Genomic DNA, 57,507 nt, shown 5'->3' on the forward strand with positions numbered 1-57,507 from the left:
CACTGACTAGTTATACTGACTGGTGTTACTGACTGATTTTACTGTTCAGTACAACTGTTGAGTTACACTGAATGGATGGACTGCAACGTCTGACTGAGATTTATGTCGGGAGGGACCGACCGGCCAGTATGCTCACGTACACGGTCTACTCCGAGGCCGGCGGGGTCGGGAAGACGACCCTCGCTGCGAACCTCGCGGTCGCGCACGCGCGCACGAACCAGCGTGTGCTCGTCATCGACATGGATCCACAGGACGGGAGCCTGAGCTACCTACTCGACGTGGACACCGACCGCGCGGCGGGCGATGCCGACAACCTCGTTCGCCACCTCATCGGGCGACCGCAGGGCCCCTTCGAGGACCTGGTCCACGAGGCCGAACACGGCATCGACGTGGTGCCCTCGCACAACATGCTCGAACGGCTCACCGAACTCCTGATGAAGACCGCCGAACTGGAGGAGGACACCAGCCCCGACGCGGACTACGAGTTCCCCCAGCACGAACAGTTGTTCCGGGTGCTCCAGGAGGCCAGCGTGCCGAACGAGTACGACGTACTGGTCATCGACCCGCCCGCGACGGCGGGACCGCACCTCTACAATGCACTCTACGCCACGCGAAACCTCGTCATCCCCATCGAACTCTCCGGCAAGGGCGAACAGAGCGTCGAGGGCCTGCGCGACCTCGTCGCGGGGCTCGAGGGCGAACTCGGCATCAACATCGGCGTCCTCGCCGCCGTCCCGAACGAGGTGAAACACACGACCGACCAGCAGGCGTACCGCGAGCGACTGGAGGCGCTCGGCTTCGACGTGCCGGTCGTCATCGGCGACCGCACCTCGATGTTCGAGGGGTGCTGGCGGAAGCGCTGTTCCGCGTTCACCTTCGTCGAGGAACACCGCGACCGGCGACGCGACTACGAGGTCGAGACCCTCGACCAGTTCGACGACCTGGCCGCCCACCTTCACGCGCAGGTCGACATGGAGGTCCGCGCATGAAAAGCGGCGCGGGCGACGACCCCTTCGCCGAGGACGTCGACCGAGAGGAGACGGCGAGAGACGACAGCGAGGACGTCGACGAGAGCGCAGGGGCCGGCGACCACGCGGACGCCCACGGTGATGGAGCGGTCCGCGCGGACGCCAGCGAGAGTGGAGGGATCGACCACGGCGAGCGACCGTCCGACGGCGGCGGGACCGTGGACGCCGACGGTCCGGTGAGGACGAACACGGAGGACCCGGAAGACGCGGACGCGGCGGACCCGGAGAACACGGATGCGGTGGACTCGGAGGACGGGGACGGCCCGCGCGACGTCGACATCCCGTGGGTCCTCCGCCGCGGGTCGGTCAAGGACGACCGACCGAACGTGACGCAGTTCTTCCTGCGCGACGAGACCGACGCCGCGGAGCGTCGGTTCAAGAACGAAGTCGAGGACCTCCTCGACACCGACGTCTACACCCTCGACCTGCGGGAGGCCGCCTACCTCGTCGCGATGCGCCACTCTGACGAGGTCGCCCAACAACTCCGGTCGTGGGGCTACGACTACCTCGATTGACCCCGCGAGGGTCGTACGAGCGCGGGTGACGGACCACTCACCCGTCACGGTACAACGTCACGGTACAACGTCACGGCACCCCCCAGCGCACCCCTGACACACCCCGAGTGACTCCCGGCACACCGCGTTTCCGGTGAAACGGGCCGTTCGGAGAGTCTGTCACCCGAATCAGCCGCCGGACAGTGAGGACGGCGCGTCTCGCCTCCCGATCCGACGCGAGACACACCGTGTTTCCGGTGAAACACAGCGGTACGGTGTCGCGACGACCAGCCGGTGGCGCCCCGAAGCCGCGACGGGCGAGAACGACTGGACCGCGCGCTGGCGGCGGCGAGGGACGACACACCGCGTTTCCGGTGAAATCGAACGGCGAGTGACCGGATGACGAGTGACAGAAGAGCGACGGCCGGACACCACGTTTCCGGTGAACGGCGGACCCACGCCCGAGGAGGTATCGAATGGGATGGACCTGACCTTTAGACGTGGGACTGTAATGGCACACCACGTTTCCGGTGAAACCGGCGAGCGGCGTCCATCCTCGCCCGAAACGGGTCGTCCGGAAGTCATCGGTGTGTCCGTTCCGGATGCCGTTATCGCCGTTCCAGCTGAAACAGGGGTTGTCGAAAGGTGGGAGTGGCGAGACACACACACCACGTTTCCGGTGAAACGGGGTTCGGAGGGGTGGGGGGGGCCTGCGGGAACGAGGGCGGAGAGTCGTGACCACGAACCGGGAGTACAGGGTGCCACGGTGGCTCTCCCGAAGCCGAAACGGCCGAAAACGCGCATCTCGGGGCTGCTTCCCCTCGCCGACTCCCCTGACCACATCTATCGAGGGAGGAGAATCACAGCGAGAGAGATCAGTTGCCACATCGGCAACTAGTCGACTATCGGCTAGGTTGCAACTATTGCTGTCTGACGTATACTTATGTGCTACCGTATCCAAAAGTCCATTGAGACAATCGAAGATAGTACTAAAGAGCGATATCTATCGCTCTTGTCGCTGCCGTTCTCGACTCGAACCTCTCCTCGCGGATTCCGGATGTCGCCTCGTGCTCTCGTCCTCGGTGGTGGCTCAGCGTTCGTTCGACGTCCGTGGTCGTCCTGCTTTGCCTCAGTCGACAATCGCGGCCGATGGCCATCTCGACCCGTGTACGTGATGGTTTCGAGCACCGACGAATCGTGGGAGCTAGCGGTCCGGCGGCCCGCAGCCGACTTCGAGGTCGGGACACACCGCGTTTCCGGTGAAACCAGACCCCCGTTTCCTCACCCCCACCCCCCACCCTCACACCCCGTTTCACCGGAAACGTGGTGTGTGTGTGCGGTCTGTGGCTACCGGTGAAACAAAGTCCAAATATTCCTATTCGTCCGATATTCTATGCCAAATACCGCCGAGTAGCAAATTATCACTTCCACCAAGCTGTTCAGGGAAACAGTCAAGCCGTTTCACCGGAAACGTGGTGTCCAACTCCATGTCAGACGCCGACGACCTCTTCATCCGGGAGGACCCCATCTTCGTCAACAAGGAACTCCTCGAGATCAGTCACCTCCCCGAGGAGGGCCGCATCGTCGGCCGCGACGCGGAGATCGGACAGCTGGCCAACGCGGTCAACCCCGCCATCTTCGGCCAGAGTCCGAGCAACGTCCTCATCTACGGGAAGACGGGTACGGGGAAGTCGCTCTGTGCGAAGTACGTCTCCGGGCGGCTCATCAGCACCGCCGAGGAGGAGGGGGTGACCGCGGCGTTCGCCTACGTCGACTGCGCGCAGGACTCCACGGAGACGCAGGCGGTCCAGACCATCGCGAGCGCACTCAACGACCACGAAACGACGGGAATCAACGTTCCCGACAAGGGCATCTCGACGGCGACGTACTACAAGCGTCTCTGGACCATCCTCGACACCTGCTACGACGTCGTGCTGGTCATCCTCGACGAGATCGACAAACTCGACGGCGACGACATCCTCATGCAGCTCTCGCGGGCGGGGGAGGCGGGCAAACTCACCGACTGCAAGATCGGCGTCATCGGCATCAGCAACAAGATCAAGTACAAAGACCGGATGGACGAGCGCGTCAAGTCGAGTCTCTGCGAACGCGAGTTCGTCTTCCCGCCGTACGACGCCGAGCAACTGGGCGACATCATGGCCGCCCGGAGCGACGCGTTCCGCGAGGGCGTCCTCGACGACTCGGTCATCCCGCGGGCGGCAGCGCTCGCCGCGCGGGAACACGGTGACGCGCGGAAGGCCATCGACATCCTCCGGTACGCGGGCGAGATCGCCCAGTCGACGGGCGCGGACGTGGTCCGCGAGGAGTTCGTCGTCCAGGCGCGCGAACGGGCCGAGACCGACCGCTTCCGCGAACTCATCCGCGGGTCGACGCCCCACTCGCGGTACATCCTGCAGGCGCTCACGGTGCTCTCGCTCAACGAGGGCGACGACGAGGCGTTCCGCACCACGCGCATCTACGAACTGTACGAGCAGGTCTGCAGACAGGAGGGGTCGGAGTCCCTCTCGCTTCGTCGGGTCCGCGACCTGCTGAAGGAGCACGCCTTCCTCGACGTCATCGAACAGTCGCGGCACAGCGGAGGCAGCGCCGAGGGGAGCTACACGGAACACCGACTGCTCGAGGACCCCGTCGTCGTCCAGAGCGTCCTGCAGGACACGCTCGACTGACCGCCGGTCGCCGGCACGCGCCACGGACACACCTCGGTGGAGTCCCGACTCCGACGACCCGTCGACTGCCCTGACTGCCCCCGACGGGTGCCGACGAGTTCCGGCGGGCCGACGGGTCCAGATGGGTCCAGACGGATTCTGACGGGCCGGCGCAAGACGGGTCGTGGCGATTCCACCGGAAACGCGGTGTGTCGTAATATCGACGTAAGAATATATCCTAACTAGAACACATTATCGGGGGGATTCAAGTACCGGTGGTCAAACACCACGGGAAGACACCGAGCAGGGTGGCTGAGACGGCGGGCGTGGCCCGCGTGGGGGTGTCGTCCGCACCGAACGCTCTCTATCCGCACTCGCGAGAATCATCTGAAGACCAAACTGTTTGGGTTCCCTGTTGATTACCGATGCTAGTATCGGATAGAGTGAAGGTCATGGGGATTTGACTATGTGTGCAATGGCTGCTACGATGGACGCGGAACAGACCGAGGACGCCGAGGTCGATCCCGACGCACCCGACGCGGCGGCCGAGCCACGGACGCTCCCGAAAGACGAACTCTTCCACCTCCTCCAGAACGAGCGTCGTCGACGCGCGCTCCAGTTCCTGCGTGGACACGAGGACGGGGTCGTCGACATGCGCGACATGGCGGAGCACATCGCGGCCCTCGAGAACGACGTCGAGGTCGTCCAGTTGACCTCCGCCCAGCGCAAGCGGGTCTACGTCGGCCTCTACCAGTGCCACCTCCCGAAACTCGACGAGGCGGGCGTCGTCGACTACGACAAGAACCGGGGGACCGTCGCACAGACCCCGCTCTCGGCGCAGCTGACGCCGTACCTCGCCGTCGAGGCGGGCGACGTGCCCGAGACGGAGGAATCGGCAGACCGGACGGTCCGGGAACTCGTCGACGCCGCGGGACCCGCGGGCGCGGCGACGGTGATCGCCGCCGTGCTGACGGTCGGTGCGGCGACCAGCACGCTCCCGGCAGCCGGGCTGTGGCTACCCGTCGTCCTCACCACACTGTTCGCCGTCGTGACGCTCATCTCGGTGCTCCGATAACCGCCTTCTTCGCGGACTCGACGTCCGAGCGGTATCACATGACCGAGCGACAGCGCTCGCGCTCTCCTCCTGCGTCCACCACGACTCGACCCTCACTCCCCGCTTCGACCGGCAGCCGGCCCCGAGCGGCCGGTAGCTGTCGACTACTGGCTCGTTAGCGTGTCAGTAGCAAAGTCGGATTACGTGAATGTGTGAGCTGGTGCCGACACATGAACTTGGGCAACACAGCTCGGTCGTCTGACACGCATCGCCGCTGCCAGAACTGCGGCGATTTCGTCACCCAGCAGTTTAGCAGGGTGTTCGGGAACAACGCGGACGAGGTCTACGGCTGTCTCAGCTGCCGGACCGCCCGCGACCTGCGGGAGGGCCACCAGCTCCGCCCGTCGGAGTCGGCGCCGTAGCCGCACAGCAGAACGCACACGACACTGTACCTGTCATGCACCGTCCGGTGGTTGGCCGGACGGCTTTTCTTCGCCCCACGAGTGGTGAGGGACTGTCGCGAACCAGGGTCCGCACCACCGACGCCCCGCGTCGGACTGCCCCCCGGTCGAGGTGGGGCCATCGCCCCGTCCTCGCGTAGTTTTCCCTCGCCCGGACGCCGGTGCCGTCGCCCCGTCGACCGGTCGACCCGTCCCGGTAAACGGTTCAACGTCCGATTAGGCGTGGAAAAATCGCCAGACTGCGGCCGGGTGGGGGGCAACACCCCCATCCCCGCTTGAACCGTCCACGACCGGTGTTACTCTGCGTATAATAATGTGTCGTTCACGAGTACGTCGAGCCAAGAGGTCGAGTGGCCTGTGCGGCCACCGAGGGACGCCACGACGATGACCTCGTCACTAATCAACAATGTGTGGAATTATCGCGTGCATCGGATCGGACGACGCGGTCGGTGAGCTGCTGACGGGGCTCGAGAACCTCGAGTACCGAGGGTACGACTCGGCCGGCATCGCCGTCCAGAACGGCCACGGCATCGCCGTCAGGAAGAAAGCGGGTAAGATCAGCGAGCTCAAGGGGGCCATCGCCGCGGACGTCCCCGACGGCAGCGTCGGTATCGGCCACACCCGGTGGTCGACGCACGGTCCGCCGACCGACGAGAACGCCCACCCGCACACGAGCCAGAGCGAGGGGGTGGCCGTCGTCCACAACGGCATCATCGAGAACTACGAGGTCGTCCGCTCCCGGCTCATGGAGGAGGGGTACGTCTTCACGAGCGAGACGGACACCGAGGTAATCCCCCACCTCATCGACCACTACATGGACCAGGGCGACGACGTCGAGACGGCGTTCGAACGCGCCATCGACGACCTGGACGGGAGCTACGCGGTCGCGCTCATGGTCGACGGGACGGACACCGTCTACGCGGCCCGACAGGACTCCCCGCTCGTCGTCGGCGTCGACGACAGCGGCCCCGAGACGCGCTACTACCTCGCCAGCGACGTGCCCGCCTTCCTCGAGTTCACCGACCGGGTGATGTACCTCGAGGACGGCGACGTCGCCCGCGTCACGACCGACGGCATCGACGTCCACGACGCGGACGGCCCCGTCCAGCGACCGATCGAGACCGTCGAGTGGAACGCCGAGGAGACGGGCAAGGGCCAGTACGAGCACTACATGCTCAAGGAGATACACACCCAGCCCGAGGCCCTGCGCGGGACGCTCTCCGGCCGAATCGAGGACGGGGACGTCACGCTGGAGGAGTTCCCCGAGGGCACCTTCGAGGGCATCGAGCAGGTCCACCTCGTCGCCTGCGGGACCTCTTTCCACGCCGCGAAGTGCGGTGCCCGCCAACTGGTTCGGGCGGGCATCCCCGCGAGCACCTTCCGCGCGAGCGAGTACCACGACCTCCAGCCCGTCGACGAACGGACGCTGGTCGTCGCCGTCACCCAGAGCGGCGAGACCGCGGACACGCTGAGCGCGCTGCGTCGCGCCGAGGAGGCCGGCGCGTCGACGGTCGCGCTGACGAACGTCGTCGGGTCGACCGTCTCGCGGGAGGCCGACGACACGCTCTACATCCGCGCCGGTCCCGAAATCGGCGTCGCGGCCACCAAGACGTTCACCTCGCAGGTCGCCGCGCTCACGCTCCTGACCCACCGGCTCGCCGCGGACCTGGAGCGGGGGACCGTCCGCGAGGATGCCGCCGAGTTCCTGGCCGAACTCGAGGCGCTCCCCGACCGTATCGAGGACCTCCTCGGGCGCACGCGCGCGAGCGACGTGAGCGAGAGCAACATGGGGCGGGACGCGTACTTCTTCATCGGGCGGGACTTCGAGTACCCGGTCGCGCTGGAGGGGGCGCTGAAGTTCAAGGAGATCACGTACGAGCACGCCGAGGGGTTCGCCTCCGGCGAACTGAAACACGGTCCCCTCGCCCTCGTCACCCCCGACGCGACTATCTTCGCCCTGCTCACCGGGGACCGCGGCGAGGAGACGCGCAAGAACGCCGAGGAGGCCCGGACTCGGGGTGCGCGCGTCATCGCCGTCGCGCCCGAGGGGATGGACGTCGGCGAGATGGCCGACGACGTCCTCCGGGTACCCGACACCCACCCCGACCTCGCGGGCCTACTGGCGAACGTCCAGCTCCAGCTCGTCTCGTACCACACCGCCTACGGGCTGGGTCGCGAGATCGACAAGCCGCGCAACCTCGCGAAGAGCGTCACCGTCGAGTAGTCCGCTCGGTCCCGAGGACACCTGATTTCCGGTGAGTCCGGTGGTCGACCGTCGGCGGCACCGTCCGCCGTCGGTCCGAAACAGCAGTCGCCTCGTTGATGCTTCTCGGCGCGCTCGCGGCTCGGAGCGGCGGAATCTCGCCCGTCGCGCCGCACAAACTCCCCCATAACAAAGCCTCGAAGGGCCGGAGTCGGAGATATGGCCGACCAGCCGGACGTCCTGTTTCTCGTCCTGGATTCCATGCGGCGGGACCGGGTCTCGACGTACGGGCACCACCGCAAGACGACGCCGACGCTCGACGCACTGGCGAAGCGCGCCTCGGTCTTCGAGAACGCCTTCACGCCCGCGCCGTGGACACTCCCCTCGCACTGCTCGATGTTCACGGGACTGTTCCCCTCCGAGCACGGCGTCACCAACGGGTTCACCGACCGGGACCTGCGCCTCGCCGAGGAGTTCACGACCGTCACCGAACGGCTCGCAGAGCGGGGGTACCGCACCGCCGGGTTCTCGAACAACCCGTGGGTAGGGAAGCTCTCGGGGCTCGACCGCGGGTTCGACGAGTACGTCGAGTGGAACCTCGAAATCGGCGTCGAGGGGGACGCCGACCTCCACACGCGTCGCGAGCGGCTCTACTCGCGCGGGAACACGTGGCTCGGCCACGCCTCCCGCCAGCCCCTGTTCGCGCTCAAGCGGCCTTTCTTCACGTCCAGCCTGACCGACCGCGCGAAGCGCTGGTTCGACTACACGAGCGGGAGCGACGACCCGACGTTCACCTTCATGAACCTCATGGAGGCACACAGTCCGTACTTCCCGCCGAAGGACGCCTTCCGCAAACTCGGGCTGAAGGCACCGAACGAACTCGAACCGCGCCTGCTGAACACGAGGCTGCTCGCGTACGTGCTCGGCACGCGCGACCTCGGGGACGACGAACGCGAGCGCGTCCTGGAGTTCTACGACGCGGCGCTGCGCTATCAGGACGCGAAGGTCAACGGACTGCTCACGATGCTCGACGAGCAGGGCCGACTGGACGACACCCTCGTCGTCGTCTGTGCCGACCACGGCAAGACGCTCGGCGAGTACGACCGCGACGGGACCCCGCCCCACTACGTCCGCGACATCAACGTCAACGTCCCACTCCTCGTGAAGTGGCCCGGCCAGAACGAGGGCGAACGCGTCGAAGCGCCCGTCGACCTCACCGACCTCCACGAACTCCTGCTGGGCGAGGCCGAATCGAGCGAGGCGTGGGCAGACGACGACGTGGCGCTCACCGAGGACCACGTCCCCCACACGGGCCGGGCCTCGAAGCCCGTCACCCACTGGCGCGTGCTCTCGGATTCCGAGTTCAAGTACGCTCGCAGCGAGGAGGGCGAGGAGTTCGTCTTCGAGCGTCGTGGAGATGCGGACCCCGCGAACCGCAAACCCAACGGCGAGCGACTGGTCGAGGCCGACGAGGCGATGCTGGCGGAGGCACGCCGCCGACTCGACGAACGCATCGAGACCCTGAACGAGTCGGCGGGTGTCGCGGACGACGCCGACGGGGAACTCGACGGCGACGTGCAGGCGCAGTTGCGGGACCTCGGCTACCTATAGGGCCAGCCCCGCGAGCACCTCGGGGCGGTACTGTCTCACCTTCCCGTCGTGGCGGTCGGTGTTGTACGGGTTGACGAACAGGCCCCGGTCGTCGCTGGCCGCGAGGAAGACGTAGGTGCTGGCGGTGGGAAGCCGCCCGCCGGTGTAGTCGGCCAGCGCACGGCGCTTCCCGTAACTCGCGAGGGTCTCCCAGCGCTCGAAGTCCACGTCGGAGGAGGAGACGAGGACGTCGGCGCTCGTGGTTCGATTGACCCGCCGGTCGGTCGGCGAGGTGCTGTCGAGGCCCGTCTCCAGCGCCGTCGAGAAGGCGATCCACTGCGTCCCGTCGTGGCCCCATGTCGCACTGTAGAACACCGACCCGGAGGCGGTCCCGACCACCTCGGGGTCCGGGTCGTCGTCCAGTTCGTCGCGTGCGACCCGAAGGAGGTGGTTGTCCTCGGCGTAGGTGCAGTCCATCCCCCACAGCACCGCCTCGGGGGTGAAGGCGAGTTCGACCGCCCGCCAGCGCTGACTGCCGGTGCCGACGACGTCGAGTTCGACCTCCCCGCTCCCCTCGCGCAGGCGGGCGATGCGACACTCCTCGTCGGCGTCGCCGGTCGTCACCCAGACGTCTCCGGAGTAGGGGTCGGCCTGTATCGCGTGGACGTGGCGCACCTCGGGGAGGGCGAGGAGCGTCGACCACGACCGCCCGCCGTCGGTCGATTCGAGGACGTTCGGCACCTCGTCGCCCAGCGGGTACTCCCCGAGCAGGAGGCGGTCGCCGTCCCGACAGAGGGCGGTCGGGAGGACGCCCATCGGGCCCGACGACCGGGGGAGTTCACGGACGGGCCGCCAGGACGCCCCGCCGTCGCGCGAGAGGAGCAGCCAGCGGTCGAGCGTCGCCAGCACGGCGTCGCCGGGGAGCGCCCAGACGTTCGTCGTCGGGAACGCCCCGACGGTGTACTCGACGAGTCGCTTCGGGAACCGGGCGGTCAGCGCCTGGCTCCGGAGGTAGTCACGCCCGCACATGGGGTTGGTGAGACGGCCCGTCGCCGCGAACCGGCCGGGGCGCGTCTCCGCGTAGAGGGTCTGGTAGTCCGACCCGTACAGCCTCCCGTCGTAGAGTCCGTGGAGTCGCATCGAGTTATCAGACGGTTCGGCAGTGAATACAAAAAGCTACTTCCGGCGTGCGCGCCGGAAAACCGACAGGCGGAAAGGGCATGAACTGACGTGCTGTAGATGTAGCTGCCGATTAACTATGCCCGCGTACAGCGCACGTGTGAGCAGTAACCTGTGATGCCAGCTGGAGTGACTTACTGGAGCGAGAACCGTTCGGTGGTCGGATGAACGTCGAACGAGTCGTCTCGCTCGGCGTCATCCTCGCCGTCATCGTCGCGATGGGCGTCTCTGCGACGACCCTCGAGTCGTCGCTGTCGTCGAACCCCGACGAGGTCATCGACCTCGACTACGAGAACATCCCGCTCGGCCAGGACGCCGTCAGGGACGCGAAAGACGAGGTCGAACAGAACAAGGAGAACCCCAACCCGACGGGCGACCCGCGCACCATGCCCGAACAGAAACCCACCGAGGTACAGGCCGGCGGTGGGGGGCCGAGCGACGACGGGCCCGGCGAGGAGCGCTCGCTCCTCGACCGCCTGCTGGACCTGCTGATGCAGCTCCTGCCGTTCCTCCTGGCGCTGCTCGCCCTGCTGGTCCTCGCGGCGCTCGCGCGCCGGTACGGTCGACGGCTCCTCGCGCTCCTGCTCGCGCTGGTGCCACAGGACGGCACCGAGTCGACCGACGACGACGTCACGTGGACGCCCCACCCGCGAAACGACATCGAACGGGCGTGGCTCTCGATGCTCGACCGCGCCGGCGTCCAGCGCCCCCGGCAGATGACGCCCGCCGAGTGCGCGAATCAGGCCGTCGCCGCGGGCCTCGACCCCGACGGCGTCCAGCGCCTCCGCACCGCCTTCGAGAAGGTTCGCTACGGCGGCGGGGAGGTCACCGACGAGGACGCCCGACAGGCCCGCGAGGGCCTCCGCCGGATGGGCCTCGGCGGTGGCGGGAGCCTCGGGGGGAGTAGCTGATGGGCGTCCTCAAGCGGGCGCTCTGGTACTTCGCGGTCCTGCTCGGCATCGTCGTCTTCGGCGGCGCGCTGGCGGTCCTCCTCGTCCCGTCGCTCCGGGCGGCCCTTCCGGTCGAGGCACTCGTCGACGTCGCCGGGAGCGACTACCTGCTGGTAGCCGTCTTCGGCGGCCTCGCGCTGGTCGCCCTCCTCGTCATGCTCGTCGCCCGCGCCGTGGGGAGCGTCGAACAGGAGCGTCCGCCCGAACCGGAGTACGTCGAGCGGGTGCCCCTCCTCGGCGCGGAGTTCGACGACCTCGTCGAGAACGGGGTCGGCGTCCGCGCCATGCTGTCCGGCGACGAGGCCGACCGCATCCGCGAGCGACTCCGCGAGCAGGCGACTCGCACGCTGATGCGAAAGCGCAACCTCTCGCGCGAGCGGGCGGACGACCTCGTCGAGCGCGGCGCGTGGACCGACCGCCGCGTCCCGAGTGCGTTCCTCGCCGGCGGAAGCATCCCGACGAAGGCCCGCGTCAAGGCCGCGATTCGCGGCCAGACGTGGCTGCAGTTCGCCGCCAGCGAGACGGCCGACGAGATCGTCCGTCTCGCCGACGAGCGACACGACCGGTCCGTGCGGACGGGCGCGGGTGACCGGCCGACCGACGCCTCGGCGTCGTCATCGACGGCCACGACCCCGCCTGGCGGACGACCCGCCGCGACTGACGGAGGCGACGAACGATGAGCGAGACTACTACCACCACCAGCTTCGAACACGCGAGCACCGCCGGCGGGACCGAGGACGACGACCGGGTCGTCGAGAGCGAGGTCCGCCGGACCGGGCGCTGGCGCGGTATCGTCGCCGTCGCCCTGCTGGCGGGGTCGATGGGCGTCCTCGCCGCCCGCCCGCTCGTCCTCCTGATGGGCATCGTCGGCGCGACGTTCGCGGCCTACCCCCGGCTGACGGGGACGCCGAACCCCACCGTCCGTATCGAGCGCGAACTGAGCGACGACACGCCGGGCCGGGGCGACGAGGTGGAGGTGACCGTCCGCGTCACCAACACCGGTCGATGGCCGCTCTCGGACGTGCGCGTCGTCGACGGCGTGCCGCCGATACTCGCCGTCCGGGACGGGTCGCCGCGCCACGGGACGTTCCTCTGGCCGGGTCGGTCGAGCGAGTTCAGCTACACCGTCGGCGCGGAGTACGGGCGCCACCAGTTCGTCCCCGCGACGGTCATCGTCCGCGACGTCAGCGGCGGCCGGGAACTGTCCGCGGCGGTCGACTCCGCCGAGAAGACGGTGTTGACGTGTACGGACGCGGTGCCCGAGGTCCCCCTCCGCAAACGGACGCAGTACCACTTCGGTCGCCTCGTCACCGACGACGGGGGGAGCGGCATCGAGTTCCACCGCACCCGCGAGTACCAGCAGGGCGACCCGATGAGCCGGGTCGACTGGAAGCGCTTCGCCCGGACGGGACAGCTCACGACCATCGAGTTCCGCGAGGAGCGCGCCGCCTCGGTCGTGTTGCTCATCGACGCCCGCCCGAGCGCCTACCGCGCCAGCGCCGAGGGCGAACCCCACGGGCTGGCGTACAACCTCGCCGGGGCCGAGCAACTGCTGACCGCGCTCGGCGACACCCGCGACTACGTCGGCCTCGCGGCCATCGGTCGGGAGTTCTGCTGGCTCTCCTCCGGGACGGGCGTCGAACACGAACTCACCGCCCGCGAGTTGCTCGCGGCCCACCCGACGCTCTCGACCATCCCGCCGGAGGACGACGAGGTGGCGGACGCCGAACAGCAGGCGACCGAACTCCGCAAACGACTGGCCAACGATACCCAGGTCATCCTGCTCTCGCCGCTGGCCGACGAGTTCGTCACGTCGCTGGCGCTCTCGCTGGAGGCGACCAGCCACCCCGTCACCGTCGTCAGCCCGGACGTGACGAGCGACGCGACGCCGGGTGCACGCCTCGCCCGCGTCGAGCGTGACAACCGCATCCACTCGCTGCGCGAGGCGGAGATACCCGTCGTGAACTGGACGCCGGACCAGCCACTCGGAACCTCCATCGTCCACGCACAGGAGGTGGCCGGATGACGCGCGTCGTCTACCGCCCGACCCGCATCAGTTCGACGGTGGCGGTCCTCGCCGCCGCCGCGAGCGTCGGGTTCGTCGCCAACGCACCCGGTCAGCTGATGGCCGTCGGCACCGCCCTCGGGGGATGCGTCGTCCTCGCCCTCGGCGCGGCGCTCCACCGCCGAGGGTTCTGGTTCTTCGGCCTCCCCATCGCGCTGGTCGGCCTCGGCGTGTCGCTGTCGGCCATCGGCGTCGGGTTCGTCATGACTGGATCCACCCGCATCACCGAACGCGCCGAACTGGTCGGCCTGCTCGGCATCCCGCTGGTCGCCCTCGGCGTCGTCCCCCTCCACAAGCGCGTGGCCCGTCGCCTCGTCTCGGCCGGCCTCGTCTTCCTCGTCGTGGGGGCCGTCCTCAGCGGGATGCTCCACGGGACGGGCCTCGAACCCCTCCCCCTGCTAGCGAGTCTCGCGGCCGCAGTGGTCGCGTGGGACGCCGGCGAACAGGCCATCAACCTCGGCGAGCAACTGGGTCGCAGCGCCCGCACCTGGCCCGTCGAACTGAGCCACACCGGCGGAACCGTCGTCTTCGGCGGGTTGAGTATCGGGACGGCGATGACGCTCTACGGCGCGAACGTGACTGGACTCCCAATCGAGACCCTTCTCTTACTGCTCGCGGCGGCCGTCGTGCTGATGATGGCGCTGTACAAGTAGCGTCGCCCTCCTCCCCCTTCTCGCGCTCTTCCCCCACCTCCCGACTGACGTGCCGCCAGCGTTTACTAGCCAAGCGCCGTGGTCGCTTTCGCTCCGACCTTTCTGCACCGCCAGTGCTGTAGACGTACTGGGGTTGAGCCGATGTGCGAGTGCTCCATCTATGACCCTACGCTGAGGCAGAACATCAGTGGCGAATTCTGACTGCGACCGTTTTGATTAGCAGTCGGGTTCGATAGCCAAACTGGAGGCAAGCGAACCATGCCCATCCAAGCAGGAGACCAACGGCGTGAGCGCTAATCGATTGACCTGGTGGGGCAGTGAGAATGCCAAGGGCACGACCCACCGTCTGTGCAGTACTTGAGAAGACAACGACCGACAACAACAGTCCGCCTACGAGTTTGGCAGTGTCTTCGAAATCAGCTTTACCCGACCGGAGAAACGATTGCGTGTCTTTCAGCAAAACCAACGCCAAGTATCCGGTCAAGGCCTTCGTAAGACCGCTCGCTCCGAGTGGGTGAGCATAGCGCAGCAGTACGGGAATAATTATTGACAGATATAGCGCCCCTACGGCAAACCCTGCGTATCCAACGGTCCCAATCCGCCGCTCGGTCACCCACCCCAGAATAACGAGGACAACGACGTTTCCTCGGTAGTGGTCAACTCCGGAGTGGAGCCACGGCCCATACCACAGGTAGCTGACGTGGTACGGGTCAAGCTTGGCGAGGTGAACAGCGGTCATCCCCACCACGATTAGAACCGTTGCCACCGGGATTCTACTGAAACTGCTCGTATTCAATAATCAGCTTATATCAATGAGAATATATGGATGTGTCGAGTGGGATTGTATATTTCGACGAGACACGAAACAGAGCGAGCGCCTTTCAGCCGACTTACTGCTGCTGCTGGGTGTACTGCACCGTCGGCACCTCGATGTCGTCGAGGATGTCCCGGACGACGGTGCGCTTGTCGACGTTGCCGACGCGGGCGTCCGCGGTGAGGACGATACGGTGGGCGAGGACAGGCGGCGCGATGGTCTTGACCTCGTCGGGGGTGACGTACATCCGGCCGTTGATGGCCGCGAGCGCCCGCGACACCTCGAAGAGGCGCTGAGTCGCACGCGGGGAGACGCCAGTCTTCACGCGGGAGTTCTCGCGGGTGGCCCGGCAGACGCGGGTGATGTAGCGTCGGACGTCCGGGTCGACGTGGACCCGTTCGACCGTCTCGCGGAGGTCGGCGGGTTCGCCGTCGTCACAGACCCGCCCGGCGGAGGGCGTCGCGGTGGTGCGCTCGGCGCGCCGGTTGATGATCTCCAGTTCGCCCTCCTCGTCGGGGTAGCCGATGCTGGTCTTGATGATGAAGCGGTCCTTCTGGGCCTCGGGCAGCGGGAAGGTCCCCTCCTGTTCGACGGGGTTCTGCGTCGCGATGACGAAGAACGGCTGGGGGAGCATGTGCGTCTCGCCGTCGACGGTGACCTGTCCCTCCTCCATGGCTTCGAGGAGGGCGGACTGCGTCTTCGGCGAGGCGCGGTTGATCTCGTCGGCGAGGACGATGTTCGCGAAGATGGGACCGGGCTGGAACTCGAACTCGCGGGTCTTCTCGTTGAAGATGTGGGTACCCGTCACGTCGGAGGGGAGGAGGTCGGGCGTGAACTGGATGCGCGAAAAGGAGAGGCCGAGGGCGGTGGCGAACGACCGTGCGGTCAGCGTCTTCCCGGTCCCCGGCACGTCCTCCAGCAGGACGTGCCCGCCGGCGAGAAAGCCCGTTAGCACCGTCCGCATGACCTTTCGGTCGGCGATGACGGCCCGTCCGACCTCGTCGAGTATCGCGTTGCTCCGCGAGTGCACGTCCTGTATCTCCATACGGGCTATCGTCCACGACCGGGCTTTGTTATCGCCCACATAAGGGTCGTAACTACTCCCCGGCTCCCGCGACCGTCGCGACCATCGATAGCCGGGTCCCGGAGCGAAGCTGCCGGTACGGGGGTCGAGAGACCCGAGAACGGATCATTTCGCGCTCATCGAGTCCTCGGTAAGACGACGTATAACTAATCCGGGTGGCGCTGTACGGAGCCTCGGAGCGTGAACCCAACATGAGTCAGAACCCACAGGGTCACAACTCGCAGGCTGCAGCCCAGAGCACCGCGCAGGGGAGCCAGCAGGGCACCCAGCAAGGCACCGCTCAGGGCGGCCAGCAGGCACAGGGAACGCCCCAGCAGAACCAGCCGAACGCGCAGAACCAGCAGGCGCGACAGCCCCAGCAGAGCACCACCGAGGAGGTGGGCAGTTGGTTCGCGGAGACCACTGTCCGCGCCGGTGTGCTCGTGCTCGGGGTCGTCGTTCTGCTGTTCGCGCTCGGTCAGGCCGCGGGTGCGCCCCTGTTGGAGGCGGTCGGTGAGTTCTTCGCCGGCTTCGGCGTGTGGCTCGTCGTCGCCTTCTTTGCGCTCCTGCTGATCGTCGCCGCGACCAAGAGTTGGCGCACCGTCAACTGAGCCGCGGTCCGACGTCGGCATCTTTCACGCGAACGGTTAACACGACCGTACCGCTGGGAGGGAACCTCTTACGATGCCGATAACTAAGCGGATAGCCGTCGCAGTGTCTACTGCGCCCCTCCCCCGAGGGGTGTTGGACCGCATGGGCTACGGAGTCCGGGGGCCCCACGTGCCATCGTCACTGCCAGCCATATCCCACCCCCGCCGTGCCCACGCACCTTTTTACTGAGGCCGAATCCGTGAGTGCGACCGCTTCCGGTAGATAGTTAAACGAACAATCCCGTGTGGAAGCCATGAGTCTCCTCGCGTCGCTCGTCAGGCGCTATCGCGACACCGGGACCGGCCCCTTCTGTGAGTGCCGACGTTGCAGCGCTCACGTGGCTGACGCCGACGAGGAGTGTCCACGGTGCGGGAGCGGTTCGATAGCGACGTACGACCTCTGAACCCAACGGGGCTCCCAGACCCAGACCACGGGACCATGCACTCGACACGCTCGACGGACGTCGACCCGGACGAGTGGCCGACGTACGAACTCGACTGGACGTTCAACCCGCGGGAGTCGACGCTCCCCTCGGTCGCTCCCGACGAACTGGTCGTCTTCGACCCGAACGCGACGAGCACTCGCTGGGTCGCCGCCGGGCGAAACTCGTTCGTCACCATCGAGGACGTCAGGTGAGGGTCGCTCCCTCCGTCGCTCTCCGGGAGTCGTCGTTGCCACCGCTCGCCGCCCGAAGACGGGAGACTCACGACGTCTCCGCACAATTCGGTTCCCGACACCGTTAGATTTATCAGTCGACTTTCCAAGCATTCTCCAGATGACCAGCAGCGGTTCGGGAGGGGATCGTGGGTACCCACTCAGCACGGCGATTATCGAGCGCATCGCCGCTCTCGAGGAGGTCGACCCGCTCCAGCTCGAGCACCCGCTGAACGACGCCGTCGACCCGGACGCGCTCGACTCGCTGTTCGACGGCGTCGACACCGTCCCGGGTCACGTCGTCTTCGAGTACTGCGGTTACGAGGTGTTCGCCGACAGCCAGGGTCGGGTCTCCGTCGAGGAGATCCCCGAGGAGGGATTCGACCCCGACGGGGCGGTCGAGCGTCACCTCCCGGAGTCCACCTCGCCGTCGTCGAAGAACTAGCTCCGCGCCCGAGAAATCTCCCGAATTCGGGGGAAAAGAAGCGCTAAACGTCCTGTTTCGAATCTTGCGTCTGCATAACTATAGCATTCTCCGCCGTAGCGAGAGGCGTGCCGGGGGCCATTCAATGAGAAAGAACGCCAACGCCTCGCCGCGCCGCTCCGCGAGCACCGAGGACGGCTCGCTGTTCGCGTGGCCGCGCTTCGGGCTCGAGTACACCGTCGAGCCGTACGACGACGCACCGGACCTCTACACGTTCTATCCGGAGGGAGCGTCGGACGAGGAGATCATCACGCAGTGGATATCGGCCTCCGAGGAGTCCGTCGTCGACATCACTGCCGTCCGCTGAGGACACCCACCGCAGCACGACCCTCTCACTTCTTCGCGCACCGACCGCCGAGCGGCCGCTCTCGGCGCGCGTCCCTCGAAAGAACGACAGTGGCGACTGACGGTCAGTCGCGGTCTACGTCCCGCCTCACTCCCGGGTTCGCCTCACTCCAGGTCTTCGAGCTGGAGGAAGTCGGCCTGTCCGTCGTCGTTCGAGACGAGAAACTGGTAGACGACGACGGCGAGCAGTCCGAGCGCGACGGCGATGGCCGCCGCCCCCGCGGGGATGACGTCGACGAGGATACCGAGCATCAACACCACCGCGCCGCCCGCTAGCGCGACGTAATACCACGTGAAGTCACGCTGCTCGCGCTCCCCGACAGGGAGGTAGCGGACGATCTCGTCGGCCCGGTCGGTCAGCTCTACGACCCCCTCGTCGCGGTCGTAGTCCGCGATGCCGAAGTCGTCGAGTTTCGGCAGGTGGGTCTGGTAGAGCGAGACGTAGACGCGACGCCGCGCCGTGTCGTCGAGTTCGTCGATGGGTATCTCGTTCTCCCAGGCGGCGATCTGTCCGGCGAGTTCGTCGATGGTCGCCGGCTCGTCGTGCGTGTAGAGGTAGTAGAGGATGTACCGACGACGTGAGTTGCTGAGGATGTTGAACGCGTCGTCGAGCTCCAGCTCGTCGGACGGGCTCTCCATTACTGGCTCCTGAGACATGACAGTCTTCGGTCGTGTCTACTCGCTACCGGTCCGCCCACCTCGGCGTCACCCCCATCTCCACCTACAGGAGACAGTATCGGCATCAACATGAACGTATCCTCGGTGTACGGTCCCTTTGTTACCGAGTCACTATCCGGCTCTAAGCAGTCTTTTGGCGTGTATGTGGCGTGCTCACGGCACCCGGCTGGCCCGCGCCTGTCGGTCGAGCGTACCGACTGCTCGAAGTGGTAGTCAAGATAGTGACTATTTACACAGCGACTAACAAAATCCGTTATCCGATGATTCCACCTGTCATGCAGATATTCGACTTGACGGGGTTCCAGCGCGACCTCCTGTACGTCATCGCAGGATTGGATCGCGCGTCGGGACAGTCGGTCAAAGAGGAACTCGAGGCGCACACCGGGCGGGAGATCACGCACGGTCGGCTCTACCCGAACCTCGACGTGCTCGTCAATCGCGACCTCGTCGAGAAGGGACAGATCGACCGCCGGACGAACTACTACACCGTCTCCGACCAGGGCCTCGAGGCGCTCCGGGAGCGTCGGGACTGGGAGGAACAGTACATCGATCTCTGAGACGGTGTCACACGGCGCCGACGGATAGTCGCCCTATAACAATGCGCTAGACGTACCTCCTCCCGACCAGAGCATGCAGAACGCCGAACCGGTGTCCCTCCACGGTCGGAGGTACCAATGAGAAGCGGTCGGTCGGCACCGCGCGGGTCCGCGGTCCCCGTCGACCTCGTCTTCGTCCTCGCGTACATCGGGGGCGTCGACGCTCTCCTGTTGATAGACGCCCTGGGCGGCCCCGCCAGCCCGCTCCGCGTCCTCCTCACACTCCCGGTGCTGTTCTTCCTGCCGGGATACAGTCTCGCCGCGGCGGCGTTCCCGCGAGTCGCCCCCACCCACCGGGGCTCACAGGGCCCGTCGCTCCTCGACCGGGTCCAACAGCCCACCCAGGGTATCGACCACGTCGAGCGGGCGGCGCTCGGATTCGGGCTGAGCTTCGCCCTCCTGCCGATAGTCGGTCTCCTCGTCGCGGCCACGCCCGGCCCCGTCTCCGCTCGCGGGTCCGTCGTCGCGCTCACCGTCGTCACCGCGCTGTTCGCAGTCGTCGCGGCGGTGCGCCGCTGGCGGCTCGACCCCGAGGAGCGCTACACCCTCCCGTTCGGGACGTGGGAGAGCACGCTGGGGGGGTCCGGCGGGTCGGCGCTCGACGCCGCGCTGTCGGTCGTCCTCGCACTCGCCATCCTCGCCGCGATGGGGGCCGGGGCGCTGGCCATCGCGGCCCCGCAGGACGGCACCTCCTTTACGAACTACGGCATCGGGACCATCAACGACTCGGGCGAGTTCGTCGCCGCCGACTACCCGACGGAGTGGCAATCGGGTGAGCCGCGCAACATGGCGTTCCAGGTCGTCAACCACGAGGACGAGCGCGTCAACTACACGGTCGTCGTCCAGATGCAGCGCATCAGCGAGGACGGCCGCGTGGTCGAACTCGCCGAACTCGACCGGTTCAACGAGTCGATCGGCGACGACCGCTCGTGGACGCAGGAACACCGTATCCAGCCGCCGCTCAACGGCGACCGACTGCAGGTCGTCTACCTGTTCTACAAGGGTGACCCGCCGTCGACGCCGACCCGGTTCAACGCCGACGAGTACGTCTACTTCTGGACGAACGTCGGCAGCGGCGGGGAGGAGAGCTCGTTGGCCGGTCCGGCGAGGTCTCGCTGAGATGTGGCCGTGGGAGCATCTCGCGGTCGGCTACGTGCTCGTCTCGCTGCTGTGGCGGCTCCGCGGCGAGCGACCCGACCTGCTGGCGGCGTTCGCCGTCGCGTTCGGGACGCAGTTCCCTGACCTCGTCGACAAGCCGCTAGCGTGGGTGTTCGGCGTCTTCGACAGCGGCATCGCGGCCGGACACTCGGTGCTCGTCGCCGTCCCGCTGTGTACGGTGCTGGTCGCTCTCGCCTACCGGGCGGGCTACGTCCGCGCCGCCGCCGCCTTCAGCGTCGGGTACTTCTCGCACATCCCGGGCGACGCCTTCTACCCGATGTTCTACGGCCAGCCGTTCCGGTGGAAGGTGTTCTTCTGGCCCATCTCCCAGGGGGCCGGCGAGGGGCAGGTCGACTTCCTCGCGCAGGTCCTCCGGTTCCTCTCGCGGACCGAGTCGTTCGCCACCAGCCCGCAGGGGGCCACCTACATCGGGTTCGAGTTGCTGTTGCTCCTGACCGCGTTCTCGCTGTGGGCGCTCGACGGGGCACCCGGCCTCCCGCGACCGTGGGAGACCGGCTCGAAGGCCGGTGAGCGGTAACATCTCGCACGATAACTGGTCGTTTCACGTGATGTTCTCCGAACGATACCCGTGTCTGACGGAGTTTATCGAACCATTACCTCTGGTAGCGTTTTGGCAACTCTCGTGCAAGTCGCGCATAACAAAGCACGAAAGAGCGGATATTCGACATAGCTGACTGTGTCCGGCACCCGCCGGGCAACGAGTGAGATATGGAGCACGACCAACACACCCACCCCACGAGGGCATCGAGAAGGAGCCATGCGGGGCGCGCCGCGAACGCGCGCGAAGCGGTCGCTGTCGGTCGTCTGGGTGTCGAATCCCGGTCGGTGCTCCCGTCCGGTGCGCCGTCGCGGTCCGGGTATCGGGTATCCCCGACAGCGGGGCGGTGGTAGCAGTGTACCGCAACCACACCATCGCAGTCGTCATCCCCGCGTACAACGAGGCGGGGCTCATCGGTCGCGTCATCGACACGGTCCCCGACTACGTCGACCGCGTCTACGCCATCGACGACCGGTCGACGGACGACACGTGGGCGGAGATTCAGGCGGCCGCCGCGTCGGTCAACCGCCGCCGCGAGCAGACCGAACCGCAGGCGGCCGTCGCCGACGGCGGCCACGACGCACCCCGCGTCGTCGCCATGCGCAACGAGGTCAATCAGGGCCGGGGCGCGAGCGTCAAGCGCGGCTACAAGCGGGCGCTCGCCGACGGGATGGACATCGTCGCCGTGATGGACGGCGACGGCCAGATGGACCCCGCGGTCCTCGACCGCATCCTCGACCCCGTCGTCGAGCGCCGGGCCGACTACGCGAAGGGCAACCGCCTCGCGAACGGCGCGTGGGACGGGATGTCGCGCTTCCGCCTGTTCGGCAACATGGTGCTCTCGTTCCTGACGAAGCTCTCGTCGGGCTACTGGGAGGTGAGCGACTCGCAGAACGGCTACGCGGCCATCTCGCGCGAGGCGCTCGAGGAACTCGACATCGACGACCTCTACGAGGACTACGGCTTCGAGAACGACATCCTCGCGAAGCTCAACCTCCACGATATGCGCGTGGCGGACGTCCCGCACCCCGCGGTGTACGGCGACGAGACGAGCACCATCAAGTACAACACGTTCATCCCGCGGGTGTCGATGCTCCTGCTCGGGAACTTCGTCCACCGCATGAAGTCGAAGTACTTCGGCGAGAACTTCCACCCGGTCGCCCTCTGCTACGCCCTCGGCGTCCTCGCGGTACTCGCGGGCCTCGTCACCGGCGCGTTCACGCTGTTGACGCTGGCGGAGGGGACGCTGGCGGAGGGGATGCTCTCCGTGGTCGTCTTCCTGTTCGGTGCGCTCTCGCTGGTGCTCGCACTCGCGGTCGACGTGCGCCTGAACGCCCACCTCGCCGCTGACCCGGAAGCGTAACCGAGAAGTCGCCTCCCCCGCGTAACAGCACGGTAACAAAGCGTCCGAGCCGTCGAATCTACTCCAAAGATGTATCTCGTCGAAACGGGTCGGTCCGGCGGCCCCCTCCGTGATGACTGAGCGACCGGGCGGGCGACACCGCCGCTCGAAGGGAGCGCTCACCGTCGGCTTCCTCGCCGTCGCGGTCGCCATCTTGCTGGCGTGGTCGTCGCCAGCCGGCCAGTACGAACTGTCCATCTACGGGGCGACGCCCGCGCCCGTCTGGGCGGCGCTGTCGGTCGCACTCCTGGTCTCAATCCTCGTCGGCTCGTCCGGTCGGGAGGGCTACGCGATGCCGCTCGCGGCGGTCCTGGCCGTCGCCGCGATGATGACCGTCGTCGGCCTCCCCATCATCCGTAACTACCACGCCTACGGGCTGGCAGACGCGCTGACCCACATGGGGTGGGCGAAGGGCATCGCGTTCGGCGAGATGAGCACGCTGGGGATTCTCTACCCGGGGAGTCACATCGCCACGTCGCTCGTGAGCGCCGTCACCGGGGTGTACATCGGACGGGCGATGATGTTCGTCGTCGCCCTCTTCGTCCTCGCGTACCTCGTGTTCGTCCCGCTCACGGTGCGGACGCTGGTCGGCGACGGGGCGGCGACGGTCATCGCCACGTTCTCGGGGCTGTTCCTCCTGCCCATCACGAACGTCTCGACGTTCCTCGACTACCACCCCTACACGCTGGCGACGTTCCTGTTCCCGCTCTTGCTGTTTCTCGTGTTCAAGTACCTCGCCGACCGCCCGCGCCAGTCGAGACTCGGCGACGTCCTCTCTTCGACCGGGCTGGTGCTCGTCGTCGTGGGCGTCACCGTCAACCTCGTCCACCCGCAGGTCGCGGTGAACATGCTGGTGTTGCTCGGGGCCATCGTGGCTGCCCAGTGGCTCTATCGCTGGCTGCCGGGCGGCGACCCGCTCTCCGAGAACCGCTCGCTGCTCGCACCCACGCTGTTCCTCGGGGCGTTCTTCCTCGTCTGGACGCTGCGCTACGAGATCGTGTTCAACATGCTGTTCCGCCTCGTCGAGCAGTTCCAGTTGTTCCTCGACGGCGGCGCGGGCGCCGGCGCCGTCGTGAAGGCGCGCGAGGAGTCCGCCGACGGCCTCGGCGTGAGCATCGTCGAACTGTTCGGCAAGCTGTTTTTCGTCCACGCCGCGTACGTGTTGCTCTCGGCGGGGCTCGTGCTGGTCGCGCTCGCGGGGCGGCTCACCGACGACCGGCCGGACCGAAACGCGGCGGTCGCCTACGTCACCTACGGGGGGCTGGCGCTCACGCCGTTCTTCCTCCTGCACTTCCTCGGCGACGTCTCGGGGTACTTCTTCCGGCACGTCGGGTTCGGGATGATGCTGATGACGATACTCGGCGCGCTGGCGCTCCACGCGCTCCAGCGATGGGCCGTCGCCACCGACGTGGCCAGGTGGGTCAGGCCCATCGCCGTCGTCGCGTTGGCGGCGGCGCTGGTGTTGTCGGTGCTGGTCATGTTCCCGTCGCCGTACATCTACAAGCCGACGCACCACGTCACCGAGGCGTCGATGAGCGGCCACGAACTCTCCTTCGAGAGCGGGGACCTCGACGACGTCCGCTACACCGGCCTCGAACCCTCGCCCGAACGGTTCGCTGACGGCCTCCGGACCGACATCCGCTCGTACGACACCGTGCCGCCGGCGTACCTGCGGGCCAACAACCTGACGGAGTACACGGGCGACGACCCGTACTACTACACGGTCACCCGGCACAACTACGGCGTCGAGGTCGTCTCGCACAAGGGCCACGAGTACACCCGACGGATGTTCGCGAACATCGGGACCGAGTTCGGCGTCGACCGGGTTCAGGCCAACGGGGACCTCACGGTCTACTACGTCGACTCCGCGGTGACGACGCCGCCCCCCGACGAGTCGTCCCGGTCACAGGCACGCGACGGGCGTCCGTTCGCGCTCTCGACGGGGACTCCGTCCCGAGTTCGGTAGCGCCGTGAGAGCCGCCGAAACCGGTATGCCTGGGTGTAATGTTACCTTTACGTGAACGTTTGGCGGGTCATCGGGCGGGTGTGGATTCTCTGAAACACACAAAAAACTTAATACAGTTAAGACGATGCTACAAACTGCGAGGCACACGGTCCGGCACCCGAACCGGGGGCTCCACAGGATGGCATCTGGGAAGCGAAGTACGCTGTAAATGTATCCCTTATCGACGAGCGAACGCCACGGACGTCCGGCGGTTTCCTCCATCGCTGATACTCGGCCGAAACTCCACACACCGCCCACGGGTCGGAGCGGTCGACCGCCCGGTAGTCGCCGTTCGTAGGTGAGTAGCCAGTCGTCTTACGTGGTGTGCGGTCGATGGACCACTACCCGTCGGCGTCGGGACCCTCCGACGCCGGCACTCCCGGCCGGCACTCCCGCGGATGCTGGACTCCGTTCGGTCCGCCGTATGCCTTCTCCGGCGAACGTGCGGAAATGGTAACACTTTGTGATTAGTCCGAATGCTTATACGTTTCGGTCCGGTTCTCGGAGACGTATGGCACACGATTCGGTAGACGACCCGGAGGAGCGTGGGGCTGGCACCCCCAACGCGGACTCCGGCGAGGACTACCTCCTCGGCAGACGCAATTACCTCCGACTCGGCGTAGCGGCGGCCGGCACGATGGCCCTGGCGAGCAACGGGGCGTCGGCGGCGACGACCCGCCACGGCATCCAGTTCGACCGGATCGTCGACGCGGTCGACGACCTCGGGTGGGACCCGAGCGGTGAGCGCGAGATCGAGATTCCGACCGACGACGGCCTCCTCATCGAGGTGCCCCCGGGCGAGTACGTCTTCCCCGGGACGGGGAGCAAGGCTGCGCCCGTCGAGGGGACCCTCACGCGCTGGGGGATTCGCGGGACGGGCGAGCACTGGTCGGACGTCACGTTCCGGACCTCGAACGGCCAGTCGACGCGCTTCGTCTCGTCGGGCTATCGCTCGAACGGCATCCTCCTCGAGAACGTCACCTTCGATAACGGCCCGTCGCGCACCGGCGGCGACATCGGCCTCACGCTGAACGCCCGCGACAACGTCGAGGTGCACGACGTCGAGGTCGTCGGGATGAGCGGCGCGGAACCGTACTGTCGCTGGACCATCAAGCCGAAGGTCACCTCCCCGGACGGCGAGGCGAACATCGTCAACTTCCGCAAGACCGGCCCCTCGGTGTTCACGGGGCACGGCAACTCCGACGGCGGCGGCGGCTGTTTCCCCGGCAACGACGGCACCGTGAACTTCGTCGACTGCCGCATCGAGAACCAGGGCGGCGACGGCGGCCTCTACACGGGCAAGCACGAGGGGACCTGTAACTTCTACAACTGCCACTTCGCGAACAACGACATGGCCGTCCTCCGGATGGGTGCGGGGAGCGAGATTCGCGACTCCACCATCGTGATGGACTGGGACAACGCCCATCCCGACAACGTCGTCCTCGAGGGTGACTGGGACGACCTGGCGCCCACCGGAACCAGCGGCATCTACTGTTCGAGCGCCGAGTTCGGCAAGAGCGGCGGCGGCTTCTACAACTGCGACATCGTCGTCAAGTCGACGTACCGCCGCGGGCAGGCCGCCCTCTCCATCAACAACTCCGAGGGGAACATGACGGTCAAGGACTGTCGCATCCGGGTCGACGTCGACGGGATGCCCGGCATCTGGGGGCGCAACCCGGCGGACCAGCGCCTCTCGCGGCACAAGACCCCCAGCAAGCCGTGGGGGCTGACCATCGAGAACTGCTCGATCACCGGCAGTTCCGACGACCCGGCCATCCTGCTCGACCACCGGCACGGCTCGACCATCCGGGACTGCTGTATCCAGATGGAGGGCACCGGTCCCGGCATCGTCCTCGAGGACGCGAGGGACTGCCGCGTCGAGAACACGAACGTCAACACGAACGGGCAGGCGACGGTGTTCCGCAACTGCACGGCCCGGACCACCGGCATCACCAGTTCAGACTCCTGTCCGCGCCCCGCGTGGGACGGCGATTCGGGCAGCGACGGGTCCGACGGCGGCGACTCGGGTGAGTCGACGACTGAACCCGTCGAGCGCGTCCTCACGATCGCCGGCGACGGCACCCTCTCCGAGTACACGTTCACGGTCGACGGGAGCGTCCGCGACAACCCGGAGAAGGGCCCGCTCGCGGGCCCCGACCAGATATCCGGGTCGACCGCGAGCGGTGCGGTCGCCAGCGGCGACGACAGTTTCCTCGTGGAGGGGCAGGTGACGGAGTTCTCGCTCGACGGGAGCGCCGGCGTGCTCCTCGACGGCGAGGCGGTCGCTCCGGGTGACCTCCCTGCCCTGACCGCGCCCCCGGAGCCGGCGACGGAGCACGTCCTCGAGTTCGTCGGGACGGGGGTCCGCGCCGCCTACGAGGTCACCGTCTCGGGTACTCTCGAACACAACCGCGAGCACGGAACGGTCGACACGCAGGACAGCATCTCGGGGGACACGGCGACGGGCGTCGTGCTGGAGGGCACCGACGCCTACACGTTCACCGGCGAGATATCGTCGCTCTCGCTCGACGCGGACGCGACGGTCCGCATCGACGGCGAACTGGTCGACCCCGTGACGCTCTCGCCCGCCAGCACGCTCGCCATCGTCAGTGACTCCGCGACGGCCGCCGCCTACCGGTTCACCGTCTCCGGCGACCTGGCGGTCGACCCCGAACGCGGGGCGCTGGAGGACGCCGACAACATCTCCGGCCCGAGCGCCGAGGGCGCCGTCAGCAACGACGTCGACAGTTACCGGTTCACCGGCGACGTCACCCACTTCGACCTCCGGGGCGAGGCCGCGGTCTACCTCGACGGCGAACAGGTCAGCGCGGACCGCCTCGGCACCGAGGAGGACCCCGCGTTGCCCAACCTCGTCGTCGTCGACGGTACCGGTTCGTCCGGTCGCTGTGACTACCGGTTCACCGTCACCGGCGAGGTCGAGAAGAGCTTCGAACTCGGCTCTCTCGAGACGACCGACATCATCGAGGGCGGCACCGTCACGGGGTCGGTCGAGGGGGACGTGGACGGCTACCGCTTCACCGGCCACATCACCTCCTTCGACATGGACGGGACCGCGGCCATCCTCTTCGAGGAGTCGACGGACTGACCGCCCGGTCGTCACGGGACGCGATTCCGGACCGGCCGAGCTCCCGATTTCCGCTCTGACCCTCTCGAATCTCGACATCTCTCACCGCTCGCTGGCCAACAGGCGAACCAGAACAAAGACTTCAGGAGGTGGCGTGAAGACACTCACATCTATGTGGCTGTCTGGTAGGAGCGCGTCGGCGCCGGTGAACGCTCGAAGAGTGGGACGCAGGGTCGCCCGGTGCGAGACGGGGGGACGCTGATGGCGTCCGTCTGCGTCCACGGACTCGGCTACGTCGGGCTCCCGACCGCGGCGCTACTCGCCAACAACGGACACGACGTGTCGGGGTTCGACGTGGACGACACCGTCGTCGAGGACCTCGCCCGCGGCGAGGTTCGGGTGAGCGAACCCGACCTAGCGGCGTACATCGAGGACGCCCTCGCGGCGGGGACGCTCGCCCCCAGCCACGAGGTGGTCCCCGCCGACTACCACCTCGTCTGCGTCCCGACGCCCCTCGACCACGACGCGGGGCGCGCGGACCTCTCGTACGTCGAGGCGGCCGCCGAGGGCATCGCGGCCGTCCTCCGCGAGGGCGATACGGTCATCCTCGAGTCGACGGTCCCGCCTGGGACCACCGGGGGTCCGATGCGCGAGGCCCTCGAACGCACGGGGCTGGTCGCCGGCGAGGACTTCCACCTCGCGTACAGCCCCGAGACGGTCCTGCCGGGGAACATCCTCGAGGAACTCCGGTCGAACGACCGGTTCGTCGGCGGCCTCGACGAGACGTCGACGGAGCGCGCCTACGACCTCTACGCGCCCTGCATCGACGGGACGGTCGGCCGCGCCCCGACACCGCGGAGCGCCGAGTTCGTCAAACTCGTCCAGAACGCCTACCGGGACGCGAACATCGGGTTCGCGAACGAACTCGCCCGCATCGCCGGCGACTACGGCGTGGACGCCCGCGAGGCCATCGACCTGGCGAACCGCCACTCGCGCGTGGACATCCTCGACCCGGGTCCGGGCGTCGGCGGCCACTGCCTGCCGGTCGACCCGCTGTTTCTCGCCCACGACTCGGACTCGGTGCGCCTCATCCGCGAGGCCCGCCGCGTGAACGACGGGATGGCGGACTACGTCGTCGGCCTCGTCGAGGGCCGACTCGGGACGCTCGACGACAGGCGCGTCGCAGTCCTCGGGGTCGCCTATAAGGGCAACGTCGACGACGTGCGCAACAGTCCCGGACTCCGGGTTGCACGGGCCATCCACGACCGCGAGGTCGAACCGACGGTCCGGGCGGTCCCCGACGGCGGCGTCTCGACGGCCGAGGTCCGTCTGAACGACCCGCACGTCGACGACGGCAGACACGAGTTCGACCTCGTCTCCGTCGAGGGGGCGCTGACCGGGGCGGACGCGATGGTCGTCACCGCCGACCACGACGAGTACCGCGACGTCGACCCCGTGGCCGCGAAGCGGTGGATGCGGACGCCGCTGCTCGTCGTCACCAAGGGGATGCTCGACGAGGAGGAGTGGCGCGCCGCCGGCTTCGACGTGGTCGGGCTATGAGGGCGTCCGAACGCGGGAGTCGACGGTCGAGAGCCCCGACCGAGACGGGTCGTCGCCCGCCCGTCTGGGTCGACCTCGCCAGCCCCTCGCATCCGGTGTTCTTCGAGGCCATCGCGGCCGGCCTCGACCTCCCGACGGTCGTCACCGTCCGCGAGAAGACCGAGACGGTCCCGCTGGCGCGGGACACCGACTTCGAGTTCACGATACGCGGCCGCGACTTCGACAACACGTGGCTGCGCACGCTCGGCGTCCCGCTGCGGACCATCCAGTTGGCCGTCCGCACGCCCGAGGCGGCCGTCTCGCTGTCCCAGCGCAACGCGATGTGCGTCCTCGCGTCGAAGGCCAACGGCGTCCCGTCAATCCACTTCACGGACAACGACATCACCTACTACCGCGAGACGCCGCTGGCGGAGGCGGGATTCAACTACTTCCGGTCGATGGCGACGGCCCACGTCGTCCCCGACGCGTTCCAGACGGCGGAACTCACCGAGTACGGCGCGTCCCGCGACGCCATCTACACCTACGACGGATTCAAAGAGGAGGTCTGCGTCGCCGACTTCGACCCGGACCCGACGTTCCTCGACCGACTCCCGTTCGACGAGTTCGTCGTCCTCCGCCCGGAGGCCATCGGGGCGGCGTACATCGACCTCGCCCCCGAGGAGTCGCTCGTCCCCGACGTCCTCGCGCGCGCCGTGGACGCCGGCCTCAACGTCGTCTACCTCCCGCGCCGTCCCGGCGACCGGGAGCACGCGACGGGCTACCCCGACGACCGCGTGTTCGTCCCCGACTCGCCCCTGCCGGGCCTCCAGTTGGCGTGGCACGCCGACTGCACCCTGACCGGGTCGGGAACGATGGCCCGCGAGGCCGCCGCGATGAACAAGCCCGCGGTGTCGTTCTTCCCGCACACTATGCTCTCGGTCGACCAGCGCCTCGTGCGTCAGGAGCGAATCTTCCACTCGCGCGACGCCGCCGACATCGTCGACTACCTCACCGGCCTGTCGAACGAGGCGGTCGCCCCCGGCCTCAACCGCGCGCGTGCGGTACGCGACGAGGTGGTCGACATCACCGACGGCGTCATCGACGACGTCGTCTGAGCACGACTCGACGCACCGACGACACCGACGACGCGACGACACGACGATACCGACGACACCGACCCACACGAACCCAGATACACACTCATGGCACGACACCAGCTGTTCTCGACGCGCACGCCACCGGAGACGCCCGCGGACGTCGAACGGACGCTCGACGCCGCCCTCGACTACGCCCGGGAGTACGACTACGCCGGGTGGGACCCCTACGACGGACTGGAGAGTCCCGTCCTCGACCCGTTCGCCCGCAACTGGTTCCTCCGGCTGGTCGTCATGCACGGCGTCCACAAGTCTCCCGTCAACCTCCGACCCCTGCTTCGCGTCCCGAAACGACGCAACGCGAAGGGTATCGCCCTGTTCGCGACGGCGTATCTCGACGCCTACGACGAACTGGGCGAGGAGGCGCACCTGGAGGAGGCGGAGGACCTGCTGGGGTGGCTGCTGGACAACCGGTCGGCGAGCGCCACGCACTCGGCGTGGGGCTACCCCTTCGACTGGCAGAACTCGAACAAGTTCTTCCTCGAGGCGTACGAGCCGTCCATCGTCGCCAGCGTGTTCTGCGCGCAGGCGTTCGTCCGGCACTACGAGGTGACCGGCGACGAGGACTCTCTCGCCGTCGCGGAGGACACCTGCCGGTTCGTCACGGAGGAGGTCAACACCGTCCGTGTCGACGGCCACCGCGCGTACGCCTACACGCCCTTCGACGACTACGTGGTCGTCAACGCCAACGCCCTCGGCGCGAGCCTCCTCGCCGTCGTCGGCGACGAGGTCGGGAACGAGGCGTACGTCGAACGCGCCGACGAGGTCGTCGACCTCGTCCTCGACGTGCAAGACGAGAAGGGGGCGTGGTACTACTCGGTGCCCGCCTCGGGGTCGCACCTCTCGCACGACAACTTCCACACCGGGTTCGTCCTCGAGTCGCTGCACGACTACCTGACGGTGCGCCCGGAGCGCGAGGACGTCCGGACCGCCTACGACCGCGGCATCGAGTTCTACCGCCGGAACCTGTTCGACGAGGGCGGCGCGCCGAAGTTCGAGCACGACTCGTCGTACCCCCGGGACGTCCACGCCTCGGCGCAGGCGATTCGGACGTTCGTGAAGGACGGGTCGCCCGAGAGCGTGGCGCTGGCCCGCGAGGTGTACGACTGGACGGTCGAACACCTCATGGACCCCGAGGGCTACTTCTACCGGCGTCGCGGGCGCGTCCTCGACGACAGAACGCCGTACATGCGCTGGAGCCAGGCCTGGAGCTGCTACGCGCTCGGGACGGCGCTGGGAGAACTCTGAACGGAACGCCGACTCACTCGACCAGCAGGATGGTCCCGTCGTCGACGACGACCTCGTAGTCGGCGAAGGGGAACGAGACCATGATTTGCTCCCCAACGGTGGCGTGTTCGAACATCGCGTCAAGCGCGTCCGGGTCGACGGCCTCGTACAGCGGCGGGAGGGTTATCGGGTCCCGGCCGGCCGCCCTCGCGACGGCCGCGATGACCGCTTCGCTCGTCCGTTCGTGGTCCTCGGGCGCGTATACGTGCGCTGGACCGTCCGGAGTAACTATCGGGGCCGTCGTCCTATTTTTTCGTGGTTCGTCCATTGTATCACCGCGTGCCGACAACTGAATCGATACCTTGATATTCGGATGTAAAATCATAAAGTGTGCGATTCCCCATCGAACACGTTTAAATGGACTTCGTGGTCGGGAGGCTGTTCTCGATGAGGTTCGCGATGCCGCGACGGAGCCGCTGTGAGACCGCACGCGGGGACACGTCGAACTCCTCCGCGAGTTCCGCCAGCGTCACGCCGCGCGGGGAGTCGTAGTACCCTCGCCGGAACGCCTCGGCGAGCGTCTCGCGCTGGACGCTGGTCAGCGCGTCCGCCGCGGTCCCGCCCGGTTCGGTCTGTCGGGTGAGCTGGTTCAGCTCCAGGTCGACCCCGTGTCGGGTACAGAACTCGCGGAACGCCGTCAGGGCACTCCAGTCGGGGGCCCGGACGCGGAACGACCAGGTCTGGCCGTCGCCCGCCGCCGTCAGGAGGGTCAGGTCGGCGTCGACGATTCCCGCGAACACGTCGGTTCCGTCGCCCGTCCACTCGACGCTACACAGCGCGCCGCCGTCGACCCGGTCCCGGACGCTCACCGCGAGCACGGGCGGTCGGTCCTCGACTCGCTCGCGGAACCCGTCTACGTCGTCGGTCCACACCCAGACGTCCGTGGCGTGGCCGTCGGTCGGGACGACCTGGTCGAACTCACACCGCACTTCGCCGACACAGAGCGCGCGGCCGAGGGCGAACCCATCCGTCTCGACCACGAACTCGCCGACGACACTCATAGTTGCAACAACGACATCAGAGGGAAAAACCCGTTGCATTAACTGATCGGTCCCGGGGACCGCCTCGAGCGGTCAGCGCTCGACGACGTCCATCGTCACCAGCACGTCGCACCAGTCGTCCGTCGCGGCATCGTACGAGTACCGCTCGCTGACGTTCCCCGCGTTCGCGCCGAGTCGCTCGCGCAGGTCGTCGTCGCCCAGCAGGCGGTCCAGCGCGTCGGCGAACGCGGCGGGCGTCCTGTCGTCGGCGACGAGCGCCGTCTCGCCGTCCCGCGCGACGTCCGGGACGTTCCCGACGGCGGGGACGACGCTCGGCAGGCCGGTCGCCATCGCCTCCACGAGCGACAGCGGGAGGGCGTCGCGCTCGGAGGTGAGCACGAACGCGCCCGCCCGTCGGTAGTAGTCGGCGGGGTCGTCGACCCACCCGACGAGGTCGACCCGGTCGGCCAGCGCGCGTTCGCGGACGGCCCGCTCGACGACGGGGTGGAGGGGACCGTCGCCCGCCAGCACCGCGTTGAACGACCGACCCCGGTCGGCGAGTTCGTCCAGCGCCGCGAGGAACGTCAGCGGGTCCTTCTCCGACTCGAACCGGCCGACCCACAGCAGATCGAACTCCGGGTCCCGCTCGACGGGGTGGTACGTCCCCACGTCGATGGGGTTGACCAGTATCGTCGCGCGGTCCTCGGCGACGCCGAGTTCGAGGAGCCGGTCCCTGAACGCCGTGCCGGGGACCGAGACGGCGTCGAACCGGCGTATCAGCGCCCGCACGACCGCCCCGTAGCGCGCCTCGACGTGCACGTCGAGGTCGATGCCGATGATGCCGAGGTGAGTCGGGAGGCCGAACAGCGCGCCCACGGCGAGGGCGATACAGCCGTTCGGCAGCAGCGAGAAGGAGGCGACGGCGTCGTAGTCGCCGCGCCACGCCTCGACGAACGCCGCCAGCGCCATCAGGACCAGTCCGACGGGCCGGACCCCGAAGTCGGGGACGGTGACGTAGTCGACGCCGTCGACGGACTCGTCGGCGTCGATGCACACCATCGTCACGTCGGCAGCCTCGGTCAGGGGGCCGACGTGGCGCTCGATCTTCGCGAGGTTCCGCACGGAGTAGACGACGAGTACGGACGGTCGGTCGGCCGTCCCCGCTCCCGACCCCACGTCGTCGGCGCTCCCGTCGCTCGCGGGACCGGCACTCATCTCGGCCCCCCGCTCGCCAGCCCCCGCTGTGGACGCGAGAAATCGATAGGCGACATCCTCGTTGCCCGGGGTTCGGGGCTCCCCAGCTTTGTTAGCCGCGCGCTATCCCGCTCAGTCGCCCGCGGACTCGGCGGACTCCGTCTTCGGGGCACCGCGCGCCTCGCGGAGGCGGCGTTCCGCTTCGTCGCGGTCCTCGGGGTAGCCGACGTCGACGCGCCAGCCGTCCATCCGGATGGCGTCGATGGTCCGACCCGACCGGATGAGCAGGTCGATGGCGTCGGAGAGTTCGTACTCGCCGCGGTCGCTCGGCTGGGTGAGGTGGCAGGCGTGGAAGATGGCGGGCGTGAACGTGTAGAAGCCCGTCATCACGAGGTTCGTGGGTGGTTCCTCCGGTTTCTCGACGACGGCGGTGATCTCGCCGTAGTCGTTAGTGTCACAGACGCCGTAGCGACTCGCCTCCTCCCAGGGCACCTCCTCGACGAGAAACGCCGCGTCCGCGCGGTCCTCGCGCTGACGCCGGACCACGTCCTCCAGGTTCGCGTCGAAGACGTTGTCTCCGAGCATGAGCATGAAGTCGTCGTCGATGTGTTCCTCGACGGTGAGCAGGGCGTGGGCCAGCCCCTTCGCCTCCTCCTGGTGGCTGTAGGTGATGGGCACCCCCTCGAACTCGTCGCCGTAGTGCTCGGCGATGTGCTCTTTCAGGTAGCCGACGACCACGACGAACTCGGTCGCGCCCAGGTCCGCCAGTCGCTCGAAGCAGTGCGTGAGAAGGGGTTTCCCGTCGACTTCGACCATCGCCTTCGGTTTGTCGGCGGTCAACGGACGGAGCCGTGTCCCCTCCCCCGCGGCGAGTACGACTGCTTGCATATCCGTTCGTCCGGTATCCAGCGGTATTGTTATGTACTGTGTAACGACAGTCTCCGAACTCGGAACGGTTGCACGAACCGCACGACTGTTCTACGGGTCGCCGCCTGCAGGGACTACTCGTCGAATGCGGCGAGCGCCCGACTGGTCCGCTGGGCGGCCGTGAACACCGGCTGGCCGCCGAGCGCCAGGAGCAAGAGGAGGTACGCCGAGGCGTCGGTCGGCCGCTCCCGGACGGCCCGGAGGGCGAAGCGTCTGGCGTCGTCGTACTCGCCCGCCTTGAGCGCCGACGTGGCGACGGCCCGCGACCGGGAGGCGGCCATCTTCCGGACGGTGTCGACGCCGTACTCGGCGGCCAGCGGGCGGAACGTCTCGACGAACAGGGGGTAGGCGACGTCTCGCTTCGCCGCGAAGTCGTCCGTTATCTGCTCGTGGTCGGTCGTCCGGTGGTCGACGAGGACGTCGGGGACGACGCCGAAGCGACAGCGCGTCGAGAGACGGATGGGCCACTCGCGGTCCTGCCAGCAGGGGAACCGCTCGTCGAGCGGGCCCGTCTCGCGGGCGACGCTCGCCCGGACGGCGATGGTCGAGAACGTCCCCAGCGGAGCGCCGACGAGGAGCGCTTCGGTCACGTCGCCCGCGAGGGTCGGTTCGAGGACGTGGACCGTCTCTCCGTCGGCGACGTAGCGCATCCCCGTGTAGACGGCACCCACCTCGGGGTCGTCGAACGCCGCCAGCTGACGTTCGAGCTTCGTCGCCGCCCACAGGTCGTCGTCGTCGATGAAGGCGACGAACTCGCCGTCCGCCTCCTCGATGCCCGTGTTGCGCGCGCCGTTCGCCCCCCGGTTCTCCTCGTGGCGGACGACGCGGAGGGTCCGCTCGCCGGGGTACGCCTCGGGGTCGATCCCGTCGAGCACGGGGGCGACGGGGTCGGGCGAGCAGTCGTCCACGACGAGTAACTCGACGCGCTCGTAGGTCTGGGAGAGCACGCTCTCGACGGCCTCCGTCAGGAAGTCAGGGCGTCCGTACGTCGGAAGTACGACACTCGCGAGGGGGGTGTCGTCGCTACCCACAGCCATTGTGATCCGGAACCCGACGGGACCACTTGGTTAGGCAGGGCCTGTCGCCGTGCCGTGTGCTGGATGCTCTCACGTCTCTTTCCGACCCGAGCGCACTTAGCAGAGGTATAACAATGCCTGCGTACGTGCGAGGAACTGAACGAATGATGGAATCGTACGTGTCTCGCCGTGTCCGTCGCGGCGAGATCGGCAGTGACGCCGTCGTCGGAGGGGGATAATGGGCCTCCGACAACTCATCCGGCGCGTCCGCGAGATGCTCTCGTCCGGCAGCGACGGGAGCATCACGGGTCGAGTCGTCAAGAGCGGGATGTGGGTCAGCGTGCTGCAGGTCTCAGACCGCCTCCTGCAACTCGTCCTTCTCGTCGTCCTCGCCCGCCTGCTCGACCCGACAGCGTTCGGTGTCTTCGGTATCGCCATGCTCGCGCTGGGGGCGCTGCGGAAGTTCTCCGACCTCGGTCTCAACGCCTCGCTCATCTACGACCGCGACGAGAACATCGACCACCTGCTGGACACGGCGTGGATCCTCGAGATCGCCCGGACGGCGGTGCTCGGTGTCGGCCTGTTCCTCGCTGCGGGCACCATCGCTCGCGTGTTCGGCGAGCCGAGCGCGGAACCGCTCATCCAGGTCATCGGTCTCTCGCGGCTGTTCATCGGCATGCGGAATCCTGCCGTCATCTACTTCCAGAAGGACCTCCAGTTCCACAAGCAGTTCGTCTACATCTTCAGCGGCTCGGTCATCCACTTCGTCGCCGGCATCGGCTACGCGCTGTTCGTCGCCGCCGACGCGTGGGCGCTCGTCATCGGCTACGTCCTCGCCGACGCCTTCCGCTTCTTCGCGTCCTACGTGCTCCACGACTACCGGCCGAGCTTCTCCTTCGACATGGACGCCGCCCGCTCGATGATCGGGTACGGCAAGTGGATCACCGCGACGTCCATCCTCTACTTCTTCTACAGCGAGGGTGACGACGCGCTCGTCGGTGCCTTCCTCGGGTCGACCGCGCTCGGCCTCTACCGCTACGCCTACCAGCTCTCGAACGCGCCGGCGACGGAGGTCACGCACGTCATCTCCAGCGTCATGTTCCCGGCGTACTCGAAGCTTCAGGACGACCTCTCGATGCTCCGTGAGGGGTTCCACCGCACGCTGCAGGTGACCACGCTCATCTCGTTCCCGCTGGCGATGGGCATCGTCGCCGTGACGCCCCCGTTCGTCCGCGGGTTCCTCGGCTCGCAATGGGAGCCGGTCATCCTCACGATGCAGATCCTCGCGCTCTTCGGGCTGATGCGCTCGGCGGCGGCGACGTTCGGTCCGGTCTGGAAGGCAACCGGACAGCCGGACCTCATCGCGAAGTTCTCGCTCGTCCGCGTGATCTGTCTCGCCCTCACGATTCCGCCGGTCGTCCTGTTCTACCAGGGCGGCGGCCAGCTCCTCGGCCTGCGAGGTATCGAGGTGGTCGCGCTCATCATCATCGGCGTGCAGGTGTTCCCGATGTTCCCCATCGACATCTACTACCTGCGAAAGACCATCGACACGACCTACTCGCGGATGGCCCGCGACCTCTCGTACCCCCTCGCGGCGAGCCTCGCGATGTACGCCGTCGTCGTCGCCGTCCGGGAGCTCCTGGCGTTCGGCCCGGTCGTCGAGTTCGGCATCCTCGTCGTCGTCGGCGGCATCGCCTACGTGGCGGCCGTCTTCGTCCTCGACCGGGGATTTGGCTGGGGGCTGGAGCGCAACATCCGCAAGGCCCTCTCGTCGGTCGCCGGGTGACTTCGATAGCATGAAACCGGATTCCGTCGTAGCGAGCCAGCGATGAAGGGGCGTCTCCGGAAGCTGAAGCGCCTGCTCTCGCCGAACAGCGACCTGGCCTCCCAGACCGTCGTGGGCGGGATGTGGGTCGCGTTCACCAACGGCGGCGGGCGGGTGCTCCACCTCACGATGCTCGTCGTGCTGGCGCGCCTGCTCTCGCCGTCGGAGTTCGGGGTGTTCGGCATCGCGCTGCTGGCGCTCTCGGCACTCCAGCGCTTCTCCCAGCTGGGCATCAACGACGCGCTCGTCCAGCTCCCGGACGCCGACGTCGACGACTACCTTGACACGGCGTTCACGCTCCGGTTCATCCGGGGGGTGGTCATCGCCGCCGTCGCGTACCTCCTCGCGCCGCACGTCGCCAGCGTCTTCGGGGAACCGCGCGCCACCGCGCTCCTCCGCGCCGTCGTGTTCGCCACGCTGTTCCAGACGCTGAACAACCCGGGGACCATCTACTTCGAGAAGGACCTCGAGTTCCACAAGCAGTTCGCCTTCGTCATCAGTGGGACGTTCACGCGCGTCAGCGTCTCCATCGGCTACGCGCTGTTCGTCGAGGCGACCGTGTGGGCGCTCGCCGTGGGCTTTCTCGCCGGCAACTTCGTCCAGATGGTCGCCTCGTACCTCATCCACGACTACCGACCGTGGCCGGGGTTCGACGTGCCGAAGGCCCGCGAGATGGTCGGCTACGGGAAGTGGATCCTCGGGTCGGGCGTCGTCGCATTCCTCTTTCGCGAGGGCGACGACGCCCTCGTCGGCGTCCTCCTCGGGTCGGGGGCGCTGGGGCTGTATCAGCTCTCCTATCGCCTGTCGAACGCGCCCGCGACCGAGATCGCCCAGAGCGTCTCCCGGGTCGTCATGCCAGCCTACTCGAAACTGCAGGAAGACATCGAGGCGGTCCGCGAGGGATTCTTCCGGGCGCTCCGCCTCTCGACGCTGGTGTCCTTCCCGGTCGGCGTCGGTATTATCGTCGTCGCGCCGCCGTTCGTCGCGACGTTCCTCGGCGACCAGTGGACCGAGATGATCGTCCCGATGCAGGTGCTGACGGGCTTCGGCCTGCTCCGGTCGATTCGGTCGCCGACCTCGCCGCTGTTCAAGGCGCTCGGCCGGCCCGACTACATGACCAAGATACAGGCGGTCAGGCTCGCGGTGCTGGCCGTCCTCATCTACCCGCTGACGACGGCGTACGACCTCACGGGGACGGCCGCGGCGGTCCTCGTGACGGGGCTGGTCTCCGCGCCGCTGGGGGCCGTCCTCGCGGCTCGCCTCGTCGAGGACGACGTCACCTCGTTCGCCGCCATCCTGGCGTACCCCGCCCTCGGGAGCGCGGTGATGGGGGCTGCAGCGTGGACGGTCCGAGAGGGCGTCGCCGCGACGGGCCTCGGGTCGCTCGTGACGTTCGTGGCGACCGTGCTGACGGGCGTCGCCGTCTACGCCGCCGTGATGCTCGCGCTCGAACGGCGGTTCCAGTTCGGGCTCTCGGAACTGCTCGCACAGGTCAAGGGCGCGGCGGGCTGAGGGCCGGAATCGGAAGCGAGACCGGAACGGGAACCGGGGTCGACCGCGGGCGCACGCCCGGGTCGGTCAGTTCGCGGCGTTCGACTCGCCCTCGCCGTCCGCCCCGGTCTCAACGAGTCGGGCCGCGAGGTACGACAGGCCGACACCGACCAGCCACGCCGTCGCCGCGAGCGTCGCGTCCGCCGGCGAGAGCGCCAACAGCGGCATCATGACGACGCCACAGAGGGCGATGACCGCGAGCGTGAACCGCGCGTCGGTGTTCAGATTCGGCGACATGTATCGTCGAACAGGCTCCGGGGGTATAGTTAGAGTGTCTCTGACACACTTCGGTGTGGCGACCCGCGACCACTCAGGGTTCGGGCGTGACGAGCAGGTCACCCGCCTCGACCATCGCCGCCAGCGGGTTGTCCTCGATGTCGAGGGGGAGGTCGATCCGGCCGCGCCGCCGCGAGGACTCCCACGCGGCGAAGATGAGTTCCTCGGCGGCCAGCGCGCCGCCGGCGTGGAGTTCCGGCTCCCGGTCCTCCCGGAGCGAGTCGACGACGTCCTCGACGGCCAGGTCGAGGTAGCGCGGTTCGACCAGCAGGCGGCGGAGCGACTCGCGGCCGGGGAGTCGCTCGGGCAGACGAGCGGCGAGCGCCTTCCGGGCCACGCCGAGGCGGCCGGTCTGCGGACGATAGACGCCCGCCCCGCCCACGTCGACGGCTCGCCAGTCCCCCCCGTCGGTCCGCATCCGGAGCGTCGGCAGGTCGGCGTCGTCGTGGAGTTCGAGGACGCCCTCGCTCCCGACGAGGCGGAGATAACAGCCGACGAACTCCCGGCCGACGCCGGTGGCGGCCAGCCCGTAGACGCCGTTCTCGTAGCGCCACTGGACGACCGCCTGGTTCTCGTTGTGCGCGCCGAACCAGCGGTTCTCCTCGCGGTAGTCGACGTTGCCGAGCACCCACTCGACGGGCGCGTCCACGTAGTAGTTCGAGAGGTCGAAGGCGTGCGTCCCGGCGTCGAAGAGGTGCTCGCGGCTCCACTCGACCCGCCGCAGGTCGCCGACCGCCCCCGCGTCGAGGAGTTCCTTCGCGCGGCGGAACGGGCGACCGAACCGGAGCTGGTGGTTGATGGTGAGCTGGACCCCCTCACGCTCGCAGACCTCGGCCATCCGCCTGCAGTCGCCCCACGTGTCCGCCATGGGTTTCTCGCAGTGGACCGCCCGGACGTGCCCGCTCTCGGCACAGCCGACGACGATGTCGGCGTGGACACCGGGCGGGACGCAGACGCTCACCACGTCCGGTTCGACGGCGGCGAGCATCGCCTCGTAGTCCTCGAAGACGTGCTCGTCGGGGACGCCGAACTCGTCGGCGAACCGTCGAGCGTTCTCGGGGACGATGTCTGCACAGGCGGTCAGCCGGCACTCGTCGAGGCGCGCGTAGGCGCGCGCGTGTCGGTACGCCATCGCGAAGCCGTCCCGTCCGGGGGCGTCGGGTTCACCCGTGCCGATGAGGGCCACGTCGAGCATTACCCGGGACCAAACGTCCCCACTGCATGAGTATGGGCCGTCTACCGACCCCTCGCGGTCGAGTCACTTCTGCCGAACGGCGGCGCGTTCGGCCGTCGGACGCCGCGAACAGGCATAAGCAAGCTATTACAATGCCCTCGGGAGCACCACGTCGAGACATGAGTGGACGCCGTACCTGCTGTCCGAACCGCCCGTCGACTAGCCTCGCCCGGAGGACCGAATGACCCGCCCCGCGATTCAGCTGTACTCCCTGCGGGACCTCGACGAGCCGCTTCAGGACGTCATCCGCCGCGTTGCCGACGTGGGGTTCGAGGGCATCGAGTTCGCGACCCGGTTCGAGGACGCCGACGTCGAGGCCGTCGCGGACGCCATCGCCCAGACCGGCGTCGAACCGGTCGGCGCGCACATCGGCCTCGACGCCATCGAAGCCGACCCCGCGGAGGTCGCCCGCCGCTACTCGATGGTCGGCTGTGACCGCCTCGTCATCCCGCACCTCCCGCTCGCACACTACCGGACGCCCGACCGCGTCCGGACGCTCGCCCGCCGCCTCGACGCACTCGGGGCGCGACTGGCCGAGCACGACGCGCAACTCGTCTACCACAACCAGGTCCACGACTTCCTGCCCGTCGTGCGACCGGGGGCGCTCGGTCGCCTCCTCACGGCCGTCAACCCGCGCGCCGCGGGCAACAGCAAGCCCCGGACCGCCGTCGGCCTCCTCGGCGACCGACTCTACAGCAAGTACGCCAGCTACCCCCGCGACGTGGACGTCGAGCGGACGGCGTTCGGTCACCTCGTCGCCACCACGGACCCCGAGACGCTCCAGTTCGAGGTGGACGTCGGGTCGGTCGTCGCGGCGGGCTACGACCCGCGCGAGGTGCTGGAGTACGTCGGGACCCGGGCACCGCTCGTCCACGTGAAGGACGTCGCCGTCGACGGCCGACCCGGCCCCCTCAGCGACATGGAGTCGGTCGAACCGGGGACGGGACTGCTCGACATCCCCGCCGCCGTCGAGGCCGCCGAGGACATCGGCGCGGAGTGGGTCGTCTACGAACAGGACAGTCCCGCCGACCCCATCACCACGCTCCGCAACGGGGCCGACGCCCTCGCCCGGGCGACGGGCGTGGCTCGACTCGGCTGAGGACGCGACACGCGACTGTCTTCCCTCTTCCGTGCCACTCGTCCGACGTCGGGCGTCGCCACTCGGCGCAGATGTCCCGTGAGAACGACGCACCCGTCCGGGCGCGTCCCGACCGCCGCCGCGAGTCTCTCTTCCCGCCGGTTCAGTCCCGCAGAGTGAGCACTACCTTCACCACGCCGAGCACTGCCAGTTCGTGGACCCGGTCGGACAGGCCGCCGGTCGCGTCGTCCTCGCGCTCACTCCCTGGGGTTTCGTAGCTCCGGGTGAAGTCGAAGACGTCCGGGTGGAGGTCCCTGATGTCGGTCGCGTAGCGACGGCGGTAGCGGCGCTTGTGGAGGTACTGGCCGAAACTAACGGCGTTGTCGTGGTAGATGACGGGGTCGGGGGAGTACCGGATGGCCTCGCGGTCGTAGCCCGCCCGAACCGCCCGGTAGGTCAACTCGATGCCCTCGTGGCCCGCACGCCCGGTCAGGCGCTCGCTGAACCCGCCCAGTTCGAGGAAGGCCTCCCGGTCGACCGAGCAGTTCCCCTCGATGTTGAGGTAGTAGGGCGCCGGTTCGTCCCCGAGGTCGTAGTGCGACTGCAGGCGGTTGTAGACGCAGTCGGTCGCGGGGTGGACCCGACCGCGGACCGCGAACAGGTCGTTCTCGCGGTGCTCTCGCAGGTGTGAGGCCACGAAGTCCGGGGCCGGGACGGCGTCGTCGTCGAGGAACGTCACCACGTCCGCGGTGGCGAGGCGGGCGCCGACGTTCCGCCCGCGGGTGACGCCGAGGTTCTCGACGGCCTCCGCGTAGGTGCGCACGCTGTCGTACTGCCCGGCGACGTTTACGACCGGCCAGTCGGTCCCGTTGTCGACGACGAGCACCTCGAAGTCGTCGGTGGTCTGCCGGTCGAGCGCCGCGAGGAGCGCTCGCACGTCCTCGCGGTCGGTTCCGTAGGTCACGACGACGACGGAACAGGAGACGGCGGTCGCGGGAGCGAACTCGACGACTCGCTCGATGGCGTCGTCGTCGTTCGCCGGCAGGGGACGCGCCGGGGCGTCGTCGTCGGCCTGGTGGTCGGGGCGGGACTGCAGCACGGACATGGACTACTAATATACAGAGATAGTCATGAGAATGAATCGTATAATCGTACGCTCAGCGACAGTAGGTGGGTGCTACCCGCGTGTGGGTGGACGGGGCGGACACGCCACGAGAGGACACGACGCCAATAACTAACCCCACGTGCTCCGTCCCCCGGACGATGCGCTGGCACCGCACGGTGGCGACGGTCCCCCACGGACTGGTGGCGATTCTGCTCGTCGGGGCGGCCCTCCGGTTTTACGGCCTGGGGGCGGAGGCGCTCTGGACGGACGAACTCATCACGGTCGAGTTCGTCCGCGCGTACTCCCCCCTCGAACTGTTCGTCGCCATCCCGCTGAACCAGCCACACCTCCCGCTGTACTACGTGATCCTCGACCTCTGGGCCGCCATCGGTGGGTTCTCGGCGACGTGGCTCCGCCTGCTGTCGGCGGTGTTCTCCGTCCTCGCCATCCCCGTGATGTACCGCGTCGGCCGGGACCTGTTCGACCACACGGCGGGGATCGTGAGCGCGTTGCTGTTCGCACTCACGCAGTTCCAGGTGTACTACGCACAGGAGGTACGGATGTACAGCCTCGTCGCGTTGCTCTCGCTCGTCTCCCTCTCGCTGTACGTCCGCCTGCTCGGTCGCGGGGGGCGGTGGCGGGCGGCGGGCTACGCGCTCGCGACCATCGCGCTCGCCTACACGCACCCCTTCGGCGTGCTGGTCGCGTTCGCGGAGGGCCTGTACGTGCTGGCGGCGTTGCGGGCCGGCACGGTGCGCCTCGACCGGCCGCACCTCGGCGCGGCGGCTGCCGTGACGCTCGCGATTCTCCCCCTGCTCGCGGGGCTGGTGTACAAGCTCGCGAGCTTCGGCGGGGCGTCGGCGCTCCCCTACATCCCGCCGCCGACGCCCGCCGTGGTGTTCGCCGTCTTCACGGGCTACTTCGCGGAGACGTCCATCGAGGCGGCGGTCGCCTTCGTCGCCCTCCTGACCGGGGGGCTGCTCGTCCTCGGCGTCACGGACGGCCGTGTCACGGAGGCGCTCGACTCGAACCCGGCGACGGCACTCGGGACGCTCGCGGACCGCCTGTCGCCGACCGACGACCACGGCGTCCACCTGCTGGCCGTCTGGGTGCTGGCGACGTTCTTCCTGCCCATCGTCGTCTCCTACCTGCTCCTGCCAGTGTTCTGGCCGCGCTACACGCTCCCGGCGGCGCTCGGGTTCTACCTGCTCGTCGGACGCGGCGTCACCCGCGTCCGGCGCTCGCACCTGCAGGTCGGCCTCGTCGTGTTGCTCGTCGTCGCAGTCGCGCCCACGACGGCGTTCGAACTCACGACTGACACGAAAGAGCAGTGGGACGAGGCCACCGCGGACATCGAGTCGCGGGCCGACCCCGGGGCGCTGGTCCTCGTCAGCGACCTCATCACCGAACGCGGGGTCGAACACTACCGGACGCGCTCGGACATCCAAGTCGAGGGCGTGACCGCCGCCGGGTCGGGGACGGGCCGGGACCCCGTGACAGACGCGGAACTCGAGCGGACGCTCGCGGGCCACGACGAGGTGTGGCTCGTGCTCTCACACACCAACGAACGGTCCGACGAACGGTTGAAGGCCGCCGTGAGCGACGGGCGCGTGCTGAAATACGAGCGTAACTACGTCGGAATCGAGGTCTACCGCTACGAACGGCCCGATGACGGCGGATGACGGGAATCGACGGACTGACCCGCCGACCGGGTCTCGCCGGACTGTCCCAACAGCCGACTGGCAGTATTGAAACTGTTTCACCACGCCGGGAGTATCTCACACCTCTAAACACTCGTCGCGAGTGGGGTACGACACGGCCGACGGCCGTGGCGCTCCCGCCCGCAGGACGTGGGCGGCCACGGACGACACCGCCCGCCCGAGACACACCATGACCGCACAACTGACCGGGGCTCCAGCGCGGACCGACGAGCGACAGACGACGGACACTCTGTTCGTCTCCGTCATCGTCCCGGTGTACAACGACCCGGAAGGGGTACGCGTGACCTTGGAGTCGCTGACCGAACAGACGTACGGGAACTACGAGATCATCGTCGTCGACAACCGCTCGACGGACGATACCCGCGACGTCGCCGCCGAGTTCGCCGACCGGTTCGACACCGTGACGGTGCTCGACGAGCGCCGCGAGCAGAGTTCGTACGCGGCGCGGGTACGGGGCATCCGGTACGCCTCTGGCGACGTCTTCGCGTTCATCGACGCCGACATGACCGTCGAGCGCAACTGGCTCGACGCCGCTATCGAGCGGATGGACGACGACGGACTGGACTACATGGCGTGTAACGTCCAGCTGTACACGCCCGGCGAGGAATCGCTCGTCGGCAAGTACAACCGACTCAACGGGTTCCCTATCGACCGCTACATCTCCACGTTCCACTTCGCGCCGACGTGTTGCCTGTTCGTCCGCCGGGAGGTCATCGAGACGGTCGGACCCTTCGACACGCGCTTCGTCTCCAGTGGCGACCGGGAGTTCGGTCACCGCGTCCACGCGGCCGGCTTCGACCTCGGGTACGCCGAGGACGTCCCGATGTACCACCCGACGCGGACGACGCTCTCCGCACTCGTCAAGAAGGCCGTCCGCATCGGGCGCGGGAAACAGCAACTGCGCCAGTACTACCCCGAGCGCTACGGCAACCCCGCGCTCATCGTGTTCTACCCCGGGCTGTACAGCCCGACGCCGCCGGGCCGCCTCGGCGACGTCTTCCGCGGGTGGGACCGCCTCGACACGAGCGAGAAGGTCGCCTTCTACTTCCTCACCTACGGCCTGAAGCTCACCAACGCCTACGGGACGGTCCGCGAGACCGTCGAGCGGTTCCTCGGTCTCGACTGATAGCCACCCCCGGCTCGCGACGTTCGGTCGGTTTATACGCTCCATAACAAGATAGCGGACGCTCGTTCTCCCGTGCAATGATACGACTGCCGTCGAAGCGACGCATCGGCGACCGACCATCGCGGGTGGTCGCGTGAGCGACCTTCGCATCGGACTCCTCGGCGTGGGCAACATCGGTACGGTCCACCTCCAGTCCACGCGCGGCATCGAGGGCGTGGACGTGGTCGCCGCCGCCGACGCCGTCCCCGGTAACCGCAAGCGTGCAGAGCGTCTCGGCGTCGACCGCACCTACGACGACTTCACCGACTGCCTGCAGAATGAGGACCTCGACGCCGCCATCGTCGCCCTCCCGCCGTTCCTCCACGCCGACGCCACCGTCGCCGCCGCGGAGGCCGGCTGTCACGTCTTCGTCGAGAAACCCTTCGCCCGCACCGTCGCGGAGGGCGAACGGATGCTGGAGGCGGCCGACAACGCGGGCGTCTCCATCGGCGTCGACCACACCATCCGCTACCAGCCCGAAGTCCAGCGCCTGAAGGAACTGTACGACGAGGGCCGCATCGGGCACGTCCCCGTCGCGTCCATCTCGCGCATCAACAACGGGCCGTTCTCGGCCCCGCCCGCGAGACAGGGCGTCTCGTCGTGGCAACTCGACCCCACCGCGACCGGCGGTGGCGCGCTGATGGACCTCGGCGTCCACCTGCTGGACGTCCTCGAGTGGTTCTTCGGCGACCTCTCAGTCGAGTACGCCCACGTCGAGTCGGGCCTCGACCTGCCCTACGAGGACACCGCGACGGTGGTCGTCCGGGGCGCGGAGTCCGGGACGACGGCGACGCTCACCGCCGGCTTCTTCCAGTGGGAGGAGCCGCCGAACGTGACCGGGAACTTCCGGCTGGACGGCGTGGCCGACTCGCTCGTCAGCGACGACTACATGCCGAAACGGTTCGTCTCGCACGCGGCGAAGTCCGCGCTGGAGAACCTCACCCGGAGGGTGCGCGGCGAGACGCCCCACTACTTCAAGCCGACGTACTACTACCAGGCGCACTACCACGCCCTCTCGGACTTCTGTGACGCCGTCCGGGCCGGCGAGACGCCGCCGGTCGACGGGGCCTGCGGCCTGCGGATGGTCGAACACGTCGCGGAGGCCTACCGGCAGGCGGGTGTCGAACCCGCGGCCGTGGAGGTGGACCGATGACGGAGGACTTCGTCGCCGGGCGGCGCTGTGACACCACCACCCCGGCCATCGGCGCGGCCGTGACGGAACTGGTCGAGGAGTGCTCCCCCGACCTCGGCGGGCGCGTCCTCGTCCTCCCGGACGCCCACTACCCCTTCCACCCCTCGACGGGCGCAGTCACGAATCCCGACACCGTCGAGATGCTCGTGGAGACACTGACGAGTCGCGGCGCGGACGTCACGCTCTGTCTGCCCGAGACGCCGTGGGTCGACGGGACCGACTGCACGACGTACCTCGGCTACGACGCCATCGTGGACCGCACCGGCGTCGAGACGCTCGCCCTCGGCGACGCGCCGACCGTCGAGCGCCGGGTCCACATCGACGATCGGACCGTCGACGTGGAGGTGCCGGAGGCCCTCGAAGCCGACCCGCTGGTCGTCGTCCCCACGCTCAGAACGGACCCCGACCGCTCACTGGTCGCCACGCTCGTGACGACGGCGATGGGCGCGTACGGGGTGAGCGAGGCGGACCTCACGCCCGACGAGGTCGTGGCCGCGACGGCCGTCTGCGACCCCGCGTTCACCCTGCTCGACGGCACGTACACCTACACGGGCGCGCCGCATCGCTCGCGGTTCCTCGTCGCCGGGACGGACGCCCCCGCCGTGGACCGGGCGGCCGCCACGCTGGTCGGGAAGACGCCCGCCGACATCCCCTATCTCGCGCCGTTCGGGCTCGGGCGCGAACCGGTCGACGGATTCGACCTGGAGGAACTCGCCGCCTCCCTGCCCAACGAGGAACCGGCCCCCGACATGAGCGACTCCGGGGGACCGGCCGCGATGGGCTACCGTCTCTACGCCCGCGTCACGGGTGACCTCGTCCCGCCGCAGTTCATGGGTGAGGAGGATGGCTGAGGACCGCGCGCTCGTCACGGGCGCGACGGGCTTTCTCGGGTCACACCTGTGTGAACGGCTCGCCGCCGACGGCTGGTCGGTGACGGCGACGAAGCGGGCCAGTTCCGACACGAGCGCCCTCGACGACGTCGACGTCGAGTGGGTCGAGGCCGACACGCTGGACGAACGCGCGGTACGCGAGGCCGTCTCGGGCCACGACCGGGTGTTCCACCTCGCGGGCATCGGCCTCCAGTCCGCCGACGCGGAGACCGTCGAACGCGTCAATCGGGAGGGGACGCGGAACCTGCTCGAAGCCGCCCACGAGGAGGGCGTCGACCGCGTCGTCTTCACGAGCACGGCGGGCACCCGCCGGAAGGCGGGCGGCATCGCCACCGAGGCGGACGTAGCCGACCCCATCGGGGCCTACCAGCGCGGCAAGGCCGCCGCCGAGGACCTGTGCGACGAGTACGGCGAGCGGGGTCTCGACGTCGTCACCGTCCACCCCACCTCCATCTTCGGCCCGCGCGACGAGAACTTCACCGGGCGCTTCCTCACGATGGCCAGCGATCCGAAACTCGCCGTCCACCCGCCCGGGGGGGCGAGTTTCGTCGGCGTCGAGGACGCCGTCTCGGGGACCATCGCCGCCATGGAACGCGGCGGGGCCGGCGAGCACTACCTGCTGGCCGGCGAGAACCTGCGCTTCGGCGAGGCGCTCGACGTCATCGCCCGCGAGATAGACGGGCACGCGCCGCTCGCGGAGGTGCCGCCACAGATAATCCGCATGGCCGGACCGGTCGTCGGGCAGGTCAACGCCCGCCTCGGGACGCGCATGTTCCCGTTCGACGCGGAGATGGCCCGCCTCTCGACGCAGGAACTGTTCTACAGCCCGCGAAAGGCACAGCGGGAGCTGGGGTACAGCTACCGACCGCTCCGTGAACTCGTCGCTCCGGCGTGGGAGTGGTTCAAAAGCGCCGAAGGTCGGTAGCCACCTCCTGGCAAGAGGCGGGTACCCCCTCGCTCGGACGCCACAGCGGAACGCTTCCCGGGCCCGCAGTACGAATTGGTTGGCACACGAACTGGCACGCGAACCGGGGAAGCTACTCTTTGTTTCATCCATCGGGTATTAAATCTTCGGCCGCCATACGAGGGGGTCCGACCGAGAACCGCCGGCAGACGGCGCGGTGCACACTGCTACCGTCCCCGTCGGTCGCCGGGGTCAGTTCGCGTTCAGCGAGTCGACGAGGTGCTCGCCGTCTGTCTCTGGGGCCACCTCGGTCCCAGCCCGGCGGTTCAACTCGGCCCAGACGGTGAGGAACTCGCTAAAGAGGTTCTCCGGGAGGCGCAACTGGAGGTCGACGACCGGGTCGCCCTCGCCGTCGGACTCGACGACGGTGAACGTGGGGACGCCGTCGTCGTCGGTTGGCGGGTCGTCCGTCCGGACCTCGATGCCGTCGGGGCCGAGGGACACGTCGATGTGTTCGACGGCGGTAGTGTACTCCTTGCCGCCGGAGACGGCCTTCGAGTCGATACGGGTGTGTTCGTCGAGGAGGCCGGCGCTCATCAGTCGGTTGAGTCGGCGGTAGATGGTCGCCTCGGAGACGCCACAGCGGTCGGCCAGTTCACCGACGCTCCGGGCGTCGACGGCGCAGGCGGACAGAATCGCCCGCGAGACGTCGTCCCCGAGGTGGTCGAGGACCGCCGCTCCGGATTCGGTGTGCTCGTCGGTCATGCTACCGCACCGTGCACCCGGAGGGCTTATGTATATATATCATTGTGCGACTGTCACGAGCGGTGACTGCTTTCGGTAGCCCGCCCCTGAACTCAGGGAGTGAGTGGCGTCCCGTCCACATAAATCACGGGGAGACGTTCGACCGACGGTAGGAATCTCCTACCGGCCGTCTGTGGCCGCCTCGCGCAGGAGTTCCCAGTCGGCGTCGAGTTCGAAGGCGTCGAACCCCGCGTTCTCCGGGTAGGCCGTGAGGACGACGTGGGTGGCGCGGTCGGTGAGGTACTCGGCCAGTCGGAGGAGGGCGTCGTTGGCGAGGGCGCCGAGGCGGTCGACCAGCAACACGGGCGTCCGGTCGGCCACGTCGAACGCCTCGAACCCGGCGAGACAGACCAGCAGACCGAGCAGTTCCACCTCGCTCTCGCTGAGGGCGTCGAGGCTCGCCCGCCGACCGTCGCGGGCCACCACGAGGTCGAAGTCGGGCGTGAGCCGTGCGGCCTCGAACCCCACGTCGAAGCGGGCCAGCACCTCAGAGACCGCCGCGTCGAACTCCTCGCGGGCGCGACGGCGCGTCCGGTCACGCCGCTCCCGGAGGTCGCGTATCTCCTCGCTCAGGGCGTCCCGCCGGGTCTGGAGGCGGTCCCGTCGCTCGGCGGCGGCCTCCGCGCGGTCGATGTCGGCTTCCACGTCGGCGAGCGTCGACTCGTGGTACTTGATGTCGCTCTCGAGGTCGGTGACGGCGTCCGCTGCCGTCGACACCGTCGCCGCTATCTCCTCGACTCGGGCGCCGAGCCGGTCGACCTCCTCGCGGGCGCGTTCGAGGCTGTGGATCCGGTCTGTGAGCGTCGACTCGACCTCCTCGACGCGTTCGGTGAGGTCTCCCACCTCGCGGCGGTGGTCGCGGCGGCGGCGGCGGGCCTCCGCGAGTTCGGTCACCCGGTCGCGGTCGTCGGCGATGGCGGCCTCGAGAGTCACGACCCGGTCGGCGAGCCCCTCGACGCGCTCTTCGACCGCCGAACGCTCGACGGCCTCCCCGCAGAGCCAGCAGTCGACGCCGTCGTCCGCCAGTCCGTGGTCGACGCTCGTAAGGAGGTCGACGCGCCCCTCGTCGAGGACCTGCTTGTTCGCGGCGTACACCGACCGGAGCAGTTCCACGTCGCGTTCGCGCTCCTCGACCCGGTCGCGGGCGGCGGCCAGTTCCGCCTCGACGCCCTCGTCGACCGGCACCTCGCGCTCGCGGAGGGCCGCGAGTTCCTCGCGGAGTTCGTCGAGGCGGTCGCGGGTCCGGTCGACGGTCGCCGCGAGTCGGTCGCGGCGGTCTGCCACCCGGTCGCGCTCGGCCCGGACCTCGCCGAGTTCGGCGCGGTCGGCGGCCGACGCGTCGTCGGGGAGGGCCGCGCGCTCCTCGCGGAGGGCGTCGAGGTCCGCGTCGAGCCGCCTGCGGCGCTCGACCAGGTCCGGGAGGCGGTCCGCGGCGCGGTCGGCCTCGCGCAGTTCGGCGTCGACCCGGTCGCGTTCGGCGCGACGCTCCGCGACCTGCCGGTCGACGTCCTCCAGCGCGAGCGGGCGGGTCAGCAGCGGTTCGAGGTTCTCGCCGGCGCGGACGGCCCGGCGGACGGGGTTGTCCTCGCCGAGGAACGCGAACAGTTCGGCACAGGCCCGGTCCACCTCGTCCGCGAGGAGGGGGTCGCCGGCCAGTTCGACGCCCTCGCCGGTTTCGGGTCGGGAGAGGTCGAGCGTCGTCCTGCCGGTGTGGGTGTCACAGACGACGCGCCCCCTGTCGCGGCCGTCCGAGAGCGCCCGTCGGGTGCCGGCGGCCGTCTCGATAGCTCGCAGGAAACTCGTCTTGCCCCGACTGTTCGTCCCGCGGACGACGGTCACGCCGGGCGGGAGGGTGGCGGCACCCTTCCTGATGCCGCCGATGTTCTCGACGGTCAGTTCGAGGGACACTGCTCTTCCCTCTCTTCGTGGTGGCGTTTGCAGACGTACCCGCGGGCGAGTGCGTCCCCGATGCGGACGCGCGTGGGGCAGTCGGGACACGACAGGAGGACGTGGATGTCCACGTCCGACTCGTCCCCGCCGACGACCTGCCCCTTGTTGGCGAGCGACCGCAGGGCGTCGCTCGCCTTCTCGCGGGCCCGGTCGCGGGCGATGCGGACGCTCTCTCGCTCCCACTCCGTCGTGGCCGCCGTCTCCTTCTGTGCGCCCAGACAGTCGTTCAGGTGGCGGCGCATCGTGCTCCACGACAGGAACTCCCCGCGGAGCCAGTCGGGGTCGATGCCCGCCTCGTGGAGCGACACCTCGAGTTCCGCGCGTTCGACGGTGTCGTCGCCGGTCAGCAGGGCGTACTCGTCGTCCAGTCGCCCCGCGACGGTCTCGCGTCCCCGCTCGTCGTACACCCGGTTCAGGAGTCGCCCGTTCAGCCAGTCGGTCAGCGTCCGGTAACCCGCCGGCCGTCGCCCGTCGCTCCCGACCCAGCGCGCCCGGAGGTAGTCGTCGACGTCCCCGCCGGGGGCGACTGCGTGCAGGTCGTGGCGGTCGACCAGTCGCTCGATCTTGCAGGTTTCTCTCATCGCGTTCGTCGAAGAATGGTAAGATTACATGACTATAAGCGTTTCCGCACTGTGTGTGGCACCGGTCGGTCGGTGGGTGGAGAGACACGTGACACACACTAAGGGTGTGTCACGAGCGGATGTGTGGTGGAGAAGCTTCCCCCGCGTGGGCCGCCCACCGTCTCGCGACTTACTCGACGGTGACGCTCTTCGCGAGGTTGCGCGGCTTGTCGATGGGCCGTCCGAGCAGGTCCGCGGCGTGGTACGAGACGAGCTGGAGCTGGACGTTCGCGAGGATGCCGCCCACCTCGGGGTGGCTCTCGGGGATGGTGAGCACGTAGTCGGCGAAGCCCACCTTGTCGGCCTTCGAGGGGGGTGCGACGACGATGACGGGCGCGTCGCGCGCCTGTACCTCCTTCAGGTTGCCGATGGTCTTCGTCTCGTCCTCGCCCGTCAGCACGCCGAAGACGGGCGTCTCGTCCGTCACGAGCGCGAGCGGGCCGTGTTTCAGTTCGCTGGCGGCGAACCCCTCGGCGTGTTCGTACGTGATCTCCTTGAACTTCAGCGCCCCCTCCAGCGCGACGGGGTAGGCCGCCCGGCGTCCGATGAAGAAGTACGCGTCACACCCGTAGAGCGCCTCTGCGACCTCGCGGGCGGGCGACTCGTCGAGGATGCGCTGGACGTCGCCGGGGAGGTCCGAGAGAGCGTCGAGCAGCGCGCGGGTGTCGGCACTCGCCACGCCGGTGACGTCCTCGGCGACCCGTTCGGCGACCAGCGACAGCGTGGCGACCTGCGAGGAGAACGTCTTGGTGGCCGCGACGCCGATCTCGGGACCGGCACGGATGAACAGCGAGTCGTCGCACTCCCGGGTCACCGACGATCCGACGACGTTCGTCACCGCGAGGGTGCGCGCGCCGCCGTCGCGGGCCCGCCGGACGGCGTTCATCGTGTCGGCGGTCTCGCCGCTCTGGGTGACCGCGACGACGAGGGTGTCCGCGGACATGGGCGGCGGGGAGTCGGCGTACTCGCCGGCCATGTAGGCGTTGGCCGTGACGCCACGCCCCGAGAGCATCGACGCCGCGTACATCGCCGCGTGGTGGGAGGTGCCCATCGCGACGAACTGCACCTGCTCGACGTCCGCGAAGGCGCCGGGAGGGAACTCCTCCAGGGTCACCGTACCGGCGAGCGACTCGACGCGCCCCTGGAGGGTCTGGCGCAGGGACGCGGGCTGTTCGTGTATCTCCTTCAGCATGTAGTGGGGGTAGCCGGACTTGCCCGCGGCCTCCGGCTCCCAGTCGACCGTCTCGACGGGGCGAGCCAGCGGGACGCCGGAGCAGTCCGTGACCGTGTAGCCGTCGGGCCGGACGACGACGATGTCGCCGTCCTCGAGATAGACGACCTCGTCGGTGAACTCACGGAAGGCGGGGACGTCGCTGGCGAGGAAGTACCGTCCCTCGGCCTGCCCGAGGACGAGCGGCGACCCCTGTCGGGCCGCGTAGACGACCTCCGTCTCGTCGACGAGACACGCGATGGCGTAGCTCCCCTCGAGGCGGGAGACGGCCGCGCGGAACGCGCTCTCGGGGTTCTCGTGGCGCTCCAGTTCGGCCTCGATGAGGTGCGGGACGACCTCCGTGTCGGTCTCGCTGTGGAACTCGTGGCCCGTGGCGCTGAGTTCCTCGCGGAGCGTCTCGTAGTTCTCGATGATGCCGTTGTGGACGACGGCCACCCGTCCGGTGCAGTCGGTGTGCGGGTGGGCGTTCTCGTCCGTCGGCGGGCCGTGCGTCGACCACCGGGTGTGGCCGATGCCGATGGTGCCGGTGGGCCGTTCGGTGCCGAGCGCCTCGCGGAGGCGTTCGAGTTCGCCCTCGCGTTTGACGACCCGGAGGCCGCGTCCGTTCTTGACCGCGATGCCGGCCGAGTCGTACCCCCGGTACTCGAGGTTCGCCAGTCCGGTGAGGAGGCCGCCGACGGCGTCGTCGGTACCGACGTACGCGGTGATGCCGCACATCAGTTGCCTCCCCCGTGCCCGTCACGTGTGCCGTCCGTGGTGTCGTGGGAGTCGACACCCCGTCCAATCGTCGTGTCCCGAGGGAACATGGTCAGTCGGAGGTACAGACAGTCTCCTCTGCCTTTGTTAGCGACGTGTTGAATCGGCGATGGGAACTGTCAGTACCTCACTAACCGGCCCTTCGACCGCACGGCTGGTCGGCGGTGAGAACGGAGACGGCACCGAGAGAGGAAGAGGGGGTGTTCAGGACGCGCTCTCGCCCGCCGAGAGACGTGCGCGCAGGGCGAGGAACGAGTCGAACAGGTCGTAGTCGTCCCCGGTGTGGACCTGGTCGCCGGCGACGAACAGCAGCGCCAGCGTGCTCACCAGCGCCCACCCCAGCGCGGGGACGGCGGCGAGCGGGCCCAGTCCGAGGACGCCCGCCGGAACGACCACGCCGACTGCGAGTGCGACGGCGAGGCTCCGAGCGGAGACGTCGGTCGTCTCGTCGCTGTCGGGAGTCAGGTAAGGACCCAGTTCGGCCGCGGCCTCGCGCAGGGCGATGGTGCCGCGGTGTTTGTCGAACTCGACGATACCAGCGTCGTCCATCTTCGGGAGGTGACACTGGTAGAGGCCAATGTACACGCGCTTGCGCTGGGAGGACGACAGCGCGGCGACCTCGATTTCGTTCTCGAGGGCGGCGATGTGCTCGGCGAGTTCGCCGATGTTGGCGGAGCCGTCGTGGTTCCAGAGGTACTGGAGGATGTCGCGTCGACGACGGTTCTTCAATATCTCGAAGACCGTATCGAGCGACAGGTCGGCCGACGCGCCCTGTGGCTCGTCGGACCCCGCCGCTACCGCGTTCGGCGTCTCGATTTCGGATGTGCTCATTGTTTACCACCTGTGGCTGGCCGCACCGTCGGGTCGGACGTCGACGGACTCGCGACCCGTCACGGACCGTTATACAGGACGTATCAGCGGGTTACGCGCCGCGATACGGCTGCTCACCAGTGCATCCCCACGATGCTGCGTCAGCTGTAGCTATGTATATCGTGAATAGCTTAATAAGTAACTGATTTATGCAGAGTTTGCAACCGGCCCCGCGCCGGTTGCAGATTCTGCGAAAGATATGCAGTCAGTGCGAGATATGGCAGCGGCTTTCAGGGATATTAACCGGTTAAAAACCACTGTACAGGGGTCGATAGTCACGGTATCGGAGGTCTATCCCGGCGGGTCGTGACGCTCAAAGTCACGTTCATGGGTCGGGTAAATTACGAGATACTGCCTCCCGTGGTATGTGGTCTCACGCGACGAGGTCAGTCAATCCAGCCGTTAACCCGACCGTCGGGGCGTATCCGAGGCGGTCTCTCGCCTTCGAGATGTCCGCCCGACTGGCGGTGACGTCGTCCGTACCGTCGGACACGCTGAGGAGGTCGCCGGGCGCACCCGTCAGGTCGCAGACGAGGCGCGCGAGGTCGAGGAGCGTCGTGCTCCGCCCGGTGCCGACGTTGAACGCCTCACCGACGGCGTCGGTGGTCGCCGCCAGTAGCGTCGCCGCGACCACGTCGCTGACGTGGACGAAGTCGCGGACCTGCGACCCGTCGCCCGCCACGGTCAGCGGCTGGCCGGCGCAGGCCTGTTCGAGGAACGTCGTGATGACGCTGCTGTACTCGGCACACGCCTGCCGCGGGCCGTAGACGTTGAAGTAGCGCAGCACGACCGTCTCCAGACCGTAGCGCTCGTAGTACCGCCGGGCCGCGCAGTCGACGGCGCACTTCTCGGCCCCGTAGGCCGACAGCGGCGAGAGGGGGGCCTCCTCGCAGACCGGGAGAGCCTCCGGGTCGCCGTACACCGCGGTGCTGGAGGCGACGACGACGCGGGCGTCCTCCTCGCGGGCGCGCTCGAACAGATCCAGCGTCGCCCGGTCGAGGGCGCACGGCCCGTCGGCGGGGGTGTCGGCGGCCCCGCTGGCCGCGAGGTGGAACACCACGTCGACGCCGCCCATCGCGCGAGCGAGGGTGTCGCCGTCACAGAGGCTCCCCTCGATGAACGTCGCGTCCGGGTGGAGGTACTCGCGTCGTCCCCGGGAGAGGTCGTCGACCACGCGCACCTCGCAGTCCGCGGCGAGCGCCTCGACCAGGTGGCTCCCGATGAACCCGGCGCCGCCGGTGACGAGCACCGTCCGTCCCCGGAGAGCAGCGGTTCCCATGCTGTCGTCCCTAGAGCGATACTGGAGGCTTTGTTATGTGTCTACTACTCGTGAGGTTCGTGCGACAGGACGCCCGCCGGAAGGCCGGGGGCGAGCGGCGACGACGACCCGCGCAGCACAGGAGGGACCGCCCCTGACCCGAATTAGGACGGTTATTACAACAGTCCTGTGGGACCGAACGAGGAGCATGCAACCCTCGACGCAGGCGGCGGACGCGACCCGCGATGCGGACGGTTCCCTTCGGTTCCGTCACGAACGCATCGACGACAACCCGCCGTCGGGCCAGCTCAGCCAGTGTCTCACGACCGACCTGACGGGCAACGGCCGCCCCGACATCATCGTGACGACGCTCGGTGCCCGACCCGAGTTCTCCGTCGCCGGCAAGAGCATCAAGCCCCGCAGCATGCCGTGGTTCAACCGCCTCTACGCCCAACTCGAGACCAACGTCTTCTGGTACGAGAACCCCGGCTGGGAGCGCCACACCCTCGCCAGCGAGAAGAACCTCCACCTCAGCATCGGTGCCGACCTCTACGACCTCGACGGCGACGGCCGACTCGACCTCATCGCCGGCCAGAGCTACCAGGCCAACGATATCTACTGGTTCCGCCAGCCCGAGGACCCCCGCGACCCGTGGGAGAAACACGTCGTCTCCAGTCGCTTTCAGAAGTACCACGACCTGACGATGGGCGACGTGGACAACGACGGCGAACCCGAACTCGTCGGCCTCTCGCAGGAGGCCGAGACGGTGTTCTACTACGACCTGCCCGCGGACCCGACGGTCCAGCCGTGGCCCGACGAGCACTGTCACGTCATCGACGAGGGCATCTCGCTAGAGGGGATGTGGGTCGGCGACGTCGACGGCGACGGCCTGAACGAACTCGTCGCCGGGCCGCACATCTACCGCCTGCGCGACGGCGAGTGGGACCGCGAGGACATCGCGAGCGGGTGGGACTACACCCGCGTGGCGGTGGCCGACATCGACGGCGACGACGAACCCGAGATCGTCCTCAGCGAGGGTGACTCGCCGCTGTTCGGCACCCACCTCGGTCGCGTCGCGTGGTTCGACGGACCCGACTGGAAGATGCACCTCCTGCAGGACGACCTCTACTGCCCGCACAGCCT

At 68.2% G+C, this 57,507-nt stretch carries 51 protein-coding genes (1 of these 51 only partly in view); 33 read left to right on the forward strand and 18 right to left on the reverse strand.

The features are described from left to right. Positions 1 to 128 precede the first annotated feature (128 nt). From NKG96_RS20325 to NKG96_RS20355, 7 genes are all read left to right on the forward strand, one after another. A complete protein-coding gene (locus NKG96_RS20325) occupies positions 129 to 989 on the forward strand; it encodes a ParA family protein (protein ID WP_254538889.1) in 861 nt (286 codons plus the stop codon). Then, positions 986 to 1,543, forward strand: coding sequence for a DUF7970 domain-containing protein (locus tag NKG96_RS20330; RefSeq protein ID WP_254538890.1), 558 nt, complete (start codon positions 986 to 988; stop codon positions 1,541 to 1,543). The genes NKG96_RS20325 and NKG96_RS20330 overlap by 4 nt, the downstream gene beginning before the upstream one ends. Before the next feature lie 1,466 nt (positions 1,544 to 3,009). Further along, complete coding sequence (locus NKG96_RS20335; RefSeq protein ID WP_254538891.1) at positions 3,010 to 4,209, forward strand: Cdc6/Cdc18 family protein; 1,200 nt, start codon at positions 3,010 to 3,012, stop codon at positions 4,207 to 4,209. Positions 4,210 to 4,675: 466 nt separating this feature from the next. Then, positions 4,676 to 5,263, forward strand: a complete 588-nt coding sequence (locus tag NKG96_RS20340; protein WP_254538892.1) for a DUF7344 domain-containing protein — start codon at positions 4,676 to 4,678, stop codon at positions 5,261 to 5,263. Between the two features lie 209 nt (positions 5,264 to 5,472). Continuing rightward, positions 5,473 to 5,664 (forward strand): DUF7563 family protein, encoded by a 192-nt coding sequence (locus NKG96_RS20345; protein WP_254538893.1) that lies wholly within the window; start codon positions 5,473 to 5,475, stop codon positions 5,662 to 5,664. A 445-nt stretch (positions 5,665 to 6,109) separates the two neighbouring features. After that, on the forward strand, positions 6,110 to 7,927 hold the full coding sequence (gene glmS, locus NKG96_RS20350) for a glutamine--fructose-6-phosphate transaminase (isomerizing) (RefSeq protein WP_254538894.1): 1,818 nt from the start codon (positions 6,110 to 6,112) through the stop codon (positions 7,925 to 7,927). A 198-nt stretch (positions 7,928 to 8,125) separates the two neighbouring features. Beyond that, entirely contained in the window at positions 8,126 to 9,517 is a 1,392-nt protein-coding gene (locus NKG96_RS20355; RefSeq protein ID WP_254538895.1) for a sulfatase, read from the forward strand. On the opposite strand, the gene NKG96_RS20360 is transcribed toward NKG96_RS20355, so the two are convergent. After that, the gene (locus tag NKG96_RS20360) at positions 9,512 to 10,636 is read right to left on the reverse strand and encodes a WD40/YVTN/BNR-like repeat-containing protein (protein WP_254538896.1); all 1,125 of its coding nucleotides are present in this window, start codon (positions 10,634 to 10,636) and stop codon (positions 9,512 to 9,514) included. The two genes, NKG96_RS20355 and NKG96_RS20360, sit on opposite strands and share 6 nt — an antisense overlap. Positions 10,637 to 10,839: 203 nt before the next feature. Between NKG96_RS20360 and NKG96_RS20365 the strand changes: the two genes are divergently transcribed. From NKG96_RS20365 to NKG96_RS20380, 4 genes are read left to right on the forward strand one after another with little or no spacing between them, the layout of a single operon-like run. Then, positions 10,840 to 11,586, forward strand: a complete 747-nt coding sequence (locus NKG96_RS20365) for a DUF4129 domain-containing protein (RefSeq protein WP_254538897.1) — start codon at positions 10,840 to 10,842, stop codon at positions 11,584 to 11,586. After that, a complete protein-coding gene (locus NKG96_RS20370; RefSeq protein WP_254538898.1) occupies positions 11,586 to 12,305 on the forward strand; it encodes a DUF7269 family protein in 720 nt (239 codons plus the stop codon). The genes NKG96_RS20365 and NKG96_RS20370 overlap by 1 nt, the downstream gene beginning before the upstream one ends. Next, positions 12,302 to 13,651, forward strand: a complete 1,350-nt coding sequence (locus NKG96_RS20375; protein ID WP_254538899.1) for a DUF58 domain-containing protein — start codon at positions 12,302 to 12,304, stop codon at positions 13,649 to 13,651. The genes NKG96_RS20370 and NKG96_RS20375 overlap by 4 nt, the downstream gene beginning before the upstream one ends. Beyond that, on the forward strand, positions 13,648 to 14,343 hold the full coding sequence (locus tag NKG96_RS20380) for a DUF7519 family protein (RefSeq protein WP_254538900.1): 696 nt from the start codon (positions 13,648 to 13,650) through the stop codon (positions 14,341 to 14,343). Before NKG96_RS20375 ends, NKG96_RS20380 begins: the two co-directional genes overlap by 4 nt. Positions 14,344 to 14,527: 184 nt before the next feature. Here NKG96_RS20380 and NKG96_RS21135 read toward each other — a convergent pair whose 3' ends face one another. After that, positions 14,528 to 15,082 carry a rhomboid family intramembrane serine protease gene (locus NKG96_RS21135; RefSeq protein WP_368409340.1) on the reverse strand — a complete coding sequence of 185 codons (555 nt, stop codon included), beginning with the start codon at positions 15,080 to 15,082 and terminating at the stop codon, positions 14,528 to 14,530. A gap of 151 nt (positions 15,083 to 15,233) precedes the next feature. Next, entirely contained in the window at positions 15,234 to 16,202 is a 969-nt protein-coding gene (locus NKG96_RS20385; RefSeq protein ID WP_254538901.1) for an AAA family ATPase, read from the reverse strand. 230 nt (positions 16,203 to 16,432) lie between these two features. Here NKG96_RS20385 and NKG96_RS20390 point away from each other — a divergent pair, with 230 nt between their 5' ends. The 4 genes from NKG96_RS20390 to NKG96_RS20405 all read left to right on the forward strand — a co-directional run bounded on the left by NKG96_RS20390 (position 16,433) and on the right by NKG96_RS20405 (position 18,316). Further along, entirely contained in the window at positions 16,433 to 16,831 is a 399-nt protein-coding gene (locus tag NKG96_RS20390; protein ID WP_254538902.1) for a hypothetical protein, read from the forward strand. Positions 16,832 to 17,309: 478 nt separating this feature from the next. After that, positions 17,310 to 17,507 carry a hypothetical protein gene (locus NKG96_RS20395; RefSeq protein ID WP_254538903.1) on the forward strand — a complete coding sequence of 66 codons (198 nt, stop codon included), beginning with the start codon at positions 17,310 to 17,312 and terminating at the stop codon, positions 17,505 to 17,507. A 139-nt stretch (positions 17,508 to 17,646) separates the two neighbouring features. Continuing rightward, positions 17,647 to 17,970, forward strand: a complete 324-nt coding sequence (locus tag NKG96_RS20400) for a HalOD1 output domain-containing protein (RefSeq protein WP_254538904.1) — start codon at positions 17,647 to 17,649, stop codon at positions 17,968 to 17,970. 124 nt (positions 17,971 to 18,094) lie between these two features. Beyond that, positions 18,095 to 18,316 carry a DUF7511 domain-containing protein gene (locus NKG96_RS20405; RefSeq protein ID WP_254538905.1) on the forward strand — a complete coding sequence of 74 codons (222 nt, stop codon included), beginning with the start codon at positions 18,095 to 18,097 and terminating at the stop codon, positions 18,314 to 18,316. A 143-nt stretch (positions 18,317 to 18,459) separates the two neighbouring features. Here NKG96_RS20405 and NKG96_RS20410 read toward each other — a convergent pair whose 3' ends face one another. After that, complete coding sequence (locus tag NKG96_RS20410) at positions 18,460 to 18,993, reverse strand: DUF7344 domain-containing protein (RefSeq protein ID WP_254538906.1); 534 nt, start codon at positions 18,991 to 18,993, stop codon at positions 18,460 to 18,462. A 320-nt stretch (positions 18,994 to 19,313) separates the two neighbouring features. Between NKG96_RS20410 and NKG96_RS20415 the strand changes: the two genes are divergently transcribed. The 9 genes from NKG96_RS20415 (at position 19,314) to NKG96_RS20455 (ending at position 31,778) form a co-directional block, all read left to right on the forward strand. After that, a complete protein-coding gene (locus NKG96_RS20415; RefSeq protein ID WP_254538930.1) occupies positions 19,314 to 19,589 on the forward strand; it encodes a PadR family transcriptional regulator in 276 nt (91 codons plus the stop codon). A 117-nt stretch (positions 19,590 to 19,706) separates the two neighbouring features. Beyond that, a complete protein-coding gene (locus tag NKG96_RS20420) occupies positions 19,707 to 20,747 on the forward strand; it encodes a DUF1616 domain-containing protein (protein ID WP_254538907.1) in 1,041 nt (346 codons plus the stop codon). Position 20,748: 1 nt separating this feature from the next. Next, positions 20,749 to 21,324, forward strand: a complete 576-nt coding sequence (locus NKG96_RS20425; protein WP_254538908.1) for a metal-dependent hydrolase — start codon at positions 20,749 to 20,751, stop codon at positions 21,322 to 21,324. 376 nt (positions 21,325 to 21,700) lie between these two features. Beyond that, positions 21,701 to 22,708, forward strand: coding sequence for a glycosyltransferase family 2 protein (locus NKG96_RS20430; RefSeq protein WP_254538909.1), 1,008 nt, complete (start codon positions 21,701 to 21,703; stop codon positions 22,706 to 22,708). A gap of 112 nt (positions 22,709 to 22,820) precedes the next feature. Beyond that, positions 22,821 to 24,713, forward strand: coding sequence for a DUF6541 family protein (locus NKG96_RS20435; protein WP_254538910.1), 1,893 nt, complete (start codon positions 22,821 to 22,823; stop codon positions 24,711 to 24,713). A 550-nt stretch (positions 24,714 to 25,263) separates the two neighbouring features. Then, positions 25,264 to 27,858 carry a right-handed parallel beta-helix repeat-containing protein gene (locus tag NKG96_RS20440; RefSeq protein WP_254538911.1) on the forward strand — a complete coding sequence of 865 codons (2,595 nt, stop codon included), beginning with the start codon at positions 25,264 to 25,266 and terminating at the stop codon, positions 27,856 to 27,858. A 240-nt stretch (positions 27,859 to 28,098) separates the two neighbouring features. Next, positions 28,099 to 29,397, forward strand: a complete 1,299-nt coding sequence (locus NKG96_RS20445) for a nucleotide sugar dehydrogenase (protein ID WP_254538912.1) — start codon at positions 28,099 to 28,101, stop codon at positions 29,395 to 29,397. Beyond that, positions 29,394 to 30,491 carry a DUF354 domain-containing protein gene (locus NKG96_RS20450; protein ID WP_254538913.1) on the forward strand — a complete coding sequence of 366 codons (1,098 nt, stop codon included), beginning with the start codon at positions 29,394 to 29,396 and terminating at the stop codon, positions 30,489 to 30,491. Before NKG96_RS20445 ends, NKG96_RS20450 begins: the two co-directional genes overlap by 4 nt. A gap of 87 nt (positions 30,492 to 30,578) precedes the next feature. Then, positions 30,579 to 31,778 carry a hypothetical protein gene (locus tag NKG96_RS20455; RefSeq protein WP_254538914.1) on the forward strand — a complete coding sequence of 400 codons (1,200 nt, stop codon included), beginning with the start codon at positions 30,579 to 30,581 and terminating at the stop codon, positions 31,776 to 31,778. 13 nt (positions 31,779 to 31,791) lie between these two features. Here NKG96_RS20455 and NKG96_RS20460 read toward each other — a convergent pair whose 3' ends face one another. From NKG96_RS20460 to NKG96_RS20480, 5 genes are all read right to left on the reverse strand, one after another. Then, entirely contained in the window at positions 31,792 to 32,085 is a 294-nt protein-coding gene (locus tag NKG96_RS20460; RefSeq protein WP_254538915.1) for a HalOD1 output domain-containing protein, read from the reverse strand. An 85-nt stretch (positions 32,086 to 32,170) separates the two neighbouring features. Continuing rightward, positions 32,171 to 32,818: a helix-turn-helix domain-containing protein gene (locus NKG96_RS20465; RefSeq protein ID WP_254538916.1), complete on the reverse strand. Its 648-nt coding sequence runs from the start codon at positions 32,816 to 32,818 to the stop codon at positions 32,171 to 32,173. Positions 32,819 to 32,890: 72 nt separating this feature from the next. Next, the gene (locus tag NKG96_RS20470) at positions 32,891 to 34,012 is read right to left on the reverse strand and encodes a glycosyltransferase (RefSeq protein ID WP_254538917.1); all 1,122 of its coding nucleotides are present in this window, start codon (positions 34,010 to 34,012) and stop codon (positions 32,891 to 32,893) included. Positions 34,013 to 34,123: 111 nt separating this feature from the next. Further along, positions 34,124 to 34,879, reverse strand: coding sequence for a UTP--glucose-1-phosphate uridylyltransferase AglF (gene aglF / locus NKG96_RS20475; protein WP_254538918.1), 756 nt, complete (start codon positions 34,877 to 34,879; stop codon positions 34,124 to 34,126). 113 nt (positions 34,880 to 34,992) lie between these two features. Beyond that, on the reverse strand, positions 34,993 to 35,955 hold the full coding sequence (locus NKG96_RS20480) for a glycosyltransferase family 2 protein (RefSeq protein WP_254538919.1): 963 nt from the start codon (positions 35,953 to 35,955) through the stop codon (positions 34,993 to 34,995). A 217-nt stretch (positions 35,956 to 36,172) separates the two neighbouring features. Here NKG96_RS20480 and NKG96_RS20485 point away from each other — a divergent pair, with 217 nt between their 5' ends. Continuing rightward, entirely contained in the window at positions 36,173 to 37,720 is a 1,548-nt protein-coding gene (locus tag NKG96_RS20485) for a lipopolysaccharide biosynthesis protein (protein ID WP_254538920.1), read from the forward strand. 42 nt (positions 37,721 to 37,762) lie between these two features. Next, positions 37,763 to 39,271, forward strand: coding sequence for a lipopolysaccharide biosynthesis protein (locus NKG96_RS20490; protein ID WP_254538921.1), 1,509 nt, complete (start codon positions 37,763 to 37,765; stop codon positions 39,269 to 39,271). 66 nt (positions 39,272 to 39,337) lie between these two features. On the opposite strand, the gene NKG96_RS20495 is transcribed toward NKG96_RS20490, so the two are convergent. Beyond that, complete coding sequence (locus tag NKG96_RS20495; RefSeq protein ID WP_254538922.1) at positions 39,338 to 39,547, reverse strand: hypothetical protein; 210 nt, start codon at positions 39,545 to 39,547, stop codon at positions 39,338 to 39,340. 73 nt (positions 39,548 to 39,620) lie between these two features. Further along, positions 39,621 to 40,781 (reverse strand): Gfo/Idh/MocA family protein, encoded by a 1,161-nt coding sequence (locus NKG96_RS20500; RefSeq protein WP_254538923.1) that lies wholly within the window; start codon positions 40,779 to 40,781, stop codon positions 39,621 to 39,623. A 220-nt stretch (positions 40,782 to 41,001) separates the two neighbouring features. Between NKG96_RS20500 and NKG96_RS20505 the strand changes: the two genes are divergently transcribed. Beyond that, positions 41,002 to 41,919 (forward strand): sugar phosphate isomerase/epimerase family protein, encoded by a 918-nt coding sequence (locus NKG96_RS20505; RefSeq protein ID WP_254538924.1) that lies wholly within the window; start codon positions 41,002 to 41,004, stop codon positions 41,917 to 41,919. Positions 41,920 to 42,061: 142 nt separating this feature from the next. Here the strand turns inward: NKG96_RS20505 and NKG96_RS20510 are convergent, their stop codons facing one another. Continuing rightward, complete coding sequence (locus NKG96_RS20510) at positions 42,062 to 43,003, reverse strand: glycosyltransferase family 2 protein (protein WP_254538925.1); 942 nt, start codon at positions 43,001 to 43,003, stop codon at positions 42,062 to 42,064. Between the two features lie 158 nt (positions 43,004 to 43,161). Between NKG96_RS20510 and NKG96_RS20515 the strand changes: the two genes are divergently transcribed. From NKG96_RS20515 to NKG96_RS20535, 5 genes are all read left to right on the forward strand, one after another. Next, on the forward strand, positions 43,162 to 44,685 hold the full coding sequence (locus tag NKG96_RS20515; RefSeq protein WP_254538926.1) for a glycosyltransferase family 39 protein: 1,524 nt from the start codon (positions 43,162 to 43,164) through the stop codon (positions 44,683 to 44,685). A gap of 208 nt (positions 44,686 to 44,893) precedes the next feature. After that, complete coding sequence (locus NKG96_RS20520; RefSeq protein WP_254538927.1) at positions 44,894 to 45,850, forward strand: glycosyltransferase family 2 protein; 957 nt, start codon at positions 44,894 to 44,896, stop codon at positions 45,848 to 45,850. Between the two features lie 133 nt (positions 45,851 to 45,983). Further along, positions 45,984 to 47,042: a Gfo/Idh/MocA family protein gene (locus NKG96_RS20525; protein ID WP_254538928.1), complete on the forward strand. Its 1,059-nt coding sequence runs from the start codon at positions 45,984 to 45,986 to the stop codon at positions 47,040 to 47,042. Beyond that, positions 47,039 to 47,932, forward strand: a complete 894-nt coding sequence (locus tag NKG96_RS20530) for a DUF362 domain-containing protein (protein WP_254538929.1) — start codon at positions 47,039 to 47,041, stop codon at positions 47,930 to 47,932. The genes NKG96_RS20525 and NKG96_RS20530 overlap by 4 nt, the downstream gene beginning before the upstream one ends. Then, positions 47,925 to 48,896 (forward strand): NAD-dependent epimerase/dehydratase family protein, encoded by a 972-nt coding sequence (locus NKG96_RS20535; protein ID WP_254538845.1) that lies wholly within the window; start codon positions 47,925 to 47,927, stop codon positions 48,894 to 48,896. Before NKG96_RS20530 ends, NKG96_RS20535 begins: the two co-directional genes overlap by 8 nt. A 231-nt stretch (positions 48,897 to 49,127) precedes the next feature. On the opposite strand, the gene NKG96_RS20540 is transcribed toward NKG96_RS20535, so the two are convergent. The 6 genes from NKG96_RS20540 to NKG96_RS20565 form a co-directional block, all read right to left on the reverse strand. Next, a complete protein-coding gene (locus tag NKG96_RS20540; RefSeq protein WP_254538846.1) occupies positions 49,128 to 49,640 on the reverse strand; it encodes an ArsR/SmtB family transcription factor in 513 nt (170 codons plus the stop codon). 159 nt (positions 49,641 to 49,799) lie between these two features. Further along, on the reverse strand, positions 49,800 to 51,587 hold the full coding sequence (locus NKG96_RS20545; RefSeq protein WP_254538847.1) for an archaea-specific SMC-related protein: 1,788 nt from the start codon (positions 51,585 to 51,587) through the stop codon (positions 49,800 to 49,802). Then, the gene (gene rdfA, locus NKG96_RS20550; protein ID WP_254538848.1) at positions 51,572 to 52,210 is read right to left on the reverse strand and encodes a rod-determining factor RdfA; all 639 of its coding nucleotides are present in this window, start codon (positions 52,208 to 52,210) and stop codon (positions 51,572 to 51,574) included. Before rdfA ends, NKG96_RS20545 begins: the two co-directional genes overlap by 16 nt. A 169-nt stretch (positions 52,211 to 52,379) precedes the next feature. After that, complete coding sequence (gene glmS, locus NKG96_RS20555) at positions 52,380 to 54,197, reverse strand: glutamine--fructose-6-phosphate transaminase (isomerizing) (RefSeq protein ID WP_254538849.1); 1,818 nt, start codon at positions 54,195 to 54,197, stop codon at positions 52,380 to 52,382. A 243-nt stretch (positions 54,198 to 54,440) separates the two neighbouring features. Then, a complete protein-coding gene (locus NKG96_RS20560; protein ID WP_254538850.1) occupies positions 54,441 to 55,067 on the reverse strand; it encodes a DUF7344 domain-containing protein in 627 nt (208 codons plus the stop codon). Positions 55,068 to 55,479: 412 nt separating this feature from the next. Next, positions 55,480 to 56,385, reverse strand: coding sequence for an NAD-dependent epimerase/dehydratase family protein (locus NKG96_RS20565; protein ID WP_254538851.1), 906 nt, complete (start codon positions 56,383 to 56,385; stop codon positions 55,480 to 55,482). A gap of 187 nt (positions 56,386 to 56,572) precedes the next feature. Between NKG96_RS20565 and NKG96_RS20570 the strand changes: the two genes are divergently transcribed. Further along, a protein-coding gene (locus tag NKG96_RS20570; protein WP_254538852.1) for an FG-GAP-like repeat-containing protein crosses the window boundary here: on the forward strand, positions 56,573 to 57,507 show its 5' portion. It continues 259 nt past the right edge of the window; 935 of the gene's 1,194 nt are visible here — the first part of the coding sequence; the start codon lies at positions 56,573 to 56,575; the stop codon falls past the right edge of the window.

Origin of the sequence: Halomarina litorea, assembly GCF_024227715.1 — an archaeon.
Classification (GTDB): Archaea; Halobacteriota; Halobacteria; order Halobacteriales; family Haloarculaceae; genus Halomarina; species Halomarina litorea.

Coding starts and splice junctions, on each gene's coding strand:
- NKG96_RS20325 (WP_254538889.1), top strand. CDS start 129: ATGCTCACGTACACGGTCTACTCCGAGGCCGGCGGGGTCGGGAAGACG.
- NKG96_RS20330 (WP_254538890.1), top strand. CDS start 986: ATGAAAAGCGGCGCGGGCGACGACCCCTTCGCCGAGGACGTCGACCGA.
- NKG96_RS20335 (WP_254538891.1), top strand. CDS start 3,010: ATGTCAGACGCCGACGACCTCTTCATCCGGGAGGACCCCATCTTCGTC.
- NKG96_RS20340 (WP_254538892.1), top strand. CDS start 4,676: ATGGACGCGGAACAGACCGAGGACGCCGAGGTCGATCCCGACGCACCC.
- NKG96_RS20345 (WP_254538893.1), top strand. CDS start 5,473: ATGAACTTGGGCAACACAGCTCGGTCGTCTGACACGCATCGCCGCTGC.
- glmS (WP_254538894.1), top strand. CDS start 6,110: ATGTGTGGAATTATCGCGTGCATCGGATCGGACGACGCGGTCGGTGAG.
- NKG96_RS20355 (WP_254538895.1), top strand. CDS start 8,126: ATGGCCGACCAGCCGGACGTCCTGTTTCTCGTCCTGGATTCCATGCGG.
- NKG96_RS20360 (WP_254538896.1), bottom strand. CDS start 10,636: ATGCGACTCCACGGACTCTACGACGGGAGGCTGTACGGGTCGGACTAC.
- NKG96_RS20365 (WP_254538897.1), top strand. CDS start 10,840: ATGAACGTCGAACGAGTCGTCTCGCTCGGCGTCATCCTCGCCGTCATC.
- NKG96_RS20370 (WP_254538898.1), top strand. CDS start 11,586: ATGGGCGTCCTCAAGCGGGCGCTCTGGTACTTCGCGGTCCTGCTCGGC.
- NKG96_RS20375 (WP_254538899.1), top strand. CDS start 12,302: ATGAGCGAGACTACTACCACCACCAGCTTCGAACACGCGAGCACCGCC.
- NKG96_RS20380 (WP_254538900.1), top strand. CDS start 13,648: ATGACGCGCGTCGTCTACCGCCCGACCCGCATCAGTTCGACGGTGGCG.
- NKG96_RS21135 (WP_368409340.1), bottom strand. CDS start 15,082: ATGACCGCTGTTCACCTCGCCAAGCTTGACCCGTACCACGTCAGCTAC.
- NKG96_RS20385 (WP_254538901.1), bottom strand. CDS start 16,202: ATGGAGATACAGGACGTGCACTCGCGGAGCAACGCGATACTCGACGAG.
- NKG96_RS20390 (WP_254538902.1), top strand. CDS start 16,433: ATGAGTCAGAACCCACAGGGTCACAACTCGCAGGCTGCAGCCCAGAGC.
- NKG96_RS20395 (WP_254538903.1), top strand. CDS start 17,310: ATGCACTCGACACGCTCGACGGACGTCGACCCGGACGAGTGGCCGACG.
- NKG96_RS20400 (WP_254538904.1), top strand. CDS start 17,647: ATGACCAGCAGCGGTTCGGGAGGGGATCGTGGGTACCCACTCAGCACG.
- NKG96_RS20405 (WP_254538905.1), top strand. CDS start 18,095: ATGAGAAAGAACGCCAACGCCTCGCCGCGCCGCTCCGCGAGCACCGAG.
- NKG96_RS20410 (WP_254538906.1), bottom strand. CDS start 18,993: ATGGAGAGCCCGTCCGACGAGCTGGAGCTCGACGACGCGTTCAACATC.
- NKG96_RS20420 (WP_254538907.1), top strand. CDS start 19,707: ATGAGAAGCGGTCGGTCGGCACCGCGCGGGTCCGCGGTCCCCGTCGAC.
- NKG96_RS20425 (WP_254538908.1), top strand. CDS start 20,749: ATGTGGCCGTGGGAGCATCTCGCGGTCGGCTACGTGCTCGTCTCGCTG.
- NKG96_RS20435 (WP_254538910.1), top strand. CDS start 22,821: ATGACTGAGCGACCGGGCGGGCGACACCGCCGCTCGAAGGGAGCGCTC.
- NKG96_RS20440 (WP_254538911.1), top strand. CDS start 25,264: ATGGCACACGATTCGGTAGACGACCCGGAGGAGCGTGGGGCTGGCACC.
- NKG96_RS20445 (WP_254538912.1), top strand. CDS start 28,099: ATGGCGTCCGTCTGCGTCCACGGACTCGGCTACGTCGGGCTCCCGACC.
- NKG96_RS20450 (WP_254538913.1), top strand. CDS start 29,394: ATGAGGGCGTCCGAACGCGGGAGTCGACGGTCGAGAGCCCCGACCGAG.
- NKG96_RS20455 (WP_254538914.1), top strand. CDS start 30,579: ATGGCACGACACCAGCTGTTCTCGACGCGCACGCCACCGGAGACGCCC.
- NKG96_RS20460 (WP_254538915.1), bottom strand. CDS start 32,085: ATGGACGAACCACGAAAAAATAGGACGACGGCCCCGATAGTTACTCCG.
- NKG96_RS20465 (WP_254538916.1), bottom strand. CDS start 32,818: ATGAGTGTCGTCGGCGAGTTCGTGGTCGAGACGGATGGGTTCGCCCTC.
- NKG96_RS20470 (WP_254538917.1), bottom strand. CDS start 34,012: ATGAGTGCCGGTCCCGCGAGCGACGGGAGCGCCGACGACGTGGGGTCG.
- aglF (WP_254538918.1), bottom strand. CDS start 34,879: ATGCAAGCAGTCGTACTCGCCGCGGGGGAGGGGACACGGCTCCGTCCG.
- NKG96_RS20480 (WP_254538919.1), bottom strand. CDS start 35,955: ATGGCTGTGGGTAGCGACGACACCCCCCTCGCGAGTGTCGTACTTCCG.
- NKG96_RS20485 (WP_254538920.1), top strand. CDS start 36,173: ATGGGCCTCCGACAACTCATCCGGCGCGTCCGCGAGATGCTCTCGTCC.
- NKG96_RS20490 (WP_254538921.1), top strand. CDS start 37,763: ATGAAGGGGCGTCTCCGGAAGCTGAAGCGCCTGCTCTCGCCGAACAGC.
- NKG96_RS20495 (WP_254538922.1), bottom strand. CDS start 39,547: ATGTCGCCGAATCTGAACACCGACGCGCGGTTCACGCTCGCGGTCATC.
- NKG96_RS20500 (WP_254538923.1), bottom strand. CDS start 40,781: ATGCTCGACGTGGCCCTCATCGGCACGGGTGAACCCGACGCCCCCGGA.
- NKG96_RS20505 (WP_254538924.1), top strand. CDS start 41,002: ATGACCCGCCCCGCGATTCAGCTGTACTCCCTGCGGGACCTCGACGAG.
- NKG96_RS20510 (WP_254538925.1), bottom strand. CDS start 43,003: ATGTCCGTGCTGCAGTCCCGCCCCGACCACCAGGCCGACGACGACGCC.
- NKG96_RS20515 (WP_254538926.1), top strand. CDS start 43,162: ATGCGCTGGCACCGCACGGTGGCGACGGTCCCCCACGGACTGGTGGCG.
- NKG96_RS20520 (WP_254538927.1), top strand. CDS start 44,894: ATGACCGCACAACTGACCGGGGCTCCAGCGCGGACCGACGAGCGACAG.
- NKG96_RS20530 (WP_254538929.1), top strand. CDS start 47,039: ATGACGGAGGACTTCGTCGCCGGGCGGCGCTGTGACACCACCACCCCG.
- NKG96_RS20535 (WP_254538845.1), top strand. CDS start 47,925: ATGGCTGAGGACCGCGCGCTCGTCACGGGCGCGACGGGCTTTCTCGGG.
- NKG96_RS20540 (WP_254538846.1), bottom strand. CDS start 49,640: ATGACCGACGAGCACACCGAATCCGGAGCGGCGGTCCTCGACCACCTC.
- rdfA (WP_254538848.1), bottom strand. CDS start 52,210: ATGAGAGAAACCTGCAAGATCGAGCGACTGGTCGACCGCCACGACCTG.
- glmS (WP_254538849.1), bottom strand. CDS start 54,197: ATGTGCGGCATCACCGCGTACGTCGGTACCGACGACGCCGTCGGCGGC.
- NKG96_RS20560 (WP_254538850.1), bottom strand. CDS start 55,067: ATGAGCACATCCGAAATCGAGACGCCGAACGCGGTAGCGGCGGGGTCC.
- NKG96_RS20565 (WP_254538851.1), bottom strand. CDS start 56,385: ATGGGAACCGCTGCTCTCCGGGGACGGACGGTGCTCGTCACCGGCGGC.